We start from the raw sequence: 57,671 nt of genomic DNA, 5'->3' as shown, positions 1-57,671 counted from the left end.
GATTCGATCCGCAGGCGATGCCGACCTTCCTCGAAAAATTGCTCGATCAGGCGCGTTACTCCTCGCGTCCGCCGGAAATTTTATTGACTCACCCATTGCCGGAAAGTCGTCTGGCAGATGCCCGCAACCGTGCTAATCAGATGCGCCCGATGGTGGTGCAGTCGTCGGAAGATTTCTATCTGGCGAAAGCGCGCACACTGGGGATGTATAATTCCGGACGTAACCAGCTCACCAGTGATTTGCTGGATGAATGGGCGAAAGGAAACGTTCGTCAGCAACGAGCGGCGCAATATGGTCGTGCTTTACAGGCGATGGAAGCCAATAAATACGACGAGGCGCGTAAAACGCTGCAACCGTTACTGGCGGCAGAACCTGGCAACGCATGGTATCTCGATCTGGCTACCGATATCGACCTTGGGCAAAACAAAGCCAATGAAGCGATCAATCGCCTGAAAAATGCCCGTGATTTGCGCACCAATCCAGTGTTGCAGCTCAACCTGGCGAACGCTTATCTGCAAGGCGGTCAACCACAAGAAGCGGCCAATATTCTGAATCGCTACACCTTTAATAATAAAGATGACAGCAACGGCTGGGATTTACTGGCACAGGCGGAAGCCGCGCTAAATAACCGCGATCAGGAACTGGCTGCGCGAGCAGAAGGTTATGCGCTCGCCGGGCGACTCGATCAGGCTATTTCCTTGTTGAGTAGCGCCAGTTCGCAGGTGAAATTAGGCAGCCTGCAACAAGCACGTTACGATGCGCGCATCGACCAGTTGCGCCAGCTGCAGGAACGCTTTAAGCCTTATACCAAGATGTAATTCGCATTAAAGGAAGAACAATGACCAAACAGGTAAAAATCTACCATAACCCACGCTGTTCAAAGAGCCGGGAAACGCTAAACCTGCTGAAAGAAAACGGCGTGGAGCCAGAAGTGGTGCTCTACCTTGAGACACCCGCCGATGCGGCAACGCTGCGTGATTTGCTGAAAATGCTGGGGATGAATAGCGCTCGTGAATTGATGCGCCAGAAAGAGGATCTTTATAAAGAACTGAACCTGGCTGACAGTTCGCTTAGCGAAGAGGCGCTGATTCAGGCAATGGTGGATAATCCGAAGCTAATGGAGCGCCCGATTGTGGTCGCGAATGGCAAAGCGCGAATTGGTCGTCCACCGGAGCAGGTGCTGGAAATCGTGGGTTAAGAAGTGCTCCATCGCTAGTTGAAGCACATTGCCGGATGCGACGCTTGCCGCGTCTTATCCGGCCGACGAATACTATGGGTGCGCATCCGACAATAAACGTCTTGTCTACAGTTTCAGAATCTCTTTCACAAACGGAATGGTCAGCTTACGTTGCGCGGTAATCGACGCACGATCCAACTGATCCAGCGTCATAAATAACGTGCGCATTTCTCTGTCGAGCCGCTTCAGCAAGAAACGCCCCACATCTTCCGGCAGTTCAAAACCACGCAAACGCGCGCGTAACTGTAGCGCCTGCAACTTATCTTCATCAGAAAGTGGCTGCAATTTGTAGATCTGCCCCCAGTCGAGACGCGACGCGAGATCCGGTAATCCAAGATTCAACTGCCGCGGTGGACGATCGCCGGTGATTAACAACCGTGTTTTGCCCGATTCCAGAATTCGATTGTAGAGATCGAAAATCGCCATCTCCCACAACTCATCGCCTGCAATACACTCAATATTGTCGATACAGACCAGCGACAAATGCTCCATACCGTCGAGCACTTCCGGAACAAACCAGGTGCGTTTATCCAGCGGGACATAGCCCACCGCATCGCCACGCTGCGACAATTCCGCGCAAGCCGCGTGCAGCAGATGGCTGCGCCCCGCGCCTTCGCGTGCCCAGAGATAGATGTAACCGCTATGTTCCTGACGCAGCACGTTTTGCAGCGCGGCCAGTAAAGAGGAGTTATCCCCCGGCCAGAAACTTGCAAAGGTTTCGTCGTCAGGAAGATAAAGTGGCAAAGAGAGCTGTGCCGGTGTGTTCAGAGATACCTCAACCAGGATTTCACAAAATCGCGAGAAGTTTACCACAGAATCCCATGATGTTTGAACCGGGCAGCAACACTGCCCGGTCGGTACATTATTTGTCTGTTATATCCGCGTCTTCTGCGTCCAGCACCACTTCTTCAGGGCGCAGCACACTAATCAGTTTGAAGATCAAACTTAAGCCGATACCGACGATGGTCGCCAGCGCCATACCTTTCAGCTCCGCCGCGCCGATGTTTACCTTCGCGCCACTGACACCGATGATCAAAATCACGGAAGTCAGGATCAGGTTCTGTGCTTTGTTGTAATCCACTTTCGATTCGATCAAAACACGAATACCGGAAGCCCCGATGACACCATAAAGCAGCAGCGAAACGCCGCCCATCACCGGCAATGGGATCATCTGGATAGCAGCAGCCAGTTTACCGACGCAGGAAAGCAGGATAGCGAAAATCGCTGCCCCGCCGATAACCCAGGTACTGTAAACACGGGTGATCGCCATCACGCCAATGTTTTCCCCGTAGGTGGTATTTGGCGTGGAACCAAAGAAGCCGGAGATCACGGTCGACAAGCCGTTAGCAAACATCGAACGGTGCAGACCTGGATCGCGCAGCAGATCTTTTTTGACGATATTAGCCGTTACCACCAGGTGCCCTACGTGTTCGGCAATAACCACTAACGCCGCTGGCAGAATAGTCAGAATGGCAAACCACTCGAAGCGCGGCGTATAGAGAGTTGGCAGCGCAAACCAGTGAGCATTAATAATCGGCGTGGTATCGACAATTCCCATTGCGAAAGAGAGCGCGTAGCCCACCAGCACGCCAATTAAAATCGGGATAATTGCCAGGAAACCACGAAACAGCACGGAACCTAAAACCGTAACCGCCAGCGTGGTAATGGAGATGATGATGGTTTTGGAGTCTGGAGTTTGCCCTTCAGCCGGGAGTAAACCTGCCATACCGGCAGCTACGCCCGCCAGCTCCAGACCGATGACGGCAACGATTGCGCCCATTGCCGCAGGTGGAAACAGCACGTCCAGCCAGCCGGTCCCCGCTTTCTTCACGATAAAAGAAACCAGGCAGAACAGCACGCCGCACATAATAAAGCCGCCCAGCGCGACTTCATACCCCAACGGCAACAGTAACAATACCGGTGAAATAAAGGCAAAGCTGGAACCAAGATAAGCCGGAATTTTCCCTTTACAGATGAAGAGATACAGCAGTGTTCCTATACCGTTAAATAACAGTACAGTCGCCGGGTTAATATGAAATAAGACGGGCACCAGGACGGTTGCACCAAACATGGCGAACAAATGTTGCAAACTAAGCGGGATTGTCTGTAAAAGTGGCGGTCTTTCACTCACCCCGATAGCACGGCGCGTCATAGTATTATCCTCTGTATTATGTGTTATAGGCGCTTTACTCAAAAAAAAGCCGACTCTTAAAGTCGGCTTTAATTATTTTTATTCTTTATTTCGTACCAAAGATTTTGTCACCGGCATCGCCGAGGCCCGGAATAATGTATCCGTGCTCGTTCAGTCCCTGGTCAATCGATGCAGTATACAGTTCGACGTCCGGGTGCGCTTTTTCCAGCGCTGCGATACCTTCTGGCGCAGCTACCAGCACCAGAACTTTGATGCTGCTGCAGCCCGCTTTTTTCAGCAGGTCGATGGTCGCGATAACGGAACCACCGGTTGCCAGCATTGGGTCAACGATCAGCGCCATACGCTCATCGATGTTAGAAACCAGTTTCTGGAAGTACGGTACCGGCTCCAGCGTTTCTTCATTACGGTACATACCGACGACGCTGATGCGCGCGCTCGGAACGTTTTCCAGCACACCGTCCATCATCCCCAGACCCGCACGCAGAATTGGCACAACGGTAATTTTCTTACCTTTGATCTGGTCGATTTCTACCGGGCCGTTCCAGCCTTCGATAGTTACTTTTTCCGTTTCTAGGTCGGCGGTCGCTTCGTAAGTCAGCAGGCTACCCACTTCGGAAGCGAGTTCGCGAAAGCGCTTGGTGCTGATATCTTGCTCACGCATCAGTCCCAGCTTGTGTTTGACGAGTGGGTGTTTGACTTCCACGATCTTCATACTCTTTCTCCTTTGAGGGGCAGCCACAAAAAAAATCGACGGATTATACCTCCTTTCTTCAAGGCGGCAATATTATTTTCGTTGACTTTAGTCAAAATGATAACGGTTTGAGATAAAGTTATTTTATATTCAAATGGTTATGAAAGAAGATTATTCCATACGAAAACGATCCTTTGCCCTGGTACAAGTATTCTTTTGCCGCGCGCCTGGGGAAAAGACGTACAAAAAGGTTGTGTAAAGCAGTCTCGCAAACGTTTGCTTTCCCTGTTAGAATTGCGCCGAATTTTATTTTTCTACCGCAAGTAACGCGTGGGGACCCAAGCAGTGACCGATAAAACCTCTCTTAGCTACAAAGATGCCGGTGTTGATATTGACGCGGGTAATGCTCTGGTTGGAAGAATCAAAGGCGTAGTGAAGAAAACGCGTCGTCCGGAAGTGATGGGCGGTCTGGGCGGCTTCGGTGCGCTGTGTGCATTGCCGCAAAAATATCGTGAACCCGTGCTGGTTTCCGGCACTGACGGCGTAGGTACCAAGCTGCGTCTGGCAATGGACTTAAAACGTCACGACACCATTGGTATTGATCTGGTCGCCATGTGCGTTAATGACCTGGTGGTGCAAGGTGCGGAACCGCTGTTTTTCCTCGACTATTACGCAACCGGAAAACTGGATGTTGATACCGCTTCAGCGGTGATCAGCGGCATTGCGGAAGGTTGTCTGCAATCGGGCTGTTCACTGGTGGGTGGCGAAACGGCAGAAATGCCGGGGATGTATCACGGTGAAGATTACGATGTCGCTGGTTTCTGCGTTGGCGTGGTAGAAAAATCAGAAATCATCGACGGCTCTAAAGTCAGCGATGGCGATGTGCTGATTGCACTCGGCTCCAGCGGTCCGCACTCGAACGGCTATTCGCTGGTGCGCAAAATTCTTGAAGTCAGCGGTTGTGATCCGCAAACCACCGAACTTGATGGTAAGCCATTAGCCGATCATCTGCTGGCACCGACCCGCATTTACGTGAAGTCCGTGCTGGAGTTGATTGAAAAGGTCGATGTGCATGCTATTGCGCACCTGACCGGCGGCGGCTTCTGGGAAAACATTCCGCGCGTATTGCCAGATAATACCCAGGCAGTGATTGATGAATCATCCTGGCAGTGGCCGGAAGTGTTCAACTGGCTGCAAACGGCAGGTAACGTTGAGCGCCATGAAATGTATCGCACCTTCAACTGCGGCGTCGGGATGATTATTGCCCTGCCTGCTCCGGAAGTGGACAAAGCCCTCGCCCTGCTCAATGCCAACGGTGAAAACGCGTGGAAAATCGGTATCATCAAAGCCTCTGATTCCGAACAACGCGTGGTTATCGAATAATGAATATTGTGGTGCTTATTTCCGGCAACGGAAGTAATTTGCAGGCAATTATTGACGCCTGCAAAACCAATAAAATTAAAGGCACCGTACGGGCAGTTTTCAGCAATAAGGCCGACGCGTTCGGCCTTGAACGCGCCCGCCAGGCGGGTATTGCAACGCATACGCTCATCGCCAGCGCGTTTGACAGTCGTGAAGCCTATGACCGGGAGTTGATTCATGAAATCGACATGTACGCACCCGATGTGGTCGTGCTGGCTGGTTTTATGCGCATTCTCAGCCCGGCGATTGTCTCCCACTATGCCGGGCGTTTGCTGAACATTCACCCTTCTCTGCTGCCGAAATATCCCGGATTACACACCCATCGTCAGGCGCTGGAAAATGGCGATGAAGAGCACGGTACATCGGTGCATTTCGTCACCGATGAACTGGACGGTGGCCCGGTTATTTTACAGGCGAAAGTCCCGGTATTTGCTGGTGATACGGAAGATGACATCACCGCCCGCGTGCAAACCCAGGAACACGCTATTTATCCACTGGTGATTAGCTGGTTTGCCGATGGTCGTCTGAAAATGCACGAAAACGCCGCGTGGCTGGATGGTCAACGTCTGCCGCCGCAGGGCTACGCTGCCGACGAGTAATGCCCCCGTAGTTAAAGCGCCAGCTCTGCCGCTGGCGTTTTTCAATTCACCTGTAAATCGCAAGCTCCAGCAGTTTTTTTCCCCCTTTTCTGGCATAGTTGGACATCTGCCAATATTGCTCGCCATAATATCCAGGCAGTGTCCCGTGAATAAAACGGAGTAAAAGTGGTAATGGGTCAGGAAAAGCTATACATCGAAAAAGAGCTCAGTTGGTTATCGTTCAATGAACGCGTGCTTCAGGAAGCGGCGGACAAATCTAACCCGCTGATTGAAAGGATGCGTTTCCTGGGGATCTATTCCAATAACCTTGATGAGTTCTATAAAGTCCGCTTCGCTGAACTGAAGCGACGCATCATTATTAGCGAAGAACAAGGCTCCAACTCTCATTCCCGCCATTTACTGGGCAAAATTCAGTCCCGGGTGCTGAAAGCCGATCAGGAATTCGACGGCCTCTACAACGAGTTGTTGCTGGAGATGGCGCGCAACCAGATCTTCCTGATTAATGAACGCCAGCTCTCCGTCAATCAACAAAACTGGCTGCGTCATTATTTTAAGCAGTATCTGCGTCAGCACATTACGCCGATTTTAATCAATCCTGACACTGACTTAGTGCAGTTCCTGAAAGATGATTACACCTATCTGGCGGTGGAAATTATCCGTGGCGATACCATCCGTTACGCGCTGCTGGAGATCCCATCAGATAAAGTGCCGCGCTTTGTGAATTTACCGCCAGAAGCGCCGCGTCGACGCAAGCCGATGATTCTTCTGGATAACATTCTGCGTTACTGCCTTGATGATATTTTCAAAGGCTTCTTTGATTATGACGCGCTGAATGCCTATTCAATGAAGATGACCCGCGATGCCGAATACGATTTAGTGCATGAGATGGAAGCCAGTCTGATGGAGTTGATGTCTTCCAGTCTCAAGCAGCGTTTAACTGCTGAGCCGGTGCGTTTTGTTTATCAGCGCGATATGCCCAATGCGCTGGTTGAAGTGTTACGCGAAAAACTGACTATTTCCCGCTACGACTCCATCGTCCCCGGCGGTCGTTATCATAATTTTAAAGACTTTATTAATTTCCCCAATGTCGGCAAAGCCAATCTGGTGAACAAACCACTGCCGCGTTTACGCCACATTTGGTTTGATAAAGCCCAGTTCCGCAATGGTTTTGATGCCATTCGCGAACGCGATGTGTTGCTCTATTATCCTTATCATACCTTTGAGCATGTGCTGGAACTGCTGCGTCAGGCTTCGTTCGACCCGAGCGTACTGGCGATTAAAATTAACATTTACCGCGTGGCGAAAGATTCACGCATCATCGACTCGATGATCCACGCCGCACACAACGGTAAGAAAGTCACCGTGGTGGTTGAGTTACAGGCGCGTTTTGACGAAGAAGCCAACATTCACTGGGCGAAGCGCCTGACCGAAGCAGGCGTGCACGTTATCTTCTCTGCGCCGGGGCTAAAAATTCACGCCAAACTGTTCCTGATTTCACGTAAAGAAAACGGTGAAGTGGTGCGTTACGCACACATCGGGACCGGAAATTTTAACGAAAAAACCGCGCGTCTTTATACTGACTATTCGTTGCTGACCGCCGATGCGCGCATCACCAACGAAGTACGGCGGGTGTTCAACTTTATTGAAAACCCATACCGTCCGGTGACATTTGATTATTTAATGGTGTCGCCGCAAAACTCCCGCCGCCTGTTGTATGAAATGGTTGACCGCGAGATCGCCAACGCGCAGCAGGGGCTGCCCAGCGGTATCACCCTGAAGCTAAATAACCTTGTCGATAAAGGCCTGGTTGATCGTCTGTATGCGGCCTCCAGCTCCGGCGTACCGGTTAATCTGCTGGTTCGCGGCATGTGTTCGCTGATCCCCAATCTGGAAGGCATTAGCGACAACATTCGTGCCATCAGTATTGTTGACCGTTACCTTGAACATGACCGGGTTTATATTTTTGAAAATGGCGGCGATAAAAAGGTCTACCTTTCTTCCGCCGACTGGATGACGCGCAATATTGATTATCGTATTGAAGTGGCGACGCCGCTGCTCGATCCGCGCCTGAAGCAGCGGGTGCTGGACATCATCGACATATTGTTCAGCGATACAGTCAAAGCACGTTATATCGATAAAGAACTCAGTAATCGCTACGTTCCCCGCGGCAATCGCCGCAAAGTACGGGCGCAGTTGGCGATTTACGACTACATCAAATCACTCGAACAACCTGAATAACCCTATGCCAATACACGATAAATCCCCTCGTCCGCAGGAGTTTGCTGCGGTCGATCTTGGTTCAAACAGTTTTCACATGGTCATAGCCCGTGTGGTAGATGGTGCCATGCAGATTATTGGCCGCCTGAAACAGCGGGTGCATCTGGCGGACGGCCTGGGGCCAGATAATATGTTGAGTGAAGAGGCAATGACGCGCGGTTTGAACTGTCTGTCGCTGTTTGCCGAACGGCTACAAGGTTTTTCTCCTGCCAGCGTCTGTATAGTCGGCACCCATACGCTGCGTCAGGCGCTGAACGCCACTGACTTTCTGAAACGCGCGGAAAAGGTCATTCCCTACCCGATTGAAATTATTTCCGGTAATGAAGAAGCCCGTCTGATTTTTATGGGCGTGGAACATACCCAACCGGAGAAAGGTCGCAAACTGGTTATTGATATTGGCGGCGGATCTACGGAACTGGTGATTGGTGAAAATTTCGAACCGATTCTCGTTGAAAGCCGCCGGATGGGTTGTGTCAGCTTTGCCCAGCTTTATTTCCCTGGCGGGGTCATCAATAAAGAGAATTTTCAGCGCGCTCGCATGGCGGCAGCACAAAAACTGGAAACTTTAACCTGGCAATTTCGAATTCAGGGCTGGAACGTGGCAATGGGCGCTTCCGGTACCATAAAAGCCGCCCATGAAGTGTTAATGGAAATGGGCGAGAAAGACGGGATAATTACCCCGGAACGTCTGGAAAAACTGGTAAAAGAAGTTTTACGGCACCGTAATTTCGCATCGCTGAGTTTACCAGGTCTTTCCGAAGAGCGGAAAACAGTCTTCGTTCCTGGACTGGCGATTTTATGCGGTGTGTTTGATGCTTTAGCCATCCGTGAACTGCGCCTTTCTGACGGGGCGTTACGCGAAGGCGTACTGTATGAAATGGAAGGACGTTTCCGTCATCAGGATGTGCGTAGTCGCACCGCCAGCAGCCTCGCCAACCAGTATCACATCGACAGTGAACAGGCCCGACGGGTGCTGGATACCACTATGCAAATGTACGAACAGTGGCGGGAACAGCAACCGAAGCTGGCGCATCCGCAACTGGAGGCGCTACTGCGATGGGCCGCCATGCTGCATGAGGTCGGGTTGAATATCAACCACAGCGGTTTGCATCGCCACTCCGCTTATATTCTGCAAAACAGCGACTTGCCGGGTTTTAATCAGGAACAGCAGTTGATGATGGCGACGCTGGTGCGCTATCACCGTAAAGCGATTAAGCTCGACGATCTGCCGCGCTTTACCTTGTTTAAGAAGAAACAGTTCCTGCCACTGATTCAGCTATTGCGCCTTGGCGTATTACTCAATAATCAACGTCAGGCAACCACCACACCGCCAACATTGACGCTGATTACCGATGACAGTCACTGGACACTGCGTTTTCCGCATGACTGGTTTAGTCAGAATGCGCTGGTACTGCTTGATCTGGAAAAGGAGCAAGAATACTGGGAAGGCGTGGCTGGCTGGCGGTTGAAAATTGAAGAAGAAAGTACCCCAGAAATCGCCGCTTAATGCTTTGCGGGCCGACGAGAAATGTCGGCCCGCATTATTCAGGCACTTTCGCGAATGGGTTCGATTTCATTCAGCGTATCAATTAACGGTTGCGGCTTACCAATAAGATAACCCTGCATATAATCGATCCCCAAAGAGAGCACCGCCTCGCGGATCTCTTCGTTTTCAACGTACTCTGCCACTACCCGCATTTTCTTCATTCGCGCCAGGTGGCAAATCGACGCCACTATCTGATAATCCAGACTATTTGACACAATATTGCGGATAAAACTGCCGTCAATTTTAAGCAGATCGGCATTCACATTTTTAAGCCGCGCATAGCTGGCGTAGCCGGTACCGAAATCATCAATCGCAATCTGGCAGCCTAATTCCTGAAGATGCTGCAAGGTGATTTGCGCCTGCTTAACATTTGTCAGAGCATTACTTTCGGTGACTTCAAAAATAAGTTGCCACGCTTCAATTTGATATTTAGCCAGCAGCTGACTGACTTCAACGGGAAAACGAGCCTGGCATACCGAGGTTGGCGACAGATTAATCGCAAAACGGTGAGCGGGCATCTTCGCTCTGTTTTCAGCCATAAATTGCAGCGTATGCTCAATGACCCACATGTCGATACTCGACGATAAACCAAATTCGTGCGCGACCGGCAAGAAGCTGTCGGGGCTGATCAGTTCATCATTCTCACCTTTCATGCGCAGAAGAATTTCATGGTAGACATCACCACGCATACCGGTAATCGGCTGGGCCATCAGGAAAAAATGGTTGTGTTCCAGCGCCTGCTGTAGCCGATTCATCATCGCGACTTTATCTTTCAATTCGCGTTGCAAATACATTGCTCCGCGACGCTGCATATTTTCCGGGGTGTTGGTCACGATGGAAAGCTCGGCGACCGTATTTAGCTCTCCCAGCAGCAGGTAGATATGATTCACTGGCGAGCGCACATAGCAGTAACTGACGCCAATCTGCGGTTGCATCGGCATTCCATCCCAAAAGAAACGAAATTGCTTGAGATGGCTATCCAGTTCGGTAATGCGCTCCTGGTGCGATTCTGTATTCAGTCGCAGCGCGAGATCGTTACCCGAAAGCTGATAAACATCCTCACCCGGTTCCAGCAAGGGTGACAGCCAGTGAGAAAGTTTTTGCTTGTATTGAATCCGCAGCATGATGCCATAGTTCTTAACCAGCATTTCCATGCCAGGGATGCGTAAATAACAAAGCGCAGACCAGGGGGCATCACGCAACGCGCGATTCAGGGCGCGAACATTTGGCAGATGAACCACCGGGTCCACATACGCAAGCCGCTGAATGCGTCTGACTACCGCTCGCTGACGGGTTGCCAGTACAGCCATATAATTGACAATAAAAGAGAATACCAGATAACTGGAGGAGGTTATGGTCAGCTGCGTGGTATAGCCAGGATAAATGGGAATGTAATTTTGATAGCTGTGGATGCTGATCATCAACACGACCGCCCAGAGCAGCGAAATCAGCTTATAACCATAGCGCATCGCTCCCCACATCATCAGGGGCAGCAATAATGACAAGGTATAGTTGGTGCTAAAAATTGTGCTTTTTTCATTTAACGGCATGCATAACAGCAGCAGTAAAGCACCTAATGCCAGTAGCCAGAGTGCGAACTCTTTTTTGGTGACTTTGACATCAACCTGCTGTTTTAATTGCGAATAATAACTACGTAAATAAAACGGATTTCGCACTACACGAATGATGAAGTAGCACAGCGGGACACCAATCAGATTGCCCACCAGTAAGGCCTGATAATTGATTAAGGCCCCGAGGTTAAAAGGCATGACGCCGACCAGATTTTCTCTGCTCGCCAGTAATCCTACAAACGCAGCAAACTGGAAAAGTATCAGAAACAGCGTTGCAGGAAACACAATCTGCCAGAATATACGCTGGGAAATTAAACGGGTATCACCATGTGAAACGTTGTTACGCCGGGGAGTAAAGACCCTGTAACCGCCCCAACAGAGAATGATAATGATAATAAAATTAGCCGTTAATGAGAGCGTTTCGTAAAAACCCAGCTCTGCATATTTGCGGACAAAAATCCCTAAGGCGATCCCTGGCAATGCCGCCCAGCTGAAAAACATCATCATGCTGATCATCAGAGCCAGAGGCAGATAAAAGAGAAAAACCTCACCGGAAGAAATATGCGCGAAAGTATTAATGTGGGCGAAAATGGGCAAGATTAAAGAAGGCAGGAACAGCGGAAGCCCCCACCATTTATCACGTATTTTTATATAAGTTGCATTCAGTTTCATAGATGCTCAGCAGAATCCCCCACATCCTGAAGGAGGTGTATTCAGACAGGCATCCCACCTGACTTCGAATGATGATTATTCATCACTATAGAGAGCATTGATTCTAAGTGTCATATGAAAGTTCCAATTGATATATATCAAACAAAATAACCCTGATTAATGAATTATTACGTTTATCATGTTAATTCATCATTATTACATCATCATTGTAAATAATTAAATTAACTTCCATAACATTAAAATATGTATCCACTGACGCTTTTTTACATAACGAAGAATTGACCATTTTGTCCTGTTGTGCCTTAATGTAAGTACCGTCCACGGCGTGGGACATACTTCAAGGAACCTTTTGTGAGTCAGGCAACCAGTATGCGAAAACGACACCGATTTAACAGTCGCATGACCCGTATCGTACTGCTCATCAGCTTTATCTTCTTCTTTGGCCGTTTTATCTACTCGTCCGTCGGTGCATGGCAGCACCATCAGAGCAAAAAAGAAGCTCAGCAATCCACACTCTCCGTCGAATCACCGGTACAACGTTAGCGGTTACCTTCTCCACTTTTACAGAACATAACGGCACCTCGCTGTCGGATGCTTTTGCTCTTTGGGATTATCAAAGCGGCAGATATTCTTTCATCTTAAATTTTACGTCTTTGTCCTGACTGATGTTTATCCTGTTTGGCTGCGAAATAAATATAAAATTAATACATATGTTTTAATGATGTATTTTTATAAATTATTTTCCACATGAATTTTAATAAATTTAATCTATTCCTTTATACGCAATACATTTACTTTCCTCTTTTGATGATCTTAAATGTCTTATTTTTCGTAATGTGTATAACAAGGAATAGTGATGAAATTTAAAAAATGTCTTCTGCCTGTGGCAATGTTAGCGTCATTCACTCTGGCAGGATGCCAGTCAAATGCTGATGATCATGCCGCCGATGTTTATCAAACCGATCAACTGAATACCAAACAAGAAACTAAAACCGTTAATATTATTTCCATTCTTCCCGCAAAAGTTGCCGTAGACAACTCCCAAAATAAACGAAACGCACAAGCCTTCGGCGCGCTTATTGGTGCAGTCGCTGGCGGTGTTATTGGCCACAACGTCGGGTCTGGCAGCAATTCCGGAACGACGGCAGGTGCAGTTGGCGGCGGAGCTGTTGGCGCGGCAGCGGGTTCTATGGTGAATGATAAAACCTTAGTGGAAGGTGTTTCTCTAACGTATAAGGAAGGCACCAAAGTGTATACCTCCACCCAGGTGGGTAAAGAGTGCCAGTTTACGACAGGTTTAGCCGTTGTTATTACCACGACGTATAACGAAACGCGTATTCAGCCAAATACCAAATGTCCTGAAAAGAGCTAATGATCAGGAGGAGTCATGAAGAAAGTTTTTCTTTGCGCCATCTTAGCCTCCTTAAGCTATCCGGCTATCGCCTCATCATTGCAGGATCAACTCTCTGCTGTCGCAGAAGCGGAACAGCAAGGTAAAAATGAAGAGCAAAGGCAGCATGACGAATGGGTCGCGGAGCGCAACAGGGAAATCCAGCAAGAGAAGCAACGTCGCGCAAACGCCCAGGCCGCCGCTAACAAAAGAGCGGCAACGGCAGCGGCAAATAAGAAAGCTCGTCAGGATAAACTGGACGCCGAAGCCTCTGCGGACAAAAAACGCGATCAAAGTTATGAAGATGAGCTACGCAGCTTAGAGATTCAGAAACAAAAACTGGCGCTGGCGAAAGAAGAAGCCCGCGTTAAGCGAGAAAACGAATTTATCGATCAGGAACTGAAGCACAAAGCTGCGCAAACCGATGTGGTGCAATCTGAAGCTGACGCAAACAGGAATATGACTGAGGGCGGTCGAGATCTGATGAAAAGCGTGGGCAAAGCAGAAGAGAACAAATCGGACAGCTGGTTTAATTAATCGATGTAAGTAACTTCAAGCCTATAATTCTTGAAGATAAAAAACCCTCTGTAGTAACAGAGGGTTTTGTTCATTCATAGTGCAGGGATCAAATCACTCCCACTCAATGGTAGCTGGCGGCTTGCCGCTGATGTCATACACCACGCGGGAAATACCGTTCACTTCATTGATAATGCGGTTGGAAACGCGACCGAGGAAATCGTACGGCAGATGCGCCCAGTGTGCGGTCATAAAGTCGATGGTTTCGACAGCACGCAGAGAAACAACCCAGTCATACTTACGACCATCGCCCATTACACCAACGGAACGTACCGGCAGGAAGACGGTGAACGCCTGGCTGACTTTGTCGTACAGGTCCGCTTTACGCAGTTCTTCAATAAAGATGGCGTCAGCACGGCGCAGCAGGTCGCAGTACTCTTTCTTCACTTCGCCCAGTACACGAACGCCGAGGCCTGGTCCCGGGAACGGGTGACGGTACAGCATGTCGTACGGCAGGCCCAGCTCCAGACCAATCTTACGCACTTCGTCTTTGAACAGCTCTTTCAGCGGTTCAACCAGCCCCATCTTCATCTCTTTCGGCAGGCCGCCCACGTTGTGGTGAGATTTGATGACGTGTGCTTTACCGGTTGCAGACGCCGCAGATTCGATAACGTCAGGGTAGATAGTACCCTGCGCCAGCCACTTCACGTCTTCCAGTTTCAGCGCTTCTTCATCGAATACTTCAACGAAAACGCGCCCGATGATTTTACGTTTTGCTTCCGGATCGTTTTCGCCGGCCAACGCTGACAGGAAGCGATCTTCTGCCGGAACGTGAACAATGTTCAGACCAAAGTGATCGCCAAACATATCCAGAACCTGCTCTGCTTCGTTGAGACGCAGCAGGCCGTTGTCGACGAATACGCAAGTCAGGTTTTTACCGATAGCGCGGTGCAGCAGCATTGCGGTTACGGAGGAATCCACACCACCAGAGAGGCCGAGGATGACTTTATCGTCGCCTACCTGCTCGCGGATGCGAGCTACAGCATCGTCGATAATTTTCGCTGGCGTCCACAGGGCTTCACACTGGCAGATATCTCGCACAAAGCGCTCCAGCATGCGCATACCCTGGCGGGTGTGAGTCACTTCCGGGTGGAACTGTACGCCATAGAAGCGTTTTTCTTCGTTAGCCATAATGGCAAACGGGCAGCTTTCGGTGCTGGCTACGGTGACGAAGTCGGACGGGATAGCGGTAACTTTATCGCCGTGGCTCATCCAGACATCGAGCAGAGGTTTACCGTCTGCGGTCAGAGCATCTTCAATACCGCGAACCAGTGCGCTGTCGTTTACGACTTCAACCTGCGCGTAGCCAAATTCACGTTCGTTAGAGGCTTCAACGTGACCGCCCAACTGCATTGCCATGGTCTGCATGCCATAGCAAACGCCGAATACCGGTACGCCTGCTTCAAAAACATACTGCGGCGCACGCGGGCTGTTTTCTTCGGTGGTGCTTTCCGGGCCGCCGGAAAGAATAATGCCGCTTGGGTTGAAGTCACGAATTTGTGCTTCTGTCACATCCCACGCCCACAGTTCGCAGTAAACGCCCAGCTCACGCACGCGGCGCGCAACCAGTTGAGTATACTGGGAACCGAAGTCCAGAATGAGGATGCGATGCTTATGAATGTTTTCCGTCATTGACGCTTATTCCGAGGCAAGTGAAACAGATAATATAAATCGCCCGACATGAAGTCGGGCGAAGAGAATCAGGAGCCCAGACGGTAGTTCGGGGACTCTTTAGTAATGGTCACGTCGTGAACGTGGCTTTCCTGAATGCCCGCACCGCTGATACGTACAAACTCCGCTTTAGTACGCAGTTCGTCGATAGTACCACAGCCGGTCAGGCCCATACAGGAGCGCAGGCCGCCCATCTGCTGGTGAATGATCTCTTTCAGGCGACCTTTATAAGCTACGCGACCTTCGATACCTTCCGGCACCAGTTTGTCGGCAGCGTTATCGCTCTGGAAATAACGGTCAGAAGAACCTTTGGACATCGCGCCCAGGGAACCCATACCACGGTAAGATTTGTAAGAACGGCCCTGGTAGAGTTCAATTTCTCCCGGAGATTCTTCAGTACCTGCCAGCATGGAACCCACCATTACCGCGCTTGCGCCAGCGGCGATAGCTTTGGCGATATCGCCTGAGAAACGGATACCACCGTCAGCGATAACCGGAATACCGGTGCCTTCCAGGGCTTCTACTGCATCAGCAACGGCGGTGATCTGCGGAACACCTACGCCAGTCACGATACGAGTCGTACAGATAGAGCCAGGGCCGATACCGACTTTAACCGCGCTGCAACCAGCTTCTGCCAGAGCGCGTGCCCCCGCAGCTGTTGCCACGTTGCCGCCGATGATTTGCAGATCCGGATATTTAGCACGAGTTTCACGGATACGCTGCAGAACGCCTTCAGAGTGACCGTGAGAGGAGTCGATCAGCAGAACGTCAACGCCTGCGGCAACCAGCGCATCAACACGTTCTTCGTTACCCGCACCTGCGCCAACCGCTGCACCAACACGCAGACGACCTTGTTCGTCTTTACAGGCGTTCGGTTTACGTTCTGCTTTCTGGAAATCTTTCACGGTGATCATGCCGATCAGGTGGAATTCGTCATCAACCACCAGCGCCTTTTCAACGCGTTTTTCGTGCATTTTTGCCAGCACCACTTCACGGGCTTCGCCTTCACGCACGGTGACCAGACGCTCTTTCGGCGTCATGTAAACGCTAACCGGTTGATTCAGATCGGTCACAAAACGCACGTCACGACCGGTGATGATGCCGACCAGTTCGTTTTCTTCGGTAACGACCGGGTAACCCGCAAAGCCGTTACGTTCAGTCAGTTCTTTCACTTCGCGCAGCGTCGTGGTTGGCAAAACAGTCTGCGGGTCAGTTACCACGCCAGATTCGTGTTTTTTCACACGGCGAACTTCTTCTGCCTGGCGTTCAATGGACATGTTTTTGTGGATAAAGCCGATACCGCCTTCCTGAGCCAGAGCAATAGCCAGGCGCGCTTCCGTTACGGTATCCATTGCTGCGGAAAGCATAGGGATATTCAGACGAATAGTTTTCGTCAGCTGGGTGCTGAGGTCAGCAGTATTCGGCAGAACGGTAGAATGAGCAGGAACGAGGAGAACGTCGTCAAACGTCAGAGCTTCTTTAGCGATACGTAGCATGGGCAATATCTCGACCAGAGTGGTTAATAAATATTGCCGCGGCATTATACAGAGCGTAACCGATTGCATCTACCCCTTTTTGCAAAAAATGCTTGCTATCCCCGGAGGGCGGGTTACTATCGACTGAATAACCTGCTGATTTAGAATTTGATCTCGCTCACATGTTACCTTCTCAATCCCCTGCAATTTTTACCGTTAGTCGCCTGAATCAAACGGTTCGTCTGCTGCTTGAGCATGAGATGGGACAGGTTTGGATCAGCGGCGAAATTTCTAATTTCACACAACCGGCTTCCGGTCACTGGTACTTTACGCTTAAAGACGATACCGCGCAGGTGCGCTGTGCGATGTTCCGTAACAGCAATCGACGGGTGACCTTTCGCCCACAGCATGGGCAACAGGTTTTAGTTCGCGCCAATATTACGCTCTACGAGCCGCGCGGTGACTACCAAATAATCGTCGAAAGTATGCAGCCTGCCGGTGAAGGGTTGCTGCAACAAAAGTACGAACAGCTTAAAGCGAAATTACAGGCTGAAGGTCTGTTCGATCAGCAATACAAAAAACCACTTCCTTCCCCTGCGCATTGCGTCGGTGTGATCACTTCAAAAACCGGTGCTGCGCTACATGATATTTTGCATGTGTTAAAACGTCGCGATCCTTCTCTGCCGGTGATCATCTACCCCACCGCCGTTCAGGGCGATGACGCGCCGGGGCAAATTGTTCGCGCCATTGAGCTGGCGAATCAGCGAAACGAGTGCGACGTGTTAATCGTCGGGCGCGGCGGCGGTTCGCTGGAAGATTTATGGAGTTTTAACGACGAACGCGTAGCGCGGGCGATTTTTGCCAGCCGCATTCCGGTAGTGAGTGCCGTCGGGCATGAAACCGATGTGACGATTGCCGATTTTGTCGCTGATTTGCGTGCGCCAACGCCCTCGGCCGCCGCTGAAGTAGTGAGCCGCAATCAGCAAGAGTTACTGCGCCAGGTGCAATCGGCCCGTCAACGGCTGGAGATGGCGATGGATTATTATCTCGCCAACCGCACGCGTCGTTTTACGCAGATCCATCATCGCTTGCAGCAACAGCATCCACAGCTCCGGCTGGCACGCCAGCAAACCATGCTTGAACGCCTGCAAAAACGGATGAGCTTTGCGCTGGAAAATCAGCTTAAGCGTGCCGGGCAACAGCAGCAGCGATTAACACAGAGGCTAAACCAGCAAAATCCGCAGCCGCGTATTCACCGCGCACAGACGCGAATTCAACAACTGGAATATCGCCTGGCAGAAACGTTGCGCGCGCAACTGAGCGCAACGCGAGAACGGTTTGGTAATGCAGTAACGCACCTGGAAGCAGTTAGCCCGCTTTCGACGCTGGCGCGTGGTTATAGCGTTACTACTGCTACTGACGGCAATGTACTGAAAAAAGTGAAGCAAGTTAAAGCGGGTGAAATGCTAACCACACGTCTGGAAGACGGCTGGATAGAAAGTGAAGTAAAAAACATCCAGCCGGTAAAAAAATCGCGTAAAAAGGTTCATTAAGCCAGCACGAATTCAACGCGTTTTTTCGATATCAAGCCATGCCCGTGCTGACAGAAGTAATCTACTGCACCGCAGGCTTTTAACACCTGCAACGGTTGATGGCAGTCTGGACAAAGGGCTTTCATTTCAATAAATTCCCCGCAGGATGGGCAACGCGCATGGCCGTTATCCTGATCAAGCACATGCTGACATTGTGGACAATGCAGTTCCATATGAATTCCTCCGGTAGCCATTCCCTCTACATTTATAGAGGGAATGGCAGATAAAATACTTACGGATAATTATTTATTTTTCTTGATATGCTTCATCAGGCGCTTACGCTTGCGCATCTGGGTTGGCGTCAGGGTATTACGCTTGTTCGCATACGGGTTTTCCCCTTCTTTGAACTGAATACGAATCGGCGATCCCATTACGTCCAGCGATTTGCGGAAGTAGTTCATCAGGTAACGCTTGTAGGAATCAGGCAGGTCTTTCACCTGGTTACCGTGAATCACCACAATCGGCGGGTTATAACCACCGGCGTGGGCATATTTCAGCTTCACACGACGACCGCGTACCAGCGGCGGTTGGTGATCTTCAACAGCCATCGTCATGATGCGCGTCAGCATAGAGGTCCCCACACGACGGGTGGAGCTGTCATACGCTTCACGTACTGATTCAAACAGGTTACCAACACCACTGCCGTGCAAGGCTGAGATAAAATGCACACGAGCAAAATCGATAAAGCCCAGACGGAAGTCCAGCGTTTCTTTCACCTGCTCTTTCACTTCCTGGCTCAGGCCATCCCACTTATTCACCACAATGACAAGTGAGCGCCCACTATTGAGAATAAAGCCCAGCAGGGAGAGATCCTGATCGGAAATACCTTCGCGCGCATCAATCACCAACATCACCACGTTGGCATCTTCAATGGCCTGCAACGTTTTGATTACCGAGAATTTCTCTACAGCATCGGTGATTTTGCCGCGTTTACGTACGCCTGCGGTGTCAATGAGCACATACTCACGTCCATCGCGCTCCATTGGAATGTAGATACTGTCACGCGTCGTGCCAGGCATGTCGTAAACAACAACGCGCTCTTCACCAAGAATACGGTTAGTGAGTGTAGACTTACCTACGTTCGGACGACCCACAATCGCCAGTTTGATCGGCAGACTTTGCGGGTCGAAGTCATCTTCCTCTTCTTCTTCGCCGTTTTCTTCTGCTTCAAATTGCGCCCAGTATTCAGCATCTTCGTCGACTTCTTCTTGCGGTGCGAGATCTTCCATCCACGGCAGCAGCACGTGCTCCAGCAGACTTAATACGCCACGACCGTGAGACGCGGCGATCGGGTAGATTTCCCCTAAACCAAGCGAGTAGAAATCAACCACTGCCTGATCGGGATCCAGACCGTCAGTTTTGTTTGCCACCAGGAAGGTCGGTTTTTCACGGGAGCGCAGATGTTTAGCAATCGCTTCATCCGCCGGCATCAGGCCCGCGCGCGCATCCACCATAAACAGTACGACGTCCGCTTCTTCAATCGCCAGCAGCGACTGTTCCGCCATGCGGGTTTCTACACCGTCTTCTGTGCCATCAATCCCGCCGGTATCAATGCAGATAAACTCACGGCCTTCAATTTCTGCACGACCGTACTTACGGTCACGAGTCAGACCCGGGAAATCCGCAACCAGCGCATCTCGGGTGCGAGTTAGACGGTTAAATAACGTGGATTTTCCTACGTTAGGGCGCCCGACAAGCGCGACCACAGGTACCATGTTTAAAGCCTCATTTTTATAAATCATCAGACAACGCACGCTATATTCGTGTCGTTGTTAAAAACAGGAAAACGGCCCCTGTCCAGGAGCCGTTTTCAAAGTGAACGACAGAGACGATTAACGTGTAATAGAGTACACGGTTCCGTCTTTTGCCTGGATCAGCAGTTTGCCGTCAGCGGCAACCGGTTCAGTCTGGAAACCGGAACTATCAACTTTTTGCTGGGCAACGAAACGACCATCTTCGACGTTAATCCAGTGCAGATAACCTTCACTGTCACCTACCACCAGGTTGCCATTATACAGCACCGGAGAAGTCAGCAGGCGATGCAACAGATCGCTTTGTGTCCACAGCGTAACGCCGCCATCAATGGTCAACGCCATCACCCGGTCATTTTGATCGACCAGATAGATGCGATTGCCGTCGACGATGAAATCATTCACCGAACCCAGTTCGCGTTTCCACATAATCTGACCACTGCGCAGATCAAGCGCCGTCAGGTTACCATTATAGGCCAGCGCGAAAACAACGCCGTTAACAACGACGGGAGTCGTGTCAACATCGCTCAGACGGTCAATTTCGGTAGAACCGGTCGCCTGGGAAATACGCTGCTGCCAAATCATCTGGCCCTGTTCCATCAGCACTGCGCTGACGCGACCATTATCGCCACCCACGACAGCCGCACCAAAAGCCGTTGCCGGCGCAGACTCGCCACGCAAAGAGAGCGAAGGCATATCGAGGTTAACTGTCCATTTGACAGCGCCGTCAGCTTCGTTCAGCGCTTGTAACTGACCGTTACTGGTGTGGATTAACACCAGACCGTCGCTGACCACCGGGCGAGAAAGAGCTTCACCCGCGACTTTAGTTTGCCATGCCACAGTACCATCGCTGGTATTCAGCGCGTAAACCTGCGCCTTTTCACTGCCAATGTAGACATGCCCGCCAGACACGGTCACGCCGCCAGAAAGTAATGCAGGCTCTTTAGAGAACCAGCCATCTTTCTCGGCCAGGCTGACAGACCAGATTTCTTTGCCATCATCCGCATTCAGCGCTTTTACTAAACCAGCGCGGTCCGCTGCATAGACAACGTTGTCCGCCAGTGCCGGATGAAGATTGGAATAGAAGTTGCCAATGCCGCTACCAACGGAAGTACTCCACGCCGTGGTCGGCGTAAACTGGTTTTCAACGGTCGGCAATGGGGACATCTTTACCACATCTTCTTCGCTGTTAAACAGCGAACAGCCGCTTAAAAGGGTAACGGAAAGCAGTCCTGGCAGCAGTAATTTACGCAATTGCATCGGGTCCCTCTCAGATGGACAAATTATTAATTTTCATCTGCATCATTTCGCTCAGTGCCGGGGTAACATCGCTTTTCACGCCTGCTTCCCATGCACTACGCGCACCTTGCTTATCACCTTTGCTCAGCAATGCTTCACCACGCAGGTCGGCAACAATGGCAGCCCACCCTTCACCTTTGATGGTATCAAGGGTTTTCAGCGCGGCATCAGCCTGCTTGAGCTGAACCTGAACGCGAGCAAGACGCAGATTTATCACGGCTTTGAGATTTTCATCGCTCGTGTCTGCCAGCCCCTGTTGTAACTGGGCGGCAGCTTTCTCTAGTTCATTTTTGTCAACAAATTGCTGCGCAAGTTCCAAAGAAGCCAGCGCACCATAAGTATTTTTATTTTCAGCAGCAAATTTTTCCGCCGCCGGGATGCTATCCGGTTTGCCTTCGCTCACTGCGGTAACCGCATTTTGATAGGCAAGAGAAGCGGAGCGTGCAGAATCAACCTGATGGCTGTTCCAGTAGCGCCAGCCAATTAGTGCGCCAACGCCCAAAATCACCCCAACAGCCAGTGCTTTGCCATTTTCAGCAAAAAAGCGTTTAACCGCTTCTACCTGGTCGTTTTCGTTCTCGTAAATTTCCACGCTGTCCTTCTCCTTCCTTAACCCAGTAACGTGCGCAAATGCGCGGCTACGCTATCCTGCGCAACTGCTGTTTGCTCACCAGAGCGCAAATCCTTCACTACTGCTGTGCCGTTAGCCACTTCAGACTCACCCAGCACCACAGCAACGCGGGCACCCCATTTATCAGCACGGGCAAACTGTTTCTTAAAGTTGCCGCCGCCGTGGTTGGTCATCAATTTCACGCCCGGTAATTCATCACGCAGACGCTCAGCTAATGCCATAGCCGCAGATTGTGTATCAGCACCTGAAGCCACCAGGTATATATCGACAACAGGATCGGCTTTAAATTCCGGATTAACGGCCTGTACTAACAATACAAGACGTTCGAGGCCCATCGCAAAACCGACAGCCGGTGTTGCACGACCGCCCAGTTGTTCCACCAGACCGTCATAACGACCGCCTGCACACACGGTGCCCTGGGAGCCGAGACTGTTAGTCACCCACTCGAAAACGGTACGGTTATAGTAATCCAGACCACGCACCAGACGCTGGTTTACGGTGTAAGCGATCCCCGCGCTCTCCAGCAGTTTGCACAGACCGGCAAAATGCTCACGAGATTCCTCGTCCAGATAATCGCCTAATGCCGGAGCGTCGTTGAGAAGCGCCTGCACTTCCGGATTTTTTGAATCCAGCACGCGCAGCGGGTTAGTGTACATGCGGCGTTTGCAGTCTTCGTCCAGCTTTTCTTTATGCTGCTCAAGGAATGCCACCAGCGCATCGCGGTAATTGGCTCGTGCTTCCAGCGAACCGATAGAGTTCAGCTCAAGAGTTACGTGCTCGGAGATACCCAGCGCGCGCCACCAGCGGGCGGTGAGCATAATCAGTTCAGCGTCGATATCCGGACCTTGCAGACCGAAAACTTCGCAGCCCAACTGATGGAACTGACGATAACGCCCTTTCTGCGGACGCTCGTGACGGAACATCGGCCCGATATACCACAGACGCTGTTCCTGATTGTACAGAAGACCATGCTCGATGCCGGCGCGTACACAGCCCGCCGTCCCTTCAGGGCGCAGAGTCAGGCTGTCGCCATTGCGATCCTCAAAGGTGTACATCTCTTTTTCAACCACGTCGGTGACTTCACCAATCGCACGTTTGAATAGCGGGGTCTGCTCTACAATCGGCAAGCGGATTTCACTGTAACCGTAGCTGCCGAGCACGTTTTTCAGTGTGCCTTCAATGCGCTGCCAGATGGCCGTTTCGCCAGGCAGGTAATCGTTCATGCCGCGAATGGCTTGAATGTTTTTTGCCACGTTTATTCTCTTTCTGAATATAAAAATGAACCCTCAACGCTTCCCTCAATGTTTCGGGAGCCATGCGGGTTCAATCATACACGGGAAGCGAGGCGCTTCCCATCACGTTATTATTTTTCAACCTGCTGAACGTCAATTCGACGCGCTTCGTCCAGCTGACTGGCTTTCGCACGAATGCGCGCTTCCAGCTGGTCGATCATATCGTTGTTGTCCAGACGGTCTTTGCGCACGCCATCTTCATAGAGGCCGCTTTTCTTGTTACCGCCGGTGACGCCGAGTGTAGAAACCAGCGCCTCACCTGGGCCATTCACCACACAGCCGATAATCGAAACGTCCATCGGAGTGATGATATCTTCCAGGCGTTGCTCCAGCGCGTTAACCGTACCGATAACATCAAACTCCTGACGCGAACAGGTTGGACAGGCGATGAAGTTGATCCCGCGCGAACGGATACGCAGCGATTTCAAAATATCGAAACCGACTTTGATCTCTTCGACCGGATCAGCCGCCAGCGATACGCGCAGCGTGTCGCCGATGCCTTCAGACAGCAGCAGACCTAAACCAATGGAGGATTTAACCGCCCCGCTGCGCGCACCACCCGCTTCGGTGATCCCCAGATGCAGCGGCTGATCGATCTGTTTTGCCAGCAAACGATAAGACTCAACAGCGAGGAATACGTCTGACGCTTTCACGCTGACTTTGAACTGATCGAAGTTCAGGCGATCGAGATGATCAACATGACGCATGGCGGATTCCAGCAACGCCTGCGGCGTCGGTTCGCCATACTTTTCTTGCAGATCTTTTTCCAGCGATCCGGCGTTAACGCCAATACGGATCGGAATGTTTTTATCGCGCGCACAGTCAACCACCATGCGAATACGCTCTTCATTACCGATATTGCCAGGGTTAATACGCAGACAATCGACGCCGTATTCCGCTACTTTCAGCGCAATGCGATAGTCGAAATGGATGTCAGCCACCAGCGGCACGTTAACCTGCTGTTTGATGAGTTTGAACGCTTCTGCCGCGTCCATCGTCGGTACTGAGACACGAACGATATCAGCGCCAACGCGTTCCAGCGCCTTGATTTGATTGACCGTTGCTTCGACATCTGTCGTGCGCGTATTGGTCATGGACTGTACGGCGATGGGAGCACCATCGCCAATCGGCACATTCCCAACGTAAATACGTGTTGATTTTCTACGTTGAATTGGAGCCTGGTTATGCATGAAAAATCTCCCGCGTTACCCGTCTGTTACTGCGCCGGTGATTGTTCGGCATTGAGGGTCAGACGCGCAACCTGGTTAGTTCTGATAAAACGACTCAGATCGACAGGTTTCCCTTGATACTGGATCTGTACTGCGGCTGGCGCACCAATTTTCAGTTTGTACGGTGCCTGGCCGGTTAAGTTCAAATTACCGTCTTTACGTTGCATACCGCTAAACAATTTTTTACCGGTAGCATCAGTGACCTCCAGCCAGCAATCGGCAGTAAAGTTCATCACCAGCGCATTCGGATCAGCCGCCGGCGTAGTCACGCCTGCCTGATCGGTTGGCAACGGCGCAGCGCCATCTGGCGTTGTTGTTGCCGTTGGTGCCGGGGTCGCGGCGGTATCCACATTTGCCTGCGAAGGCGAAACAACCGCATTCTGTTGCGGATCAACAGCTGGTGCTGGCGCAGTTACGGCAGGTGTTTGCGTGTTGGTTGCGGTAGTATCCACAGACGCTGGCGGCGTGGACGTTGTAGCCGGGTCTGTAGTTGTCGACGTATTTAACGGAACACTCTGCCCCTGCTCACTATTACTGCTTAGTTCCGCCGAAGATTGATCGGCCATAGTGGTGATCTCTTCCTGCTGAGCCTTGTGGTCTTGCCACCACCAGGCACCGCTCAGGCCAATGACAACAAACAACACCAGCCAGGTGAAGGTCATCAGCCAGCCGTCGCGTTTTTTGCGGCGTTTACCGAGGGAAAAACTCTGCATCGGCGCAACTTTTGCAGCCCGTAGTGGAGCCTGCTTTTCCAGCCCTGGCAGCAGTTCTTCTTCTGGAATATGTACCAGACGCGCATAAGAGCGGATATATCCGCGCAGGAATGTTGAAGCAAGATCGGCGGGGGCCTTATCTTCTTCAATGTCGCGTACCGTGGAAACCTTCAGGCAAAGTCGCTCGGCAACGGCCTGCTGACTAAGTCCTAGTTGTTCGCGAGCATTACGCAGGCGAGCGCCGGTAGTAAGTGCTTCATTTTGGTCGTGCGTGGCTTCAGTATTCATTCGCTGCAGGTACGTTTAAATGAGAATTGAGATGCCGGTGAACCATCATGCTCACCCACACCGCGAAACATCCGTTAAGTTAACCGTTATCATACAGTATAAGACCGTCTGTGTGCTCGTGACAAAGCCCACATTCACTAAGGCTAACTTACTGTTGCATCGTTACATACTGCCTTAAAGTCAGCAAAAACGCACCGTTAATATTGACCAGACAATTGCAACTTAATACTTCATTCATAAAAGATTACGCCACGGTACATAAAGTAACCGTGGCGTAATGGCTATCAGACCGCTTTAATGTCGATGGCTTCACCCTGCATCCGTTTACGCAGAGTACGTTTCGTACGGTCGATAACATCGCCCGCCAACTGTCCACAGGCAGCATCGATATCATCACCACGAGTTTTACGCACAATAGTGGTGAAACCGTAGCTCATCAGCACTTTTGAGAAACGGTCGATACGGCTGTTCGAACTGCGTCCATACGGCGCGCCAGGGAACGGGTTCCACGGGATCAGGTTGATCTTACACGGCGTATCTTTCAGTAGCTCCGCCAGTTGGTGCGCGTGTTCAGTGCCGTCGTTAACGTGGTCAAGCATCACGTATTCAATAGTGACTCGGCCCTGATTGGCGTTGGATTTCTCCAGATAACGGCGCACCGCAGCAAGGAACGTTTCGATATTGTACTTTTTGTTGATCGGCACAATTTCGTCACGAATTTCATCGTTCGGCGCGTGCAGGGAAATTGCCAGTGCAACGTCGATCATATCGCCCAGTTTATCCAGCGCCGGAACTACACCGGAAGTGGAAAGCGTCACGCGACGTTTAGACAGACCAAAGCCAAAGTCATCCAACATGATTTCCATCGCCGGAACGACGTTGTTCAGGTTGAGCAGCGGCTCGCCCATGCCCATCATCACTACGTTAGTGATTGGGCGCTGACCGGTGACTTTTGCTGCGCCGACAATTTTCGCCGCACGCCACACCTGGCCGATAATTTCCGATACCCGCAGGTTGCGGTTAAAGCCCTGCTGGGCGGTGGAACAGAATTTACACTCCAGCGCACACCCTACCTGCGAAGAGACGCAGAGCGTGGCACGGTCGTCTTCCGGGATATACACCGTTTCAACGCGCTGATCGCCAACGGCGATCGCCCATTTAATGGTGCCGTCAGATGAACGCTGTTCTTCAACCACTTCCGGTGCACGGATTTCCGCCACCTCTTTCAGTTTGCCGCGCAACACTTTATTGATGTCGGTCATCTCATCAAAGTTGTCGCAGCAATAGTGATACATCCACTTCATCACCTGATCGGCGCGGAAGGGTTTTTCACCTAAATCTTTAAAAAACTCCCGCATCTGCTGACGGTTGAGATCCAGCAGGTTGATTTTTCCATCTTTCGTGGTGACGTTTTCAGGTGTGACTAATTGTTCAGACATATGCTATTCCGGCCTCGTTATTACACGTTATGGCCCCTGGAGGGTTGAAAAAAGAAACGCCCCGGTGAGCGGCTGCTCGTCCGGGGGCGCTGCATTGTACAAATTCTGGCGCATGGATGCCACGTTTGCACGCGGCATTTACGAAATTATTAACGGGTGCGCGGGCACACTTCGCCTTCGCCGAAGAAATAAGCGATTTCGCGAGCGGCAGATTCGACGGAATCAGAACCGTGGGTACCGTTTTCGGTCAGGCTGTCAGCGTAATCAGCGCGCAGAGTACCGGCCAGTGCATTTGCCGGATTGGTCGCGCCCAGCAGATCGCGGTGACGCTGAACGGCGTTTTCACCTTCCAGCACGGAAACCACGATCGGGCCAGAGGTCATGAATTCAACCAGACCATCAAAGAACGGTTTTCCATCGTGTTCAGCATAAAAGCCACGAGCCTGTTCAACGGTCAGGTGCAGCATTTTGGTGCCGACAATTTTGAACCCTGCAGCTTCAAAGCGCGCAAAGATATTACCAATGACGTTTTTTGCTACCGCGTTCGGTTTGATGATGGAAAAAGTACGTTCAATAGCCATTTTTACCTCTGTAAATTGTTCTGTTGTTGTCTGTACCAGCGTACGAGATGGCGCGGATTATAATGAGCAACAGGGCCGTTGACTATTGATGAAGGTAACATTTTTTTAAAATAAACCTAGTTTAAGCAACAATCAGGGACAAAACAGACTATTGCATGACAAATTTCACTGTCGCGATTTGCCCCACCTCATCCATCACCAGCAATTGATAATCGCCTTTATCCATCAAATGCAGGGTCACGTTGCGCCCGCGTTCAGTTAACGGTTCGCCATTCAGAAACCACCAGCGTTCACCTGCCCCTCCACTTGATTGCAACGGCAAAGTCGCTTCCGCTGCGCCCGGTAAACGTTTAATAATCGCGCCATCGCGAACACCTGTCAGCTGCAGTGGGAGTTGTGCATCGTGACCGTATGGCGGGCAAATTGTCGAGGCCGGTGGTAAGCGCACAGCGCGGCGTTCTGATGCGGGCAACCAGGGTTCCAGCGGTAGCGGCCAGACATTTATCATTTCTTGTCGCGCTTGCGGGCAATCAGCGGCAACACGTTTGCCATTTTCATCCAGCCAGATGGGGAAACGAATGCCATTAATGCCTTCCTGCTCCGGCAGTAATAGAGTTGGCGGCTGGCTCCCGTCCAGCAGCCAGGTTGCCAGGCGGCGGCGACAGTTACCGTCACCTTCCGGCAAAGACTGTCCGCCCGGCCAGCAGATAACACCACGACTTACAGAGTCAGGACGTGGGTCTTCCGGCAGATTCGCACTGCGCGACAGTAAGATATTATTAACCTGATTCAACAATGGTACGGCGCTGGCAAAGCCAAACTGACCAACAACGGGCGTGCCGTCCGGTCTGCCAGTCCAGATCCCAATAACATAGCGAGCGTTAACCCCAATCGCCCAGGCGTCACGATAGCCATAGCTGGTGCCCGTTTTCCATGCCAGTGGGGCGACGCGCGGCAAGGCACTATCCGGCAAGGGTTGCGCTTCATCAGCCATAATCCGGCGGATGATCCACGCAGCCCCCGACGACATTAAAGGCCGTTCAAGCAGCGGATCGTCAGGCTGTAAGCGCAATTTACCTGCCTTGCCGTGGCGAGCAAACGCGGTATACGCTGCCGCCATATCTTCCAGTTTTGCACCAGCGCCGCCGAGAATGAGCGAAAGATTCGGTGCAGCACCGTTGGGCAAATATAGCGGCAATCCAACATTGCGTAACTTTGCCGCAAACCGTTTCGGTCCATAGGCTTCCAGCACCTGCACAGCAGGTAAGTTCAGCGAGCGCACCAGCGCCTCACTCATGCTGATCGGGCCATGAAAACCGCTGTCAAAGTTGCCAGGTCGGTAATCACCGGTGCGCCGGGGTACGTCTTGCAACAGCGATGCCGGGTGGATCAAGCCTTCATCCAGCGCCAGACCATAAACAAACGGTTTGAGCACCGATCCTGGCGATCGGATCGCATTGACCATATCAACATGACCAAAGCGTGAATCATCGTTGAGATCAACCGATCCCACCCAGCCGCGAACACGCATATCGGTATGATCAACAACGATCATCGCCAGTGAGCTGCGCGGTGGTAATCGTCCTTTCCAGTTTTGCGCCAGTTCTTCCAGACGTCGTTGAAGACCGGCATCCAGCGTCGTAACGATTTTGTCGCTTTTGCTTTTACCGAGCATCATGCGCGAAAACAGCGGTGCCAGTTGCGGCATTTGTCGGGGTGCCAGCCAGATGGGTTCTTCCCTTGACTCTTTTACCTGCTCACGGGACCACACACCTTGCACGGCCATCCGTTCGAGCACTTTATTACGCGCGGCTTCGGCACGCTCCGGCCAACGATCCGGGCGTAGTCGGCTGGGTGCTTGCGGCAAAACCGCCAGCATTGCCGCCTCGGAATAGCTTAAATTCGCAGGCGACTTTCCGAGATAAGCCCAACTTGCCGCACCGATCCCCTGCAACGTACCGCCAAACGGAGCGCGGTTAAGATACAAGGTCAGAATTTCACGCTTAGGCAGATGCCATTCCAGTTGCAACGCGCGCCAGAGCTGGCGAATTTTGCCGCCAAATGTTTTGGGGTGAGGATCAAGCAGACGAGCAACCTGCATAGTGAGCGTGCTGCCACCGGAAATAACCCGTCCCGAAGTGAGATCTTGCCATGCTGCGCGCGCCACCGAGAATGGATTCACCCCCGGATGCTTCCAGAACCAGCGATCTTCATAATTGATCAGCGCTTCAAGGTAACGTGGAGAAACATCTTCGATTGTTACCGGATAACGCCAGATGCCGTCAGCATCGGCGAAGCGCCAGAGCGGCGTCCCATCCTGAGCCACAACCACTCGTGCGGGATTGACTTCATGCAGCGGTAGAGGCCAGAGTTTATCTGCTCCCCACGCTGCAAGAAAAAGGAGAAAGGGCGCGGCTGCCAGCGTTATCCAGCAGCCGCGTTTGGTTAACAGGCGAGGCATTTACGGTCTGACAATCAGCAAATCTTCAGCCGCGCCGGTCGCCCGCCATTGGGGAACATACATTGATTCCACCATCGGTTGCGGTACCTGATACGTTCCCGGCGTCACCGCCCGCGCCAGATACACCAGCGTTACCGGTTGGTATTCATCAACGGCAACCGCCGCCACAAAGCGATCGTCACGGAACTCAATGTGCTTAATGCTCGCCTGCTGCATCTGGTTCAGTAAGTTTTGCACTTCGCCACCACTTTGCTCCAGGCTGGCGCTACCGTTCGCCAGATTCTGGTTTTCCAGTTCCAGACCCGCAGGCAGCAGATCCACGACTAACGCATCCGGCACGCTGTTACTGGCTTTAACCTGCAACCAGACCAGCACCAGATCGCCGCTACGTAACGAGTCCAGCGATTTGCTCTTACCATCAGTACCAAGAATATGACGCTCGATTTGCAGCACATTGTTCGCCGGTAAAGGTGCGGATTGCGGATAACCGTTGGCATCCACACGCAGCCATAACGGCTGATCGCCACTGTTGGTCACCTGCAAGGTGGCAAGTTGATCGCTATTCAGATTGCTGTTTTGCGCTTTCTCGCCTGTCAGCGGCTCAGCTGAGAAAGAGGTTTGCGCCTGCCATTTACCCGGTAAATCCTGGATCGTACGGGCAGCCATGAACAACGCGTTGCTTTCCTGCGTCGATAGCCAGCGTTCACCAAACGCCTGCTGCGAAAGCGTGTTCAGCAAAGTGTTTTGCTCATCGGGTAGCAGTTTATTTTCTTCCAGCAAGGAGAGCATTAACGCGTTGTCGCGCAGTGGGCTACCGTAATCACCCAGCCATTTCCGCTCATCATTACGCGGCGTTTTCAGCGCCAGCGCAATCGCTTCTTCACTACGCGTCGCATCCCCCATGGTTTTCAGCGCAACGCCAAGTTGCAGCAGCGGTAATCCAGACGCAGCATCTGCACGATGCTCCCAGATTTCACGCAGCGCACCCAGTGGTGCTTTTTGCTGACGGGCCAGCACCAGCGCAGCGTAAGACTGTACGGCGAATTTACTGGCTTTGAGATTATCCGCGTACGGGATCGACATCATGCCCGGATCTTGTAAATAGCGCAGCAGACGCTCATTTCCCCGGTTAATGACGTCTGTCGGCACGCTGTAACCCTGCTCACCTGCGCGGACCAGGAAATCCATCACGTAAGCCGTCAGCCAGTACTCTTCGTCACCGTTTTTATCCCACAGCGCAAAGCCGCCGTTATCACGTTGCATTTGCAGCAAACGGGAAATGCCGATATCGACCGATGCACGGCGCTTCTCATCACTGTCGCCTTTGATGCCCAACGCCTGCAGTTGGGCTGCGTTGGTATAAAGTGACGGGAACAGGCCGCTGGCGGTTTGCTCAAGACAGCCGTACGGATACGCTTTTAACTCTTTGATATAACGTGCGATGTTCAGCGGTGGTTTGCCGCTCAACAACAATTGCCCTTCCAGTGTAACAGGCGAGAAGTTTTGCAATCCATCCGCCGGAATCGCCCATGTCTCACCAGGCTGCAACGCCGTACCGTAATTAACCGTTTGTGCCGGGAACGCCGGACGGACGCCGATTTTCCACTGCTTATGCTGATCGGCAACGGTTTCACCCGGTAACGCTAACCCGCTAATGGTGGCCTGAATTTCTCCATCGCCATAACCCGGCAATGCTCGCACCGGGATAAACAGCGTAGTACGCACACCTGGCGCTAATTCAACGGCTGCGGGTGAAACGCTGACCAGTTCAAGCAAACCACTGGCGGTCAGGGCAACGTTCAGTTTTTGCGGTTTATCGGTAAGATTAGTGATATCCAGCGTCAGACGCGAGGTATCGCCACTCGCCATAAAGCGCGGCATGTTCAGTTCAGCAATCACCGGTGCGGCAACTATCACTTTGCTTTCGTTGCTACCGAAGTCATCTGCCGTCCAGGCTTGCGCCATGACGCGTAGTTCACCGTTAAAATCGCCAATCGGCAGTGTAACCGAGCCTTCGCCCTGTTCGTTGAGCGTTACCGGCAGCGCCTGCTGCGCGACAATATTGACGTGATTGACCGGCGGTTTACCACCACGTTTCAGCTCATCACCATCGCCACCAAAACGCAGAGCTGCCAGACGCCCCTGACCTTCAATGACCTGACCGTAAATATCGTAAATGTCTGCACCATAGCGTTTCTGACCAAAGAACGCCTGCCACGGATCGGGGGTAACGTAATCAGTAATATTCAGCACACCGCTATCAACGGCAGACACCAGCACATTCACCTGTTTTGGCATCTCACCATTTTTATTGCTGGCTTTAATTTTCACGGTTAATGGCTGATTGGGGCGCATTTTGGTGGGGGTTTCCAGCGCCAGATCGAGACGACGGTTTTCATCGCCAAGCGGCAGATGCAACACCCCAACTGCGCGTTTTGGCGTCGCAGAGCGAGATTTATCGCCAGGACGTACCACCAGCGTACTTAAATACAAATCATGACGATTCCAGGTTTTATCGACCGGAATCGTCAGATCCAGCCCTTGAGCCGGAACATCAATCTCTTGCCACCACAGCGGCCCTTCACTGGACTCGACCATCGCATAACCTTTACCCGCCGTTGGCGCGGCGATATGCAACTTAATGGTGTCGCCAGGGCGATAACTGGCTTTATCCAGTTTCAGCGTGACACGGTCCGGACGCACTGCGCCGCTCCCGTCGCTGTTGTCCTGCCAGCTATAGCCAGCCCAGAAACGCACACTACTGACCGCTTCATTCGGCGCTTTGACTTCCAGACGATAAGCGCCCCACTCTACCGGGAAACTGACCTTGCCGGTTTCGTCCGCTTTCAGATCCAGAGTTTGTTCATTTTCAATCAGATCTTTTTGATCAAACTGTGATTGCCAGCCTTCATCTTCTGACCAGTTCCAGTAGTAATCGCGGCGTTCGCGAATCAGGCGCACCTGCAAGCCCGACACGGCTTTTTTCACGCCTTGCGCATCGCTATAAACGATGTCAAAAGCGGCGTTACTGCCTTCATCAACAATGGGCTGTTTCACCGTGCTGTCAGTGCGATAATCGTAAACCGATTTCGAGGCGAACTGCGGACGGATCCCCGGCAATGCATCGGCAGGCCAGATAGCCTGCTCAGCGCGGCGCGTCACCGGGCGACCGCCCGATTCCAACAAACTACCCTGGAAAATAACCTGTAATGGGGAATGCGTTTCCTTCCACTGGCTTTCTGTAGAAACTTCGCCACGCCCTTTATCATCCAGCGTCAACTGAACTTCATCCAGCGTGCGGGAAAGATTTTCGGCAGCTATATCGCCGAATTCGAAACCAGGTAAGGCTGACACAGCTTCACGCAGTGGGCGCAGGAAAAGTTGCCCTTGCAAAGTATTACCATTAGCAGGCGCACCATACAGGTAGTACCCCACCACGGAAAATCTCACTTCATCTTTCGGCGTTAGCGGGGTTTTCTCACCAGTCAGATTCAGCGCCATGCGCTCTGGCATAAAATCTTCGACGTGGAAATCCCACATCCGGTACTGGTTATCGCCCGTGTTAGCGCGAATATGCCACATACCGGTTGCCGCATTGCTATCGAGTGGCCAGGTAAAGTGGTAGAGGCCATTCTCCGGCTGACTAACGACGCTCCTGAGTACCTGCCCGTCGGGTTTAATCACGTCTAACTTGATGGGTTGATCGGGCAATGCTTTACCATCTGCATCACGCAATAAACCATTGAGGATAACTGTTTCACCAGGGCGATAAAGATCGCGCGGGCCAAACATGAAAAACTGTTTGCTATAGCCTGGCGCGCCAGCAATGATAAATTCTGCTAAGTCCAGCGCCGGAAGTTTTAAATCGAGTAGCGTTGTCTGACCGTCTTTACGCGCCAGCAGTAATGCCGCGTTTTTATCATTTTCCAGCTGCACATGCCCCTGAGCATCACTGGTTGCCTGAGTCAGAGTCTGCCCTTTCTCATTTAATAAAGAGACTTCTATTCCTTGCTGGGCCGCGCCGTTTTCCAGACTTTGGGTAAAGATATCCAGACGATTGTGATAACGGTGAGCTGAAACGCCGATATCACTTAACGTAAACAGCGTCGCGGGATTACTGTAATCGTAACGTCCAGCCTGATTCATCACAGCCAGGTACACGCCTGCCTGCTGAAGCGGTTTGATATCGCCCAACGGCAGCAATAATTTTTCACGGGTGTTACGCGCAGGATTGAGATCAAACCGTCCGGTGTAGACCAGATCCGCCATCTGCAGCAGTTTGTCAGACTGCCAGTTCGCCAGCGAATTGCGGTATTCCCATTGGCTAATGAATGCTGGCAGAGATTCTGGCTTAACACGGAAGAAGTTAACATCGACATTATTAACATTGAGCGCCATTACCGGCAGCCCTTCAATAACTTTACCAGGTAACAACGAGCCACGGCTGGCAAAACCGACGCTGGGTTGGATATCGCGGGTAGTTATAGTTTTTTCGTAATCTTTACTGAAGGTTGCGTTGTTGAGTGCTTTGACCTCCTTGCCAATAGTGACGATCAAATCACGTTTCGGTTCGAGGTGGCGTAAACGCAACTCTTTAAGATTATCTGACAGCTCCCAGGCACCATCCACTTTGCCGCTTTTCTTATCGACGACATGGATAACGCGTGAGAAATCCTGATCCGGGTCGAGAGGGATGGAGAACGTCAGCACCAGCGTGGCTGCGCCATCAAGTTGAACTTCAGAGAGATCCAGCAATGTCAGCGCCTTACCGGCACTCTGTTGTGCCAGTTTTTGTCGCTCCGGCACGGAGAGTTTTGCTGAACTCGCGTTTTCTGAAGAGACCGCTTTAGTAACTTCAGAAGGCGCATCTTTTTTCACCGCTGTTGGCGCGTTATCGTTGTTGTCGCACCCTGCCAGCGCCAGCATTAGCATGCAGGCGGCTACGCGTAACTTTTTCATTTTTCATCCCTGCCACAATGGCCCGTTAGCAACGTCGAATAATTATTATGCGTGAGAATTTACGTTATGTAATTCAGTATCACGCCCATACAATCCGAATTTTAGTGAGAATTGTGGCTCAGACAGCCAAATCAGCCTCTTTTGCTTGTCGCTTTTCACTAAACATCCGACAATTTAGCCTAACCCCGGCAAAAATGGAGATGCCTATGTCCACGACATGGTTTGTAGGAGCCGACTGGCTCGCCGAACATATTGATGACCCGGAAATTCAGATTATCGATGCCCGCATGGCGTCGCCTGGACAGGAAGATCGTAACGTTGCTCAGGAGTATCTGAATGGACATATTCCCGGCGCAGTGTTTTTTGATATAGAAGCGCTTTCTGATCACACTTCCCCGCTTCCGCACATGCTGCCGCGCCCGGAAACGTTCGCCGTGGCGATGCGTGAATTAGGCGTTAACCAGGACAAGCACCTGATTGTCTATGACGAAGGTAATCTTTTCTCAGCCCCACGAGCATGGTGGATGCTGCGCACCTTTGGTGTAGAGAAAGTGTCGATTCTGGGTGGTGGACTTGCAGGCTGGCAGCGCGATGATCTGCTGTTAGAAGAAGGTGCAGTAGAGCTGCCGGAAGGAGAGTTTAACGCCACGTTTAATCCTGAAGCCGTGGTGAAAGTCACCGATGTGTTATTGGCAAGCCATGAAAATACGGCGCAAATTATTGATGCCCGCCCGGCTGCACGTTTTAACGCAGAAGTTGATGAACCTCGCCCAGGTTTACGTCGCGGACATATTCCCGGTGCATTGAACGTTCCGTGGACGGAACTGGTGCGCGAAGGCGAACTAAAAACGACCGATGAACTGGATGCTATATTTTTTGGTCGCGGCGTCAGCTATGACAAACCGATTATCGTCAGCTGCGGCTCTGGTGTAACGGCAGCCGTGGTTTTGTTGGCACTCGCGACGCTGGATGTGCCAAACGTGAAAATGTACGACGGCGCATGGAGTGAATGGGGCGCACGGGCAGATTTACCGGTTGAGCCAGTGAAATAAGCTTTTTACAGGCAATAAAAAACCGCCGAATTTGGCGGTTTTTTATTGTGCACAGAAAACCCCCAGCTAGGCTGGGGGTTCCGGAAAGCTTTCAGCTTTGAGCCAGTTATTAAAACCCCTTTTGATTTGTTAAAACACCTTGCGGTCTGGCAACTGCAAGTGTCAAACAAGAAATCAAAAGGGGGTCCCAATGGGGGACGAAAAGAGCTTAGCGTACACCCGCTGGAACTGTAAATATCACATAGTTTTTGCGCCGAAATACCGAAGACTGGCGTTTTACGGAGAGAAGCGTAGGGCGATAGGCAGTATTTTGAGAAAGCTGTGTGAGTGGAAAAGCGTACGGATTCTGGAAGCAGAGTGCTGCGCAGATCATATCCATATGCTTGTGGAAATCCCACCCAAAATGAGCGTATCCGGCGTTATGGGATATCTGAAAGGGAAAAGCAGTCTGATGCTTTACGAGCAGTTTGGGGATTTGAAATTCAAATACAGAAACAGGGAGTTCTGGTGCCGAGGGTACTATGTCGATACGGTGGGTAAGAACACGGCGAAGATACAGGACTACATAAAGCACCAGCTTGAAGAGGATAAAATGGGGGAGCAGTTATCGATTCCATATCCGGGCAGCCCGTTTACGGGCCGTAAGTAACGAAGTTGAATGCAAATGTCAGATCGTATGCGCCTGTTAGGGCGCGGCTGGTAACAGAGCCTTACAGGCGCATTTGAAAAACCTCCGGCTATGCCGGAGGATATTTATTTGCTGGTCTGGTTCGCGGCCTTTCCAGCAGGTTGTATTACTGCAAGTGTATCTCGTCTACTCAATACTCGCTTTATGCATCAACGATGTCAAGTAGATAAAAAAGGATAGATTTTGAATTCATTTGGCTTATCAGTCCGAATTCAGACAAATATAAACAAATCCCGCTTAATATTAAAATATACTAACTGGTAAAAGATATTACTTAAACGTGTAATTTCACTTTCTTTAAACAACAAAAAACCGCCAAAATCAGGCGGTTTTTTGTTGCTGGTTTGGTTCGCGGCCTTTCCAGCAGGTTCACTTGTGTTGCATGAACAACGCAGGTGCCTCACAGCAAAAGAATACTCGCTGTTAAGAAATTTTGTGTCAAGTAAAAAACGAGTAATTATTTTTCGGTTAGCGTATTATCGACACCGGCCCTTTCCGCCGTCTCGCAAACGGGCGCTGGCTTTAGGAAAGGATGTTCCTTGGCCGTAAATGCAAGTGTATCTCGTCGCTTGCTATCGCGGCAATATCGCCAGTGGTGATGTCGTGATGCGGTCTTCGCATGGACCGCACAATGAAGATACGGTGCTTTTGTATCGTACTTATTGTTTCTGGTGCGCTGTTAACCGAGGTAAATAATAACCGGAGTCTCTCCGGCAACAATTTATTGGTGGTTAACAACCTTCAGAACAGCAGGTAAACCCGAATGCCGCCCTTTGGGGCGGCATATTTTAGATTATCCGGTTCTGTTTAAAGTCACGCAAAAAACCACCCCAGCGACGTTCATAGAATGGCACAATATGTTCGGTAATAAAGTGGCTAATTCCTTTTTCCCCTTTTTTCACCTGACAAATATCGATGGGTTCATCGCCAGGTAATGTATCGGTCGCTACACTTCCCGCCGCCTGAATAATTTCTTCGATATCACCATCGGCTTCAATGCCAATAAGTAAATTAGGCTGTGCCTCTTCGTTCTCTTTAATTGAACAAATAAAAGCACGCTTCACCGGCTTAATAGTTTTAAATAAGGTGGTGAGTGAATCAATCATTTGTGCTGGTGGCTCTGCGACTTCCGATAATATCAGCGATTCACCGCCCTCCAGTACTTCCTGGCTGCTCAGCGGATTTCCTTCTTCACCAATCAACAAACTGATTTCACGCGGCATAAATTCTTTACCGGTTGGCAGTTTGGCATTAAGGAAGAGCGTTTCGCCAAGGGTCATCTCAAACAATGTGCGAACGGGCATTACGACAAATGCCTGTTCGTCTTCAACCGCCTGTTGAAGTGCTTCTAACGAGGTGAAAAAAGGAATGACGCTGGTGCCGTCTTCTTTTTCCCAGTGCTGTAAATCAAGCGCGCTATCTTCAACCACAGCCTCGCCCTGCGCCGCCGTACCAGGCACCCAGACGATGGATTCCAGTAGAGTACGGAAAAAGGCCGGGCGGTGCGCCGGTTCGGTTGCTGCTTTTTCCAGCAGGTCTTCAAGTTCATTTTTTGTTTCGGACATAAGAACCACAATTCATTCAACGTTCGGGGCACAAGTGCCTGATGCGCCATACTTATCAGGCCTACAAGGGATTCACAATTTGTTGAATTTGCAATACTTTGTAGGCCGGATATGGCGTTTACGCCGCATCCGGCATATTAGTTTACGCCGTTAACAGATTAGCAATCGTGCGCACACCAAGTCCCGTAGCACCCGCAGACCACTGTTCAACCGGCGCTTTACGGTAAGTCGCCGAGCAGTCGATATGCAGCCAGCCTTGCTGATAGTTCTCAACAAAGTGCGACAGGAAGCCCGCCGCCGTGCTCGCGCCTGCCGGGTACGCCGCGCTTCCGGTATTGTTCAGTTCGGCAAAGTTAGACGGCAGCTGGCTGCGGTGGAACTCCGCCAGCGGCAGACGCCAGAACGGTTCATTCTCCTGCGCGGCACTCGCCAGCAAGCGACCGGCAAGCGCATCGTCAAAACTGAACAGCGCGTGATAATCATTACCCAGCGCAGTTTTCGCCGCCCCGGTGAGGGTCGCCGCATCAATGATCAGTTCCGGTTTCTGCGCACTGGCATCAATCAGGCCATCGGCCAGCACCAGACGCCCTTCCGCATCAGTGTTCATCACTTCAACTTTTTTACCGTTGCGATAGGTAATAATATCGCCCAGTTTGAACGCGTTGCCGCTGATCAGGTTATCCGCACAGCAGAGGAACAGCTTCACGCGCTTGTTCAGTCCGCGCGTAATGGCAAACGCCAGCGCCCCGGTAACCGTTGCCGCGCCGCCCATGTCCGACTTCATCGAGTCCATAAATGCGGTCTGTTTGATACTGTAGCCGCCGGAATCAAAGGTGATGCCTTTACCAACCAGGCACGCGTACACTGGCGCTTCTTTATCGCCAGTCGGGTTGTAATCCAGCGCCAGCAATACCGGAGAACGTTCTGAACCGCGCCCGACCGTGTGCAGCCCCATATAACCTTGCTCACGCAGATCTTCGCCTTTGGTGATCCGATAAGTCACACGATCGCCCGCGACGTTGCTGATCAGATCAACAGCACGCTGTGCCAGTTGCGATGGCCCCAGCTCTTCCGCCGGTGCGTTAATGGTGTCACGCACCCAGTCGATGATCATCAGGCGGTTATCCAGTTCCTGGCGCTGGGCATCGTCCAGATCCGGCCACTCCACTTTACGTGTGCCTTTCGGGGCTTTGTAACCTTGCCAGAATGCCCAGCAGCGATCCGCATCCCAGTCTTCACCGCTTAACTGAACATGCTTGATGCCCAGACCGTCAATCTTGCGCGCCGCACGCTGGATCAGCCCCAGATCGTCTGTCCCGTTCAAATGCAGGGTAATGCCATCATTATTAATGCTGTAAGTCGCTTTTTCTCCCCAGCGCGCGTCGGCAGGTTGGGTAGAGAGGGTAATCTTCATCGCTTCTGTCATTTTAGTTATCCTTCTTTGTAAAAGGGCCGCCAGTTGGCAGCCCCAGGATTTTTCCGCTAAATGATTCGCGTTGCAGGACAAAACGCATTGCGTTTTGAACAGCGCTTGCGCTGGCCCCGGAGGGGTGAGGCCAAAAGGCCGAATCACGCGGCAAGTGAGTGAAGCCCCAGGAGCATAGATAACTATGTGACTGGGGTGAACGAGCGCAGCCAACGCATCTGCGGCGTGAAGCATGACGCGGAAATTATTCGGCTTCGTCCAGCCAGACTAACAAAATCGCTTCGAGGATTTTCTCGTTGGATGCCTGCGGGTCGTCGTCGAAATCTTCCAGATCGCAAATCCACTGATGCATATCGGTGAATCGAACCGTTTTCGGATCAAGATCGGGATACGCATCGTACAGTGCTTCGCCAATTTCGCGGCTATCGGTCCACTTAAGTCCCATACTAACCTCTGTTAATGCTCACGCGCATGGTTGATAGTGTAACGCGGGATTTCGACCACTAAATCTTCGTCGGTAACGCGCGCCTGGCAGCTTAAACGGCTTTCCGGCTCCAGTCCCCAGGCTTTGTCCAGCATGTCGTCTTCCTGCTCTGAGCTTTCCGGCAGCGAGTCAAAACCTTCGCGAACGATGCAGTGGCAGGTGGTGCAAGCACAGGATTTTTCACAGGCGTGTTCAATCTCGATACCGTTACGCAGCGCAACGTCGAGAATGGTTTCACCACTATTCGCTTCCAGAACAGCGCCATCAGGGCAGAGATCCTGATGAGGCAAAATAACAATCTTTGGCATATTAAACCTCGTCCACGGAATGGCCTTTCAGCGCACGACGAACCGACTGGTCCATGCGGCGAGCGGCGAAATCCTGGGTTTGTTTGTCTACGTTTTTAATCGCTTGTTCGATAGCGTCAACATCATCGCCCTGCGCCACTTCACTCAGGTGAGCGGCAGCATCGTCAATGACCTGACGCTCTGCGGTGCTTAACAGCGCGGCATCAGCAGCCAGCGCGCCGTGCAGACTTTCCAGCACACGCGCCGCTTCTACTTTTTGTTCTGCCAACATACGGGCTTTTACGTCCTGCTCGGCATAGCTCATTGAGTCTTTGATCATCGAAGCGATTTCGCTATCGGTCAGACCGTAAGACGGTTTGACCTGAATAGACGCCTCAACGCCGGTGGATTTCTCCATCGCCGTCACGCTCAAAAGACCGTCGGCATCGACCTGGAACGTTACGCGAATATGCGCGCCGCCAGCCGGTAGCGCCGGGATACCACGCAGTGCAAAACGCGCCAGCGAGCGGCAGTCCTGCACCAGTTCACGTTCACCCTGCATCACATGGATAGACATTGCCGTCTGACCATCTTTAAAGGTGGTGAAATCCTGGGCGCGGGCCACCGGAATCGTGGTATTACGCGGGATCACTTTCTCCACCAGGCCGCCCATGGTCTCGAGGCCCAGCGACAGCGGGATCACATCCAGCAACAGCATTTCGCTGTCCGGCTTGTTACCCACCAGAATATCCGCCTGAATCGCCGCGCCAATAGCGACGACTTTATCCGGGTCGATAGAAGTCAGCGGTGGACGACCGAAAAATTCGCCTACTCGTTCACGCACCAGCGGCACGCGAGTAGAACCGCCAACCATCACCACTTCCAGCACATCATCAGCTTCTACGCCAGCGTCTTTCAGCGCACGACGACAAGCCAGTAAGGTTCGTTTTACCAGTGGCGCGATCAGTTCGTTGAATTGTTCACGGCTGATTTCGCCCTGCCAGCCCGCAACGTTAACGGTCACGGAGTCCGCATCGCTCAGCGCGATTTTGGCCGCAATGGCGGCATCCAGCAGTTCACGCTGAACGCGGTTATCGCTACGATCAGGAATGCCCGCCTGCTCGCGAATGTAATCCGCCAGCAGATGGTCGAAATCATCGCCGCCGAGCGCGGAATCACCGCCGGTCGCCAGCACTTCAAACACGCCGCGACTTAAGCGCAGAATGGAAATATCAAACGTCCCGCCGCCGAGGTCATAAACAGCGATCACGCCTTCCTGACCGGAATCCAGCCCGTAGGCGATAGCCGCAGCGGTCGGTTCGTTAAGTAAGCGCAGAACATGCAACCCCGCCAGACGCGCCGCGTCTTTGGTGCCCTGACGCTGGGCATCGTCAAAGTACGCCGGAACGGTGATAACGACACCATCCAGCTCGCCTGCCAGGGCTTCAGTTGCCCGCGCCGCCAGTGCTTTGAGGATGTCCGCAGAAACGCGCACCGGGTTCAGCAGCCCCGCCGCCGTTTCAATCATCGGCAGGCCGTTTTCGCTGGCCTGGAATTGATAAGGCAGATGCGGATAGCGTTGCTGGATATCAGCCAGCGAGCGCCCCATCAGGCGTTTAACAGAACTAATGGTGTTGGTGGTGTCAAGCGCTGCGTTAGTACGCGCGTCATAACCCACCGAATGCCCTTGCTGTTGATAGTGAACAACAGACGGCAGCAGGTGACGGCCTTCATGGTCGGCTAACGTTTCGGCCTGACCGCTGCGCACTGTCGCCACCAGCGAGTTGGTTGTGCCCAGGTCAATACCGGCCGCCAGACGACGCTGATGCGGCGCAGCACTCAAACCTGGTTCACTAATTTGTAATAAGGCCATGTTTAGCTTCCAGAAATTAAAAATCGAGCAGTTTTTCTTCGAGTTGTTCGGCACTGCTTCGCAGTTTATCGAGAAAACGCAGCTTACGCACGGTATCCGCCGCCGCGTCCCACGTCTCGTTGTCTAACTGTTCAACCATCAACTGATGGCGGGTATCAAACATCTTTTTCACACGTTTGATAAAGCTTTCCAGCCGCGCTTCATCTTTCGCCTGTTCGATCTCGTCCAGTTCTTCGCGCAGCTCCAGCTGTTCCATCAGGAACGCGGTGTCGCGCACAGTATGCTGCTCGCTGGCGAGATCAAAACCGTGCAAAGAAAGCAAATATTCCGCGCGCATTAACGGATGACGCAGCGTTTGCCAGGCCTGGTTAATGGTTGCAGATTGCTGTACGGCGGCGAGTTGTTCCGCCTGGCTTCCGCTGGCGAATTTATCAGGATGATACTGACGTTGTAGATCCTGAAAACGCAGGCTCAGCGCCTGGGTATCGAGTTGATAACGGGCAGGCAAGCCAAAGAGGGTGAAGTAATCCATAACATTCTCAGGGCTGCGATCCGCCGCGATAACGGCGAATCAGGTAAAACAAACCCCACGCGCAGGCGACCACGGTGGGGTTATCGGTATGCGCATCAAACGTGGAAGCTTTCGCCGCAACCACACTCATCTTTAACGTTCGGGTTGGTGAATTTAAACCCTTCGTTCAGGCCTTCTTTTACGAAGTCCAGCTGCGTACCGTCCAGAAATTGCAGGCTTTTGCCATCGACCACGACTTTCACGCCTTTGTCTTCAAACACGATGTCTTCCGGCGTCGGTTCGTCAACAAATTCCAGTACATAAGCCATACCTGAACATCCGGAGGTTCTCACGCCCAGACGCAGGCCAAACCCTTTGCCACGGTTAGCCAGAAAGGTATTTACTCGCGCTGCTGCACTGTCGCTCAGTGTAATCGACATAACCAAACCTCAACTCTTATTTTGCTTCACGTTTGCTTTTATAGTCCGCAATGGCGGCTTTGATCGCGTCTTCTGCCAGAATAGAACAGTGAATTTTCACCGGAGGCAGTTCAAGTTCTTCAGCAATATCGGTGTTTTTGATCGCCTGCGCTTCGTCGAGAGACTTCCCTTTCACCCATTCGGTGACCAGGGAGCTGGAAGCGATAGCAGAACCGCAGCCGTAAGTTTTAAAACGCGCGTCTTCAATGATACCTTCATCGTTGACTTTAATCTGCAACTTCATCACGTCGCCACAGGCCGGTGCACCCACCATGCCGCTGCCGACGTTCTCGTCGTTGTTGTCAAAGGAACCCACGTTACGCGGATTCTCGTAATGGTCGATAACTTTTTCGCTGTAAGCCATTATAAATTCTCCTGATTCCGATACCGATTAATGATGAGCCCATTCGATGCTGTTCAGATCCACGCCCTGCTTGTACATTTCCCACAGCGGAGAAAGGTCACGCAGACGACCGATGGATTTACGAACTAACTCGATGGTGTAGTCGATCTCTTCTTCAGTAGTAAAACGACCTAAAGAGAAACGGATAGAGCTATGTGCCAGCTCGTCGTTCAGCCCCAGCGCGCGCAGCACGTAGGACGGTTCGAGGCTTGCTGACGTACAGGCGGAACCGGAAGAAACCGCGAGGTCTTTCAGCGCCATAATCAGCGACTCACCTTCAACGTAGTTGAAGCTGACGTTAAGAATGTTCGGCGCACCGTGTTCGAGGTCACCGTTCAGGTAAACTTCTTCGATATCTTTGATGCCGTTCCACAGACGGTTACGCAGGCCGCGCAGACGTTCCATCTCGGTCGCCATCTCTTCTTTTGCGATGCGATAGGCTTCGCCCATACCGACGATCTGGTGGACAGGCAGGGTGCCGGAACGCATACCGCGCTCGTGACCGCCGCCGTGCATTTGCGCTTCGATGCGTACGCGCGGTTTACGACGTACATATAGCGCACCGATACCTTTCGGGCCATAGATTTTGTGACCGGAGAAAGACATCAGGTCAACTTTCAACTGGCTCAGGTCGATAGGCAGTTTGCCCACGCTCTGGGTTGCATCAACGTGATAGATAATGCCTCGAGCACGGCACATTTCGCCGATAGCCGCGATATCCTGCACCACGCCGATTTCGTTATTTACGTGCATTATGGAAACGAGGATGGTGTCGTCACGCATCGCTGCTTCCAGTTCTTTCAGGTCGATAATGCCATTACGCTGCGGTGCCAGATAGGTGACTTCGAAACCTTCGCGCTCCAGCTGACGGCAGGTATCCAGTACCGCTTTGTGTTCGGTTTTGCTGGTGATGATGTGCTTGCCTTTTTTCTGATAAAAGTTGGCTGCACCTTTGATCGCCAGGTTGTCAGATTCGGTTGCACCAGAGGTAAAGACGATTTCACGCGGGTCAGCGCCGACCAGATCTGCAATCTGATTACGGGCGATATCAACCGCTTCTTCAGCCTGCCAGCCGAAACGGTGAGAACGGGAGGCCGGGTTACCAAAGGTTCCGTCCATCGTCATAAACTGCATCATTTTCTCGGCAACACGCGGGTCCACCGGCGTGGTTGCGGAGTAGTCGAGATAAATCGGTAATTTCATTGCTCTATAAACTCCGTACATCACTCAATGCAAGGAACCAGGCTACCGGCTGGATGTACGACCGTGTTTACGGAGTGTTAAACACTCCGGCCTGATTCTGAATACTTTTTATTAAGCGCGTAACTTAACGTCGATCGCGTCTTGTGTGCGGGTGCGTGGCGCGTCGTGAGTATGCTGACGACCAGACACATCCAGCACTTCCTGGTTATTAACCAGTTCGCCTAAAGTAATGTTGTTGAGAAAACCGGTGAGACGGTCGCTCAAATCACGCCACAGCGCGTGGGTCAGGCATTTATCGCCGCCCTGGCAGCCGCCTTTACCCTGACAACGGGTGGCATCTACAGATTCGTCAACGGCGCTAATCACTTCGCCAACGGCGATGCTGCTGGCATCTTTGCCTAACAGATAACCACCGCCTGGTCCACGTACGCTGGAAACCAGACCATTTTTACGCAGACGGGAAAACAGTTGTTCCAGATAAGAAAGGGAAATTCCCTGACGTTCGGAAATATCAGCCAACGGTACCGGGCCCGCTTCAGAGTTGAGCGCAACGTCAAGCATTGCGGTCACGGCATAGCGCCCTTTAGATGTCAGTCTCATGTCTTACTTCACCTCAAACTCGCCCCTGCCCGGGGTTTTTTATTGTAAAAGTGGGGGTATTGCATAGCAGGGTCAAGTCTGACATTCCCGAGTAAATTGGTCAACTATTTACTTGACTGATTTAGTCGGGTATTTAACCTTCAGTGCCATTTTTTTATCGTGGCGTTTGTACCTGTTGTCGGATGCGGTGTGAACACCTTATCCGACCTACGGTTCTGTACATTGTAGGCCTGATAAGACGCATTAAGCGTCGCATCAGGCAACCACTGTTATTCGGCCTTATTACCTTTATTCTGCTGCTCTATAGAAGCCAGAATCCCGCGCAGGATATTCAATTCCTGGCTTTCCGGGCGCGCACGGGTAAACAGACGGCGCAATTTATTCATCACCTGCCCCGGATGGTTTTCACGAATAAAACCGGTTGCCAGCAGCGTTTGTTCCAGATGACCATAAAAACGCTCCAGATCATCGACCAGCGGATACGGCGTCTCTTCATGCTCGACTTGTTCGCCATTTTCCTGAGTTGCCAGCCAGGCCATGCGCACTTCATAGGCAATAACCTGAACCGCCATCGCCAGGTTCAGCGAACTGTATTCCGGGTTCGCAGCAATCGCGACATGATAATGGCATTTCTGCAACTCTTCATTGGTCAAGCCAACACGCTCACGACCAAAAACCAGCGCCACCGGGGTATTTGCCGCTTCAGCGACGCTTTTCAGACCGCATTCGCGCGGGTCGAGCATCGGCCACGGCAGCGTGCGGGAGCGTGCGCTGGTGCCCACCACCAGGCTACAACCGGCTAACGCTTCGTCGAGCGTATCGACGATGTGAGCATTACCAATCACATCGCTGGCCCCTGCTGCCAGGGCAATCGCCTGGGAGTCAGGTTTCACCAGTGGATTAACCAGCCACAGATTGGTTAATCCCATTGTTTTCATGGCACGGGCAACAGAACCCATATTGCCGGTGTGTGACGTCTCCACCAGCACAATTCGAATATTTTGCAGCATTGTCTTTCTTCGTCTAAAGATTATTCGCGCATCTTATCATAAAACGAAGACAGATGCCGATCTCGCTGCTATACTCTGCGCCGTTTTCCCGTTCTTTAACATCCAGTGAGAGAGACCGATGCATCCGATGCTGAACATCGCCGTGCGCGCAGCGCGCAAGGCGGGTAATTTAATTGCCAAAAACTATGAAACCCCGGACGCTGTAGAAGCGAGCCAGAAAGGCAGTAACGACTTCGTGACCAACGTAGATAAAGCTGCCGAAGCGGTGATTATCGACACGATTCGTAAATCTTACCCACAGCACACCATCATCACCGAAGAAAGCGGTGAACTTGAAGGTACTGATCAGGATGTTCAATGGGTTATCGATCCACTGGATGGCACTACCAACTTTATCAAACGTCTGCCGCACTTCGCGGTATCTATCGCCGTTCGTATCAAAGGCCGCACTGAAGTTGCTGTGGTTTACGATCCTATGCGTAACGAACTGTTCACCGCCACTCGCGGTCAGGGCGCACAGCTGAACGGCTACCGTCTGCGCGGCAGCACCGCTCGCGATCTCGACGGTACTATTCTGGCGACCGGCTTCCCGTTCAAAGCAAAACAGTACGCCACCACCTACATCAACATCGTCGGCAAACTGTTCAACGAATGCGCTGACTTCCGTCGTACCGGTTCTGCGGCGCTGGATCTGGCTTACGTTGCTGCGGGTCGCGTTGACGGTTTCTTTGAAATCGGTCTGCGTCCGTGGGATTTCGCCGCAGGCGAGCTGCTGGTTCGTGAAGCGGGCGGCATCGTCAGCGACTTCACCGGTGGTCATAACTACATGCTGACCGGTAACATCGTTGCTGGTAACCCGCGCGTTGTTAAAGCCATGCTGGCGAATATGCGTGACGAGTTAAGCGACGCCCTGAAGCGTTAATGACTCTGGCGGGTGATGTCACTCACCCGCCCTCGCCTTTCAGGCGCTATTCCGAAATACTTCCTCACCGCTTTACTTTCTTTCGCCACTCTCCCACCATCTTTCCCCGATTAATGGATGATAAAGAAGTCGCAAGGAAAGGTTATGGCGCTGCCAGTGAACAAACGCGTTCTCAAAATTCTGTTTATTCTCTTTGTTGTTGCCTTCTGCATTTATTTAATACCGCGCATCGCCATCAATTTCTTCTATTATCCTGACGACAAAATTTACGGTCCCGAACCCTGGTCGGCGGAATCCGTCGAATTTACGGCTAAGGACGGTACTCATCTGCAAGGCTGGTTTATCCCTTCTTCGACGGGCCCTGCTGATAACGCCATTGCTACCATTATTCATGCTCACGGCAATGCCGGAAATATGTCCGCCCACTGGCCGCTGGTCAGTTGGTTACCCGAACGTAATTTCAATGTTTTTATGTTTGATTATCGTGGATTCGGTAAATCAAAAGGAAAACCTTCTCAGGCAGGGTTATTAGACGATACGCAAAGCGCCATCAATGTGGTGCGCCATCGCAGTGATGTAAACCCACAACGGCTGGTGCTGTTCGGGCAGAGTATTGGCGGGGCGAATATTCTTGATGTTATTGGTCAGGGTGATCGTGAAGGCATACGTGCGGTGATCCTCGACTCCACATTTGCCTCTTATGCGACCATCGCCAACCAGATGATTCCCGGCAGTGGCTACTTACTTGATGAGAGTTACAGCGGCGAAAATTACATCGCCAGCGTCAGCCCGATCCCGCTTTTACTCATTCACGGTAAAGCTGATCACGTTATCCCATGGCAGCACAGCGAAAAGTTGTATAGCCTGGCAAAAGAGCCAAAACGGTTGATCCTAATCCCGGATGGCGAACACATTGATGCTTTTTCTGATCGTCACGGCGATGTTTATCGCGAACAGATGGTGGATTTTATCCTTAGCGCGTTGAATCCGCAGAACTAACCCATGATCGCTAGCACGATAATCATTCACAAAACCACCTTAAGACATGCTAATCCACTGGTCAGAACAGTTTAAGATGAGAAAAATTCTGTGACGCTTGCCAACATTTCTGATGATTAGCATTCCCTTCGCCATTTCCCTGAGCAAACTTTAGCTATTCTTATCAATTATGCTTATGGGAGATCTACAGATGATGCCTACGCTTGCTCCACCATCTGTCCTTTCGGCTCCCCAGCGCCGCTGCCAGATCTTGCTGACACTCTTTCAGCCGGGGTTGACCGCCACCACGGCAACTTTCAGCGAGCTTAATGGTGTGGATGATGATATTGCCAGTCTTGATATCAGCGAAACAGGACGTGAGATCCTGCGCTATCATCAACTCACACTGACTACTGGTTATGACGGTAGCTACCGGGTTGAAGGTACAGTGCTTAACCAACGTTTGTGTTTATTTCACTGGCTACGACGTGGTTTCCGTCTGTGTCCGTCATTTATTACCAGCCATTTCACCCCCGCCCTGAAGAGTGAACTGAAGCGGCGCGGAATTGCGCGTAACTTTTACGACGATACCAATCTACAAGCGTTAGTGAATCTCTGCTCCCGACGGCTGCAAAAACGCTTTGAAACGCGCGATATTCATTTCCTGTGTCTGTATCTGCAATATTGTTTGCTGCAACACCACGCTGGAATTACGCCTCAGTTTAATCCGCTCCAACGTCGCTGGGCGGAATCCTGCCTTGAATTTCAGGTAGCGCAGGAAATTGGACGCCACTGGCAGCGTCGGGCGCTCCAGCCTGTACCGCCTGATGAGCCACTGTTTATGGCATTACTTTTTTCCATGTTGCGGGTTCCCGATCCACTGCGGGATGCGCATCAGCGGGACAGACAACTGCGTCAGTCTATCAAACGTCTGGTAAACCATTTTCGTGAGCTGGGAAATGTTCGTTTTTATGATGAACAGGGGTTATGCGATCAGCTTTATACCCACCTCGCCCAGGCGTTAAATCGCAGTTTGTTTGCCATCGGTATTGATAACACCCTGCCGGAAGAGTTCGCCCGCCTGTATCCACGCCTGGTGCGCACCACCCGCGCGGCGCTGGCCGGATTTGAAAGTGAATACGGCGTCCATCTTTCTGATGAGGAAAGCGGTCTGGTCGCGGTGATTTTCGGTGCCTGGCTAATGCAGGAAAACGACCTGCATGAGAAACAGATTATTCTACTGACCGGGAATGATAGCGAGCGAGAAGCGCAGATTGAGCAGCAGCTACGCGAACTAACGTTACTGCCGCTCAACATTAAACATATGTCGGTAAAGGTATTTTTGCAGACAGGCGCTCCGCGTGGCGCGGCACTGATTATTGCTCCTTATACCATGCCGTTACCGCTCTTTTCACCACCGCTGATCTATACGGACCTGACACTGACAACACATCAACAGGAGCAGATCCGCAAAATGCTCGAATCAGCATGAGGGAACAACTTTCGGGCGCAAAAACATTGCCGGAAGCGCCACCAGCGCCATCACCCAGAACACGCCGTGGCCCAGATATTGATACAGGAAACCGGCGAAAACGGTCATGATCGCAATACTGCCGCCCATCGCGACGGCAGAGTAAACCGCCTGTAAACGGATGACTTCGCTACCCTGGCGAGCGGCAATATAGCGCATGGCGGCCAGGTGGCAGACCGTGAAGGTGCCGCAATGCAGAATTTGCACCACTATCAACCACGGCAACGCCGTAGTTGCTCCCATAATGCCCCAGCGCACTACGCCGCAAATCGCCGAGATCAACAGCATATCGCGTGCACTACAACGGCGGAAAAGTTTATTACTCAGCGCAAAGATAATGACTTCCGCCACCACGCCCAGCGACCACAAATAGCCCACCGCCGAGGCCGAGTAGCCAGCAGCCTGCCAGTAAATGGCGCTAAAACCGTAATAGGCCGCATGCGCCCCCTGCAATAAACAAACGCAGGCCAGAAAGCGCCAGTTCTGGCGAACCAGCGCCAACCACGCAGACCAACCGGTGCTCTCCTGCTGGCGGCTTGCCCCTTGTGGCTGAATCGTCGGACGGATGAGAAAGCCGAGCAGCATGGATGCCACGCCCAACGTCAACAGCGCGAGGATCACCCGATAATCAAACATAGTGACCAGTTTACCCGTCAACGCCGAGCCAATGACAAACGCCACCGAGCCCCACAATCGCACTTTGCCGTAATCAAGCGGGAACTGCTTTTGCCACGTATTCGCCAGTGCATCGGTCAACGGTACCAGCGGTGAGAAAAAGAGGTTAAAGCCAATCATCACCAGCATCAGCCACGCTACGTGCGCCCCCGCCCAGAAGGCGACAGCAAAGAGAAGTGTCAGCAGTGCCAGCACGCGCAAGGCGGAAATCAGGCGAGAAGGATCGCTGACGCGGGGCGCGATGAGCAAACTCCCGAGAAAACGGGCAACCAGACCTGCCCCCAATAACAGGCCGATGGTTTCTGGCGTTAAACCAATCCCTTTAAGCCAGACGCTCCAGAAAGGTAGAAAAATGCCGTAACTAAAAAAGTATGTGAAATAGCCGAGCGCCAACCAGCGCGTGGATTGCAAAACCATGAGTCCCTCCCGTCAGGAGGCGTTAGTCTGGAGTTAATCGAATGTTGGTGCAAGTTGAAAAATAAGAATATTCGAGCCTGCTTCCCGATGTCTGTAACGCCAGTTCACAAGCACTCAAAAACTGCGATCCGTGACGCATGTTGCAAAGATAATGCGTAATTATGCCGTTACGCTTGCCAAACGTTCCTGCACAATGGCGATGAAATCGCGTAATGCCGGCTTCATCTCCCCTTTCTTCCACGCCATCAGTAAAGCAATGGAAGGCACATTTCCGGCAATGGGTCGAAATACCACCTGGCCGGTATTAAAATTATTCATATAACCGGGTATCAAAGTGACGCCCAGCCCCATCCCCACCAGATTCATGGTCACCAGAATATTCGTTGCCACCTGGACGATATTTGGCTGGCTGTTTTCTTGCGCAAACCACGCTTTAACGATCGGCGCAAGCGAACCGGAATACGCCGGATCGGTACTGACGAAATTCACGCCATCCAGTTGCGCGGCGGTGATCTCTTTTTCATGTGCTAAAGGGTGATCAACCGGTAACACCACCACTAATGGTTCGTCAAAAAGCTCCAGATAATCAATCTCCGGGCTATAAACAGGATGGCGCATTAAGCCGACGTCGAGTTCACCACGGCGAATTTTTTCTTCCTGTTCCGTGGTGATTAAACTCACCAGCTCAATTAAGGTGTCTGGCTGTCTGAGACGAAACATCGGTAATACTTTTGGCAGTAAATTCACTTCCGCCGATGGCACAAAGCCAATGGTTAATTGTCTGTCTTCCTGAACAATTTTCCGCGCCCGTAATTTGGCATTTTCCGCTTGTTCGAGGATTGCCAGCGCGTCCTGGAGAAAACATTCTCCCGCCGCCGTCAACGCGACTTTGCGCTTATCCCTCACCAGCAACGGAACACCGACACAGTTTTCAAGATCGCGGATCTGGCTGCTTAACGAAGGCTGTGAGGTATGCAGTTTTTCCGCCGCACGGGTAAAGTTCAGTGCCTGCGCCACTGCGACGAAATAGCGTAAATGTCGTAGTTCCATCACCTTCCCCTTGTTATCGAAAAAACGTCTCAGCTGGTAGAAATTAACTATTTCACATATTAGCAACCAACCAGCAACATCCTTATGGCACAAAAATAGAAGGTCAATACATCTTATCTTTCAGGATTAAAAAATATGACCACACCCTCAGATTTGAACATTTACCAACTGATTGACACCCAAAACGGTCGGGTCACTCCGCGTATTTATACCGACCCGGATATTTACCAACTGGAGCTTGAGCGCATTTTCGGTCGTTGCTGGCTATTTCTCGCCCACGAAAGCCAGATCCCAAAACCCGGTGATTTCTTTAACACCTACATGGGAGAAGATGCGGTTGTCGTAGTGCGTCAGAAAGACGGCAGCATTAAGGCGTTTCTCAACCAATGCCGCCACCGGGCCATGCGTGTGAGTTATGCAGATTGCGGCAACACGCGCGCCTTTACCTGTCCGTATCACGGCTGGTCTTATGGCATTAACGGCGAGTTGATCGATGTACCGCTGGAACCTCGCGCCTACCCACAAGGGTTGTGTAAATCCCACTGGGGACTAAACGAAGTTCCTTGTGTGGAGAGTTATAAAGGGCTGATTTTTGGCAACTGGGATACCAGCGCACCGGGCCTGCGTGATTACCTGGGTGACATTGCCTGGTATCTGGATGGCATGCTGGATCGTCGCGAAGGCGGCACCGAAATTGTCGGCGGTGTACAAAAGTGGGTGATCAACTGCAACTGGAAATTCCCGGCAGAGCAGTTCGCCAGTGACCAGTATCATGCTCTGTTCAGCCATGCTTCTGCCGTTCAGGTATTAGGGGCGAAAGATGATGGCAGCGATAAGCGTCTCGGTGATGGACAAACCGCCCGCCCGGTGTGGGAAACCGCCAAAGATGCGCTGCAATTTGGTCAGGACGGTCACGGTAGCGGTTTCTTCTTTACTGAAAAACCGGATGCTAATGTCTGGGTCGATGGCGCGGTTTCCAGCTATTACCGCGAAACCTATGCCGAAGCAGAACAACGTTTAGGTGAAGTTCGCGCCCTGCGCCTGGCGGGTCATAACAATATTTTCCCCACGCTTTCATGGCTAAACGGCACTGCCACACTCCGCGTCTGGCATCCGCGCGGCCCTGATCAAGTCGAAGTGTGGGCGTTCTGTATTACTGACAAAGCCGCCTCCGATGAAGTTAAAGCTGCTTTTGAAAACAGCGCCACTCGTGCTTTCGGTCCTGCAGGTTTTCTTGAGCAGGATGACTCGGAGAACTGGTGTGAAATCCAGAAATTGCTGAAAGGTCACCGCGCCCGCAACAGCAAACTGTGTCTGGAAATGGGGCTTGGTCAGGAAAAGCGTCGCGACGACGGCATTCCAGGCATTACTAACTATATCTTCTCAGAAACGGCCGCTCGTGGAATGTACCAACGCTGGGCCGATCTCCTGAGTAGCGAAAGCTGGCAGGAAGTGCTCGATAAAACCGCCGCTTACCAGCAGGAGGTGATGAAATGAGTGCGCAAGTTTCACTGGAGTTACATCACCGCATTAGCCAGTTTCTCTTTCACGAAGCCAGTCTGCTGGATGACTGGAAATTTCGTGACTGGCTGGCGCAGCTCGACGAAGAGATTCGTTACACCATGCGCACCACAGTTAACGCGCAAACGCGCGACCGCCGCAAAGGCGTTCAGCCGCCGACGACCTGGATTTTTAATGACACCAAAGACCAGCTGGAGCGGCGAATCGCCCGTCTGGAAACGGGCATGGCCTGGGCAGAAGAGCCGCCGTCACGCACCCGTCACTTAATCAGCAACTGCCAGGTAAGCGAAACCGACATACCAAACGTATTTGCCGTGAGGGTAAATTATCTGCTTTATCGGGCACAAAAAGAGCGCGATGAAACATTCTATGTTGGAACGCGTTTCGACAAAGTTCGCCGTCTGGAGGACGGGAACTGGCGCTTGCTGGAACGGGATATCGTCCTGGATCAAGCGGTCATCTCCTCCCATAACCTGAGTGTACTGTTCTGATGAATCGAATTTATGCGTGTCCCGTTGCGGATGTGCCGGAGGGTGAGGCTCTCCGGATCGATACCTCGCCCGTCATCGCCCTGTTCAACGTAGGCGGCGAGTTTTATGCCATTAACGATCGTTGCAGCCATGGTAATGCGTCGATGTCAGAAGGGTATCTGGAAGATGACGCCACGGTGGAGTGCCCGCTGCACGCCGCCAGTTTTTGCCTGAAAACGGGGAAAGCGTTATGCCTGCCCGCCACCGATCCGCTCACCACTTATCCAGTACACGTTGAAGGTGGTGACATCTTCATCGACTTACCGGAGGCGCAGCCATGAGCGATCTGCATAACGAGTCCATCTTTATTACCGGCGGCGGATCGGGGTTAGGCCTGGCGCTGGTCGAGCGATTTATCGAAGAAGGCGCGCAGGTTGCCACGCTGGAACTGTCGGCGGCAAAAGTCGCCAGTCTGCGTCAGCGATTTGGCGAACATATTCTGGCGGTGGAAGGCAACGTGACCTGTTATGCCGATTATCAACGCGCGATCGATCAGATCCTGACTCGTTCCGGCAAGCTGGATTGTTTTATCGGCAATGCGGGCATCTGGGATCACAATGCCTCACTGGTTAATACTCCCGCAGAGACGCTCGAAACCGGCTTCCACGAGCTGTTTAATGTCAACGTACTCGGTTACCTGCTGGGCGCAAAAGCCTGCGCTCCGGCGTTAATCGCCAGTGAAGGCAGCATGATTTTCACACTGTCAAACGCCGCCTGGTATCCCGGCGGCGGTGGCCCGCTGTACACCGCCAGTAAACATGCCGCAACCGGACTTATTCGCCAACTGGCTTATGAACTGGCACCGAAAGTGCGGGTGAATGGCGTCGGCCCGTGTGGTATGGCTAGCGACCTGCGCGGCCCACAGGCGCTCGGGCAAAGTGAAACCTCGATAATGCAGTCTCTGACGCCGGAGAAAATTGCCGCCATATTACCGCTGCAATTTTTCCCGCAACCGGCGGATTTTACGGGTCCGTATGTGATGTTGGCATCGCGGCGCAATAATCGCGCATTAAGCGGTGTGATGATCAACGCTGATGCGGGTTTAGCGATTCGCGGCATTCGCCACGTAGCGGCTGGGCTGGATCTTTAAGGACGTACGATGAAAGAAAAAACGATCATTATTGTCGGGGGCGGGCAAGCGGCGGCAATGGCTGCGGCCTCGCTACGCCAGCAAGGGTTCACCGGTGAGCTGCATCTGTTTTCCGATGAGCAACATCTTCCTTATGAACGCCCTCCGCTCTCGAAATCCATGTTGCTGGAAGATTCCCCACAGTTGCAGTCTGTGTTACCCGCTCACTGGTGGCAGGAAAACAATGTTCATCTGCATTCCGGTGTAACCATCAAAACATTGGGCCGCGACACACGAGAGTTAGTGTTAGCCAACGGCGAAAGCTGGCACTGGGATCAGCTTTTTATAGCAACCGGCGCGGCAGCTCGACCGCTGCCGTTGCTTGATGCACTGGGAGAACGCTGCTTTACCCTGCGCCATGCCGGCGATGCCGCCAGACTGAGAGAAGTTCTGCAGCCCGAACGGTCAGTCGTGATTGTCGGTGCCGGAACTATTGGTCTGGAACTGGCTGCCAGCGCCACGCAGCGCGGATGTAAGGTGACAGTGATTGAACTGGCGGCAACCGTCATGGGCCGTAATGCACCACCGCCCGTACAACGCTATCTTTTGCAGCGCCATCAGCAGGCTGGTGTGCACATTCTGCTCAATAATGCCATTGAACATGTGGTCGATGGTGAAAAAGTAGAACTGACGCTGCAAAGTGGCGAAACGCTTCAGGCCGATGTGGTGATTTACGGTATTGGTATCAGCGCCAACGACCAACTGGCTCGCGAGGCCAACCTTGATACTGCCAATGGCATTGTCATTGATGAGGCTTGCCGCACCTGCGATCCCGCGATCTTTGCCGGTGGCGATGTGGCAATCACCCGTCTTGAAAATGGCGCACTACACCGCTGCGAAAGCTGGGAAAACGCCAATAACCAGGCGCAAATTGCCGCTGCCGCAATGTTGGGGCTACCGCTTCCGCGACTGCCGCCGCCGTGGTTCTGGAGCGATCAGTACAGTGATAACTTACAGTTTATTGGCGATATGCGTGGCGATGACTGGCTTTGTCGTGGCAACCCGGAAACTCAGAAGGCGATTTGGTTTAATCTGCAAAACGGCGTGCTTATCGGTGCGGTAACGCTGAATCAGGGGCGTGAGATTCGCTTAATCCGCAAATGGATCCAGAGCGGCAAAACGTTTGATGCGAAACTGCTGATAGATGAGGACATCGCGCTTAAATCACTGTAACCAGGATAATTAGCGAATATCTCAACGCCTGGGGCGTGGCGAGGTACCAGAGTGTGTATTACGTTTAAATCACATTATCTTGCAAAGGGATTGGTTATGAACTCACTACGTTATTTTGATTTTGGTGCTGCACGCCCCGTTTTGTTATTAATTGCCCGTATCGCCGTGGTCTTAATTTTCATTATTTTTGGTTTTCCCAAAATGATGGGTTTTGACGGTACGGTCCAATATATGGCCTCGCTGGGCGCGCCAATGCCGATGCTGGCAGCGATTATTGCGGTAGTTATGGAAGTGCCCGCCGCGATATTAATCGTGCTTGGCTTTTTCACCCGTCCGCTGGCGGTGCTGTTTATTTTCTACACGCTGGGTACGGCGGTAATTGGTCACCATTACTGGGATATGACCGGCGATGCGGTTGGGCCAAATATGATTAATTTCTGGAAGAATGTCAGTATCGCTGGCGCATTCCTGCTGTTGGCAATTACCGGGCCGGGGGCAATTTCTCTCGATCGGCGTTAGGAAAGATGCCGGATGCGGCGTGATGAACTGAACCCCAAAACCTGGACAGTTTCAGTTAACCGGCTTTTTGATGCTCAGTCCGGTATTCTACCGGACTGAGTCCCCCAAGACTGAGTTTTATTCTTTTTTGA

At 51.9% G+C, this 57,671-nt stretch carries 53 protein-coding genes (1 of these 53 running past the window's edge); 22 read left to right on the top strand and 31 right to left on the bottom strand.

The features are described 5' to 3' along the window. Together bepA and arsC are read left to right on the top strand one after the other, a co-directional pair. Positions 1 to 818, top strand: partial view of a beta-barrel assembly-enhancing protease gene (gene bepA / locus ACJHXB_RS18120; RefSeq protein ID WP_000489667.1) — the 3' portion only. Its footprint begins 646 nt before the window's first position; only the last 818 of its 1,464 coding nucleotides appear in the window; its start codon lies off the left edge, out of view; it ends in the stop codon at positions 816 to 818. A 20-nt stretch (positions 819 to 838) separates the two neighbouring features. After that, positions 839 to 1,198 (top strand): arsenate reductase (glutaredoxin), encoded by a 360-nt coding sequence (gene arsC / locus ACJHXB_RS18115; protein WP_000166449.1) that lies wholly within the window; start codon positions 839 to 841, stop codon positions 1,196 to 1,198. Between the two features lie 105 nt (positions 1,199 to 1,303). On the opposite strand, the gene ACJHXB_RS18110 is transcribed toward arsC, so the two are convergent. The 3 genes from ACJHXB_RS18110 to upp all read right to left on the bottom strand — a co-directional run bounded on the left by ACJHXB_RS18110 (position 1,304) and on the right by upp (position 4,101). Further along, positions 1,304 to 2,005 (bottom strand): DnaA inactivator Hda, encoded by a 702-nt coding sequence (locus tag ACJHXB_RS18110; protein ID WP_001307333.1) that lies wholly within the window; start codon positions 2,003 to 2,005, stop codon positions 1,304 to 1,306. Positions 2,006 to 2,099: 94 nt separating this feature from the next. Continuing rightward, entirely contained in the window at positions 2,100 to 3,389 is a 1,290-nt protein-coding gene (gene uraA / locus ACJHXB_RS18105; RefSeq protein ID WP_000198328.1) for a uracil permease, read from the bottom strand. Between the two features lie 85 nt (positions 3,390 to 3,474). Continuing rightward, positions 3,475 to 4,101: a uracil phosphoribosyltransferase gene (upp, locus tag ACJHXB_RS18100; RefSeq protein ID WP_001295473.1), complete on the bottom strand. Its 627-nt coding sequence runs from the start codon at positions 4,099 to 4,101 to the stop codon at positions 3,475 to 3,477. A 324-nt stretch (positions 4,102 to 4,425) separates the two neighbouring features. Between upp and purM the strand changes: the two genes are divergently transcribed. The 4 genes from purM to ppx all read left to right on the top strand — a co-directional run bounded on the left by purM (position 4,426) and on the right by ppx (position 9,885). Beyond that, positions 4,426 to 5,463 carry a phosphoribosylformylglycinamidine cyclo-ligase gene (gene purM, locus ACJHXB_RS18095; RefSeq protein WP_001295474.1) on the top strand — a complete coding sequence of 346 codons (1,038 nt, stop codon included), beginning with the start codon at positions 4,426 to 4,428 and terminating at the stop codon, positions 5,461 to 5,463. After that, positions 5,463 to 6,101 (top strand): phosphoribosylglycinamide formyltransferase, encoded by a 639-nt coding sequence (gene purN, locus ACJHXB_RS18090; RefSeq protein WP_001028621.1) that lies wholly within the window; start codon positions 5,463 to 5,465, stop codon positions 6,099 to 6,101. Before purM ends, purN begins: the two co-directional genes overlap by 1 nt. A 171-nt stretch (positions 6,102 to 6,272) precedes the next feature. Further along, positions 6,273 to 8,339 carry a polyphosphate kinase 1 gene (gene ppk1, locus ACJHXB_RS18085; protein WP_000529576.1) on the top strand — a complete coding sequence of 689 codons (2,067 nt, stop codon included), beginning with the start codon at positions 6,273 to 6,275 and terminating at the stop codon, positions 8,337 to 8,339. Positions 8,340 to 8,343: 4 nt separating this feature from the next. Further along, a complete protein-coding gene (gene ppx / locus ACJHXB_RS18080; RefSeq protein WP_001121363.1) occupies positions 8,344 to 9,885 on the top strand; it encodes an exopolyphosphatase in 1,542 nt (513 codons plus the stop codon). 38 nt (positions 9,886 to 9,923) lie between these two features. On the opposite strand, the gene pdeF is transcribed toward ppx, so the two are convergent. Continuing rightward, positions 9,924 to 12,167: a cyclic-guanylate-specific phosphodiesterase PdeF gene (gene pdeF / locus ACJHXB_RS18075; RefSeq protein ID WP_410233523.1), complete on the bottom strand. Its 2,244-nt coding sequence runs from the start codon at positions 12,165 to 12,167 to the stop codon at positions 9,924 to 9,926. Between the two features lie 181 nt (positions 12,168 to 12,348). After that, complete coding sequence (locus ACJHXB_RS18070; protein WP_000017552.1) at positions 12,349 to 12,501, bottom strand: hypothetical protein; 153 nt, start codon at positions 12,499 to 12,501, stop codon at positions 12,349 to 12,351. A gap of 17 nt (positions 12,502 to 12,518) precedes the next feature. Between ACJHXB_RS18070 and ACJHXB_RS18065 the strand changes: the two genes are divergently transcribed. The 3 genes from ACJHXB_RS18065 to ACJHXB_RS18055 all read left to right on the top strand — a co-directional run bounded on the left by ACJHXB_RS18065 (position 12,519) and on the right by ACJHXB_RS18055 (position 14,094). Further along, positions 12,519 to 12,710 carry a YfgG family protein gene (locus tag ACJHXB_RS18065; protein WP_000076001.1) on the top strand — a complete coding sequence of 64 codons (192 nt, stop codon included), beginning with the start codon at positions 12,519 to 12,521 and terminating at the stop codon, positions 12,708 to 12,710. Positions 12,711 to 13,020: 310 nt separating this feature from the next. Next, positions 13,021 to 13,539, top strand: coding sequence for a glycine zipper 2TM domain-containing protein (locus ACJHXB_RS18060; RefSeq protein WP_001295476.1), 519 nt, complete (start codon positions 13,021 to 13,023; stop codon positions 13,537 to 13,539). A 15-nt stretch (positions 13,540 to 13,554) separates the two neighbouring features. Continuing rightward, positions 13,555 to 14,094, top strand: a complete 540-nt coding sequence (locus ACJHXB_RS18055; RefSeq protein WP_000755173.1) for a DUF5384 family protein — start codon at positions 13,555 to 13,557, stop codon at positions 14,092 to 14,094. 93 nt (positions 14,095 to 14,187) lie between these two features. On the opposite strand, the gene guaA is transcribed toward ACJHXB_RS18055, so the two are convergent. Further along, a complete protein-coding gene (gene guaA, locus ACJHXB_RS18050; RefSeq protein WP_000138282.1) occupies positions 14,188 to 15,765 on the bottom strand; it encodes a glutamine-hydrolyzing GMP synthase in 1,578 nt (525 codons plus the stop codon). A 68-nt stretch (positions 15,766 to 15,833) separates the two neighbouring features. Then, complete coding sequence (guaB, locus tag ACJHXB_RS18045) at positions 15,834 to 17,300, bottom strand: IMP dehydrogenase (RefSeq protein ID WP_001299507.1); 1,467 nt, start codon at positions 17,298 to 17,300, stop codon at positions 15,834 to 15,836. 161 nt (positions 17,301 to 17,461) lie between these two features. Here guaB and xseA point away from each other — a divergent pair, with 161 nt between their 5' ends. Beyond that, positions 17,462 to 18,832 carry an exodeoxyribonuclease VII large subunit gene (gene xseA, locus ACJHXB_RS18040; RefSeq protein ID WP_000937926.1) on the top strand — a complete coding sequence of 457 codons (1,371 nt, stop codon included), beginning with the start codon at positions 17,462 to 17,464 and terminating at the stop codon, positions 18,830 to 18,832. Here xseA and ACJHXB_RS18035 read toward each other — a convergent pair. The 11 genes from ACJHXB_RS18035 to yfhM form a co-directional block, all read right to left on the bottom strand. Next, a complete protein-coding gene (locus tag ACJHXB_RS18035; protein ID WP_001295478.1) occupies positions 18,829 to 19,044 on the bottom strand; it encodes a zinc ribbon domain-containing protein in 216 nt (71 codons plus the stop codon). The two genes, xseA and ACJHXB_RS18035, sit on opposite strands and share 4 nt — an antisense overlap. Before the next feature lie 69 nt (positions 19,045 to 19,113). Then, a complete protein-coding gene (der, locus tag ACJHXB_RS18030) occupies positions 19,114 to 20,586 on the bottom strand; it encodes a ribosome biogenesis GTPase Der (protein ID WP_000249410.1) in 1,473 nt (490 codons plus the stop codon). 117 nt (positions 20,587 to 20,703) lie between these two features. Then, entirely contained in the window at positions 20,704 to 21,882 is a 1,179-nt protein-coding gene (bamB, locus tag ACJHXB_RS18025; RefSeq protein ID WP_001177048.1) for an outer membrane protein assembly factor BamB, read from the bottom strand. Positions 21,883 to 21,892: 10 nt separating this feature from the next. Further along, positions 21,893 to 22,513, bottom strand: coding sequence for an ancillary SecYEG translocon subunit YfgM (yfgM, locus tag ACJHXB_RS18020; RefSeq protein ID WP_000409205.1), 621 nt, complete (start codon positions 22,511 to 22,513; stop codon positions 21,893 to 21,895). A 17-nt stretch (positions 22,514 to 22,530) separates the two neighbouring features. Beyond that, positions 22,531 to 23,805, bottom strand: coding sequence for a histidine--tRNA ligase (gene hisS, locus ACJHXB_RS18015; protein ID WP_001107167.1), 1,275 nt, complete (start codon positions 23,803 to 23,805; stop codon positions 22,531 to 22,533). A 110-nt stretch (positions 23,806 to 23,915) separates the two neighbouring features. Next, complete coding sequence (gene ispG, locus ACJHXB_RS18010; protein ID WP_000551810.1) at positions 23,916 to 25,034, bottom strand: flavodoxin-dependent (E)-4-hydroxy-3-methylbut-2-enyl-diphosphate synthase; 1,119 nt, start codon at positions 25,032 to 25,034, stop codon at positions 23,916 to 23,918. A 26-nt stretch (positions 25,035 to 25,060) separates the two neighbouring features. Further along, complete coding sequence (rodZ, locus tag ACJHXB_RS18005; protein WP_001090850.1) at positions 25,061 to 26,074, bottom strand: cytoskeleton protein RodZ; 1,014 nt, start codon at positions 26,072 to 26,074, stop codon at positions 25,061 to 25,063. 284 nt (positions 26,075 to 26,358) lie between these two features. Then, complete coding sequence (locus ACJHXB_RS18000) at positions 26,359 to 27,513, bottom strand: bifunctional tRNA (adenosine(37)-C2)-methyltransferase TrmG/ribosomal RNA large subunit methyltransferase RlmN (RefSeq protein ID WP_000003317.1); 1,155 nt, start codon at positions 27,511 to 27,513, stop codon at positions 26,359 to 26,361. Between the two features lie 149 nt (positions 27,514 to 27,662). Then, entirely contained in the window at positions 27,663 to 28,094 is a 432-nt protein-coding gene (gene ndk, locus ACJHXB_RS17995; RefSeq protein WP_000963837.1) for a nucleoside-diphosphate kinase, read from the bottom strand. A 148-nt stretch (positions 28,095 to 28,242) separates the two neighbouring features. Continuing rightward, positions 28,243 to 30,555 (bottom strand): peptidoglycan glycosyltransferase PbpC, encoded by a 2,313-nt coding sequence (gene pbpC, locus ACJHXB_RS17990; protein WP_001137662.1) that lies wholly within the window; start codon positions 30,553 to 30,555, stop codon positions 28,243 to 28,245. Continuing rightward, positions 30,556 to 35,514: an alpha2-macroglobulin gene (gene yfhM / locus ACJHXB_RS17985; protein WP_086200586.1), complete on the bottom strand. Its 4,959-nt coding sequence runs from the start codon at positions 35,512 to 35,514 to the stop codon at positions 30,556 to 30,558. A 206-nt stretch (positions 35,515 to 35,720) separates the two neighbouring features. Here yfhM and sseA point away from each other — a divergent pair, with 206 nt between their 5' ends. The 3 genes from sseA to timP all read left to right on the top strand — a co-directional run bounded on the left by sseA (position 35,721) and on the right by timP (position 38,011). Next, positions 35,721 to 36,566 (top strand): 3-mercaptopyruvate sulfurtransferase, encoded by an 846-nt coding sequence (sseA, locus tag ACJHXB_RS17980; protein ID WP_000108641.1) that lies wholly within the window; start codon positions 35,721 to 35,723, stop codon positions 36,564 to 36,566. Between the two features lie 190 nt (positions 36,567 to 36,756). After that, positions 36,757 to 37,215, top strand: a complete 459-nt coding sequence (gene tnpA / locus ACJHXB_RS17975; RefSeq protein ID WP_000502128.1) for an IS200/IS605 family transposase — start codon at positions 36,757 to 36,759, stop codon at positions 37,213 to 37,215. A 670-nt stretch (positions 37,216 to 37,885) separates the two neighbouring features. Beyond that, positions 37,886 to 38,011 carry a small toxic inner membrane protein TimP gene (timP, locus tag ACJHXB_RS17970; protein WP_004974226.1) on the top strand — a complete coding sequence of 42 codons (126 nt, stop codon included), beginning with the start codon at positions 37,886 to 37,888 and terminating at the stop codon, positions 38,009 to 38,011. A 31-nt stretch (positions 38,012 to 38,042) separates the two neighbouring features. Here timP and sseB read toward each other — a convergent pair whose 3' ends face one another. The 11 genes from sseB to trmJ form a co-directional block, all read right to left on the bottom strand. After that, complete coding sequence (sseB, locus tag ACJHXB_RS17965) at positions 38,043 to 38,819, bottom strand: enhanced serine sensitivity protein SseB (protein WP_001469409.1); 777 nt, start codon at positions 38,817 to 38,819, stop codon at positions 38,043 to 38,045. Positions 38,820 to 38,961: 142 nt separating this feature from the next. Further along, complete coding sequence (gene pepB / locus ACJHXB_RS17960) at positions 38,962 to 40,245, bottom strand: aminopeptidase PepB (RefSeq protein WP_000133606.1); 1,284 nt, start codon at positions 40,243 to 40,245, stop codon at positions 38,962 to 38,964. A gap of 244 nt (positions 40,246 to 40,489) precedes the next feature. Next, entirely contained in the window at positions 40,490 to 40,690 is a 201-nt protein-coding gene (gene iscX, locus ACJHXB_RS17955) for a Fe-S cluster assembly protein IscX (RefSeq protein WP_000523616.1), read from the bottom strand. 11 nt (positions 40,691 to 40,701) lie between these two features. Continuing rightward, positions 40,702 to 41,037: an ISC system 2Fe-2S type ferredoxin gene (gene fdx / locus ACJHXB_RS17950; RefSeq protein WP_001124471.1), complete on the bottom strand. Its 336-nt coding sequence runs from the start codon at positions 41,035 to 41,037 to the stop codon at positions 40,702 to 40,704. A 1-nt stretch (position 41,038) separates the two neighbouring features. Next, positions 41,039 to 42,889 carry a Fe-S protein assembly chaperone HscA gene (gene hscA, locus ACJHXB_RS17945; RefSeq protein WP_001196639.1) on the bottom strand — a complete coding sequence of 617 codons (1,851 nt, stop codon included), beginning with the start codon at positions 42,887 to 42,889 and terminating at the stop codon, positions 41,039 to 41,041. Positions 42,890 to 42,905: 16 nt separating this feature from the next. After that, positions 42,906 to 43,421, bottom strand: coding sequence for a co-chaperone HscB (gene hscB, locus ACJHXB_RS17940; protein ID WP_000384413.1), 516 nt, complete (start codon positions 43,419 to 43,421; stop codon positions 42,906 to 42,908). A 95-nt stretch (positions 43,422 to 43,516) separates the two neighbouring features. Next, entirely contained in the window at positions 43,517 to 43,840 is a 324-nt protein-coding gene (gene iscA / locus ACJHXB_RS17935; RefSeq protein ID WP_000028953.1) for an iron-sulfur cluster assembly protein IscA, read from the bottom strand. Positions 43,841 to 43,856: 16 nt separating this feature from the next. Next, the gene (gene iscU, locus ACJHXB_RS17930; protein ID WP_000331707.1) at positions 43,857 to 44,243 is read right to left on the bottom strand and encodes a Fe-S cluster assembly scaffold IscU; all 387 of its coding nucleotides are present in this window, start codon (positions 44,241 to 44,243) and stop codon (positions 43,857 to 43,859) included. A gap of 27 nt (positions 44,244 to 44,270) precedes the next feature. Continuing rightward, a complete protein-coding gene (iscS, locus tag ACJHXB_RS17925) occupies positions 44,271 to 45,485 on the bottom strand; it encodes a cysteine desulfurase (RefSeq protein ID WP_001295373.1) in 1,215 nt (404 codons plus the stop codon). Between the two features lie 111 nt (positions 45,486 to 45,596). Further along, positions 45,597 to 46,085 (bottom strand): Fe-S cluster assembly transcriptional regulator IscR, encoded by a 489-nt coding sequence (gene iscR / locus ACJHXB_RS17920; RefSeq protein WP_001241357.1) that lies wholly within the window; start codon positions 46,083 to 46,085, stop codon positions 45,597 to 45,599. A gap of 269 nt (positions 46,086 to 46,354) precedes the next feature. After that, positions 46,355 to 47,095 carry a tRNA (cytosine(32)/uridine(32)-2'-O)-methyltransferase TrmJ gene (gene trmJ, locus ACJHXB_RS17915; RefSeq protein ID WP_000940019.1) on the bottom strand — a complete coding sequence of 247 codons (741 nt, stop codon included), beginning with the start codon at positions 47,093 to 47,095 and terminating at the stop codon, positions 46,355 to 46,357. Positions 47,096 to 47,213: 118 nt separating this feature from the next. On the opposite strand from trmJ, the gene suhB reads away from it, so the two are divergent. The 3 genes from suhB to csiE all read left to right on the top strand — a co-directional run bounded on the left by suhB (position 47,214) and on the right by csiE (position 50,487). Beyond that, positions 47,214 to 48,017, top strand: a complete 804-nt coding sequence (suhB, locus tag ACJHXB_RS17910; RefSeq protein ID WP_000553451.1) for an inositol-1-monophosphatase — start codon at positions 47,214 to 47,216, stop codon at positions 48,015 to 48,017. A gap of 144 nt (positions 48,018 to 48,161) precedes the next feature. Then, a complete protein-coding gene (locus ACJHXB_RS17905; protein WP_001469408.1) occupies positions 48,162 to 49,016 on the top strand; it encodes an alpha/beta hydrolase in 855 nt (284 codons plus the stop codon). Between the two features lie 190 nt (positions 49,017 to 49,206). Beyond that, positions 49,207 to 50,487 carry a stationary phase inducible protein CsiE gene (gene csiE / locus ACJHXB_RS17900; RefSeq protein WP_000983023.1) on the top strand — a complete coding sequence of 427 codons (1,281 nt, stop codon included), beginning with the start codon at positions 49,207 to 49,209 and terminating at the stop codon, positions 50,485 to 50,487. On the opposite strand, the gene ACJHXB_RS17895 is transcribed toward csiE, so the two are convergent. Both ACJHXB_RS17895 and hcaR read right to left on the bottom strand, forming a co-directional pair. Then, entirely contained in the window at positions 50,479 to 51,618 is a 1,140-nt protein-coding gene (locus tag ACJHXB_RS17895) for a 3-phenylpropionate MFS transporter (protein ID WP_000244193.1), read from the bottom strand. The two genes, csiE and ACJHXB_RS17895, sit on opposite strands and share 9 nt — an antisense overlap. 159 nt (positions 51,619 to 51,777) lie before the next feature. Beyond that, positions 51,778 to 52,668: a DNA-binding transcriptional regulator HcaR gene (gene hcaR, locus ACJHXB_RS17890; RefSeq protein ID WP_000423251.1), complete on the bottom strand. Its 891-nt coding sequence runs from the start codon at positions 52,666 to 52,668 to the stop codon at positions 51,778 to 51,780. 135 nt (positions 52,669 to 52,803) lie between these two features. Here hcaR and hcaE point away from each other — a divergent pair, with 135 nt between their 5' ends. The 6 genes from hcaE to ACJHXB_RS17860 all read left to right on the top strand — a co-directional run bounded on the left by hcaE (position 52,804) and on the right by ACJHXB_RS17860 (position 57,540). Continuing rightward, positions 52,804 to 54,165 carry a 3-phenylpropionate/cinnamic acid dioxygenase subunit alpha gene (hcaE, locus tag ACJHXB_RS17885; RefSeq protein ID WP_000211172.1) on the top strand — a complete coding sequence of 454 codons (1,362 nt, stop codon included), beginning with the start codon at positions 52,804 to 52,806 and terminating at the stop codon, positions 54,163 to 54,165. Then, positions 54,162 to 54,680, top strand: a complete 519-nt coding sequence (gene hcaF, locus ACJHXB_RS17880; protein ID WP_001276077.1) for a 3-phenylpropionate/cinnamic acid dioxygenase subunit beta — start codon at positions 54,162 to 54,164, stop codon at positions 54,678 to 54,680. The genes hcaE and hcaF overlap by 4 nt, the downstream gene beginning before the upstream one ends. Next, the gene (locus tag ACJHXB_RS17875; protein ID WP_001080102.1) at positions 54,680 to 55,000 is read left to right on the top strand and encodes a bifunctional 3-phenylpropionate/cinnamic acid dioxygenase ferredoxin subunit; all 321 of its coding nucleotides are present in this window, start codon (positions 54,680 to 54,682) and stop codon (positions 54,998 to 55,000) included. Before hcaF ends, ACJHXB_RS17875 begins: the two co-directional genes overlap by 1 nt. Next, entirely contained in the window at positions 54,997 to 55,809 is an 813-nt protein-coding gene (hcaB, locus tag ACJHXB_RS17870; protein ID WP_001281367.1) for a 3-phenylpropionate-dihydrodiol/cinnamic acid-dihydrodiol dehydrogenase, read from the top strand. The genes ACJHXB_RS17875 and hcaB overlap by 4 nt, the downstream gene beginning before the upstream one ends. A 9-nt stretch (positions 55,810 to 55,818) precedes the next feature. Next, positions 55,819 to 57,021: a phenylpropionate dioxygenase ferredoxin reductase subunit gene (hcaD, locus tag ACJHXB_RS17865; RefSeq protein WP_000660761.1), complete on the top strand. Its 1,203-nt coding sequence runs from the start codon at positions 55,819 to 55,821 to the stop codon at positions 57,019 to 57,021. A 96-nt stretch (positions 57,022 to 57,117) separates the two neighbouring features. After that, on the top strand, positions 57,118 to 57,540 hold the full coding sequence (locus ACJHXB_RS17860) for a DoxX family protein (RefSeq protein ID WP_001087250.1): 423 nt from the start codon (positions 57,118 to 57,120) through the stop codon (positions 57,538 to 57,540). Positions 57,541 to 57,671 lie beyond the last annotated feature (131 nt).

This window comes from Escherichia sp. WS3227_2, assembly GCF_046486495.1.
In the GTDB taxonomy this organism is placed as follows: Bacteria; Pseudomonadota; Gammaproteobacteria; order Enterobacterales; family Enterobacteriaceae; genus Escherichia; species Escherichia coli.
Note: the sequence above shows the minus strand (reverse complement) of the source record. Positions and strands in the feature narration are given on the sequence as shown.

Excerpts from the sequence above, each read along its gene's own strand:
- arsC (WP_000166449.1), top strand. The coding sequence starts at position 839 with ATGACCAAACAGGTAAAAATCTACCATAACCCACGCTGTTCAAAGAGC.
- uraA (WP_000198328.1), bottom strand. The coding sequence starts at position 3,389 with ATGACGCGCCGTGCTATCGGGGTGAGTGAAAGACCGCCACTTTTACAG.
- upp (WP_001295473.1), bottom strand. The coding sequence starts at position 4,101 with ATGAAGATCGTGGAAGTCAAACACCCACTCGTCAAACACAAGCTGGGA.
- purN (WP_001028621.1), top strand. The coding sequence starts at position 5,463 with ATGAATATTGTGGTGCTTATTTCCGGCAACGGAAGTAATTTGCAGGCA.
- ppk1 (WP_000529576.1), top strand. The coding sequence starts at position 6,273 with ATGGGTCAGGAAAAGCTATACATCGAAAAAGAGCTCAGTTGGTTATCG.
- ppx (WP_001121363.1), top strand. The coding sequence starts at position 8,344 with ATGCCAATACACGATAAATCCCCTCGTCCGCAGGAGTTTGCTGCGGTC.
- pdeF (WP_410233523.1), bottom strand. The coding sequence starts at position 12,167 with ATGAAACTGAATGCAACTTATATAAAAATACGTGATAAATGGTGGGGG.
- ACJHXB_RS18070 (WP_000017552.1), bottom strand. The coding sequence starts at position 12,501 with ATGTCCCACGCCGTGGACGGTACTTACATTAAGGCACAACAGGACAAA.
- ACJHXB_RS18055 (WP_000755173.1), top strand. The coding sequence starts at position 13,555 with ATGAAGAAAGTTTTTCTTTGCGCCATCTTAGCCTCCTTAAGCTATCCG.
- guaA (WP_000138282.1), bottom strand. The coding sequence starts at position 15,765 with ATGACGGAAAACATTCATAAGCATCGCATCCTCATTCTGGACTTCGGT.
- guaB (WP_001299507.1), bottom strand. The coding sequence starts at position 17,300 with ATGCTACGTATCGCTAAAGAAGCTCTGACGTTTGACGACGTTCTCCTC.
- xseA (WP_000937926.1), top strand. The coding sequence starts at position 17,462 with ATGTTACCTTCTCAATCCCCTGCAATTTTTACCGTTAGTCGCCTGAAT.
- ACJHXB_RS18035 (WP_001295478.1), bottom strand. The coding sequence starts at position 19,044 with ATGGAACTGCATTGTCCACAATGTCAGCATGTGCTTGATCAGGATAAC.
- der (WP_000249410.1), bottom strand. The coding sequence starts at position 20,586 with ATGGTACCTGTGGTCGCGCTTGTCGGGCGCCCTAACGTAGGAAAATCC.
- bamB (WP_001177048.1), bottom strand. The coding sequence starts at position 21,882 with ATGCAATTGCGTAAATTACTGCTGCCAGGACTGCTTTCCGTTACCCTT.
- ispG (WP_000551810.1), bottom strand. The coding sequence starts at position 25,034 with ATGCATAACCAGGCTCCAATTCAACGTAGAAAATCAACACGTATTTAC.
- rodZ (WP_001090850.1), bottom strand. The coding sequence starts at position 26,074 with ATGAATACTGAAGCCACGCACGACCAAAATGAAGCACTTACTACCGGC.
- ACJHXB_RS18000 (WP_000003317.1), bottom strand. The coding sequence starts at position 27,513 with ATGTCTGAACAATTAGTCACACCTGAAAACGTCACCACGAAAGATGGA.
- ndk (WP_000963837.1), bottom strand. The coding sequence starts at position 28,094 with ATGGCTATTGAACGTACTTTTTCCATCATCAAACCGAACGCGGTAGCA.
- pbpC (WP_001137662.1), bottom strand. The coding sequence starts at position 30,555 with ATGCCTCGCCTGTTAACCAAACGCGGCTGCTGGATAACGCTGGCAGCC.
- yfhM (WP_086200586.1), bottom strand. The coding sequence starts at position 35,514 with ATGAAAAAGTTACGCGTAGCCGCCTGCATGCTAATGCTGGCGCTGGCA.
- sseA (WP_000108641.1), top strand. The coding sequence starts at position 35,721 with ATGTCCACGACATGGTTTGTAGGAGCCGACTGGCTCGCCGAACATATT.
- tnpA (WP_000502128.1), top strand. The coding sequence starts at position 36,757 with ATGGGGGACGAAAAGAGCTTAGCGTACACCCGCTGGAACTGTAAATAT.
- timP (WP_004974226.1), top strand. The coding sequence starts at position 37,886 with ATGAAGATACGGTGCTTTTGTATCGTACTTATTGTTTCTGGTGCGCTG.
- sseB (WP_001469409.1), bottom strand. The coding sequence starts at position 38,819 with ATGTCCGAAACAAAAAATGAACTTGAAGACCTGCTGGAAAAAGCAGCA.
- pepB (WP_000133606.1), bottom strand. The coding sequence starts at position 40,245 with ATGACAGAAGCGATGAAGATTACCCTCTCTACCCAACCTGCCGACGCG.
- iscX (WP_000523616.1), bottom strand. The coding sequence starts at position 40,690 with ATGGGACTTAAGTGGACCGATAGCCGCGAAATTGGCGAAGCACTGTAC.
- fdx (WP_001124471.1), bottom strand. The coding sequence starts at position 41,037 with ATGCCAAAGATTGTTATTTTGCCTCATCAGGATCTCTGCCCTGATGGC.
- hscA (WP_001196639.1), bottom strand. The coding sequence starts at position 42,889 with ATGGCCTTATTACAAATTAGTGAACCAGGTTTGAGTGCTGCGCCGCAT.
- hscB (WP_000384413.1), bottom strand. The coding sequence starts at position 43,421 with ATGGATTACTTCACCCTCTTTGGCTTGCCTGCCCGTTATCAACTCGAT.
- iscA (WP_000028953.1), bottom strand. The coding sequence starts at position 43,840 with ATGTCGATTACACTGAGCGACAGTGCAGCAGCGCGAGTAAATACCTTT.
- iscU (WP_000331707.1), bottom strand. The coding sequence starts at position 44,243 with ATGGCTTACAGCGAAAAAGTTATCGACCATTACGAGAATCCGCGTAAC.
- iscS (WP_001295373.1), bottom strand. The coding sequence starts at position 45,485 with ATGAAATTACCGATTTATCTCGACTACTCCGCAACCACGCCGGTGGAC.
- iscR (WP_001241357.1), bottom strand. The coding sequence starts at position 46,085 with ATGAGACTGACATCTAAAGGGCGCTATGCCGTGACCGCAATGCTTGAC.
- trmJ (WP_000940019.1), bottom strand. The coding sequence starts at position 47,095 with ATGCTGCAAAATATTCGAATTGTGCTGGTGGAGACGTCACACACCGGC.
- suhB (WP_000553451.1), top strand. The coding sequence starts at position 47,214 with ATGCATCCGATGCTGAACATCGCCGTGCGCGCAGCGCGCAAGGCGGGT.
- ACJHXB_RS17905 (WP_001469408.1), top strand. The coding sequence starts at position 48,162 with ATGGCGCTGCCAGTGAACAAACGCGTTCTCAAAATTCTGTTTATTCTC.
- csiE (WP_000983023.1), top strand. The coding sequence starts at position 49,207 with ATGATGCCTACGCTTGCTCCACCATCTGTCCTTTCGGCTCCCCAGCGC.
- ACJHXB_RS17895 (WP_000244193.1), bottom strand. The coding sequence starts at position 51,618 with ATGGTTTTGCAATCCACGCGCTGGTTGGCGCTCGGCTATTTCACATAC.
- hcaR (WP_000423251.1), bottom strand. The coding sequence starts at position 52,668 with ATGGAACTACGACATTTACGCTATTTCGTCGCAGTGGCGCAGGCACTG.
- hcaE (WP_000211172.1), top strand. The coding sequence starts at position 52,804 with ATGACCACACCCTCAGATTTGAACATTTACCAACTGATTGACACCCAA.
- hcaF (WP_001276077.1), top strand. The coding sequence starts at position 54,162 with ATGAGTGCGCAAGTTTCACTGGAGTTACATCACCGCATTAGCCAGTTT.
- ACJHXB_RS17875 (WP_001080102.1), top strand. The coding sequence starts at position 54,680 with ATGAATCGAATTTATGCGTGTCCCGTTGCGGATGTGCCGGAGGGTGAG.
- hcaB (WP_001281367.1), top strand. The coding sequence starts at position 54,997 with ATGAGCGATCTGCATAACGAGTCCATCTTTATTACCGGCGGCGGATCG.
- hcaD (WP_000660761.1), top strand. The coding sequence starts at position 55,819 with ATGAAAGAAAAAACGATCATTATTGTCGGGGGCGGGCAAGCGGCGGCA.
- ACJHXB_RS17860 (WP_001087250.1), top strand. The coding sequence starts at position 57,118 with ATGAACTCACTACGTTATTTTGATTTTGGTGCTGCACGCCCCGTTTTG.